This is a genomic window from Arthrobacter sp. 2MCAF14, assembly GCF_052115645.1.
Classification (GTDB): domain Bacteria; phylum Actinomycetota; class Actinomycetes; order Actinomycetales; family Micrococcaceae; genus Arthrobacter.
In genome coordinates this window covers 1-46,083 of sequence record NZ_JBFRHB010000035.1, presented here as the reverse complement: position 1 = coordinate 46,083, position 46,083 = coordinate 1, and the positions used below count along the sequence as shown (strand labels likewise).

General features: G+C 63.6%; 46 protein-coding genes and 1 pseudogene. 33 read left to right on the top strand and 14 right to left on the bottom strand.

Translation table 11 applies throughout. From position 1 onward, the window contains the following. Nucleotides 1-1,553 (top strand): fibronectin type III domain-containing protein (locus tag AB4074_RS20055; RefSeq protein WP_441414963.1); only part of this gene is annotated, 1,553 nt, incomplete at its 5' end. 61 nt (nt 1,554-1,614) lie between these two features. Here the strand turns inward: AB4074_RS20055 and AB4074_RS20050 are convergent. Then, complete coding sequence (locus AB4074_RS20050) at nt 1,615-1,806, bottom strand: DUF6994 family protein (protein ID WP_441414965.1); 192 nt, start codon at nt 1,804-1,806, stop codon at nt 1,615-1,617. Nucleotides 1,807-2,029: 223 nt separating this feature from the next. Between AB4074_RS20050 and AB4074_RS20045 the strand changes: the two genes are divergently transcribed. Beyond that, complete coding sequence (locus AB4074_RS20045; protein WP_441414962.1) at nt 2,030-3,142, top strand: tetratricopeptide repeat protein; 1,113 nt, start codon at nt 2,030-2,032, stop codon at nt 3,140-3,142. Between the two features lie 85 nt (nt 3,143-3,227). Here the strand turns inward: AB4074_RS20045 and AB4074_RS20040 are convergent, their stop codons facing one another. After that, nucleotides 3,228-3,608: a hypothetical protein gene (locus tag AB4074_RS20040; protein WP_441414961.1), complete on the bottom strand. Its 381-nt coding sequence runs from the start codon at nt 3,606-3,608 to the stop codon at nt 3,228-3,230. An 887-nt stretch (nt 3,609-4,495) separates the two neighbouring features. Between AB4074_RS20040 and AB4074_RS20035 the strand changes: the two genes are divergently transcribed. From AB4074_RS20035 to AB4074_RS20020, 4 genes are all read left to right on the top strand, one after another. Next, nucleotides 4,496-4,891 (top strand): hypothetical protein, encoded by a 396-nt coding sequence (locus AB4074_RS20035; protein WP_441414960.1) that lies wholly within the window; start codon nt 4,496-4,498, stop codon nt 4,889-4,891. 95 nt (nt 4,892-4,986) lie between these two features. Continuing rightward, on the top strand, nt 4,987-6,408 hold the full coding sequence (locus AB4074_RS20030) for a glycosyltransferase family 2 protein (RefSeq protein ID WP_441414959.1): 1,422 nt from the start codon (nt 4,987-4,989) through the stop codon (nt 6,406-6,408). 122 nt (nt 6,409-6,530) lie between these two features. Continuing rightward, a complete protein-coding gene (locus tag AB4074_RS20025) occupies nt 6,531-7,244 on the top strand; it encodes a hypothetical protein (protein WP_441414958.1) in 714 nt (237 codons plus the stop codon). 216 nt (nt 7,245-7,460) lie between these two features. After that, nucleotides 7,461-7,994 carry a hypothetical protein gene (locus tag AB4074_RS20020; RefSeq protein ID WP_441414957.1) on the top strand — a complete coding sequence of 178 codons (534 nt, stop codon included), beginning with the start codon at nt 7,461-7,463 and terminating at the stop codon, nt 7,992-7,994. 19 nt (nt 7,995-8,013) lie between these two features. On the opposite strand, the gene AB4074_RS20015 is transcribed toward AB4074_RS20020, so the two are convergent. Together AB4074_RS20015 and AB4074_RS20010 are read right to left on the bottom strand one after the other, a co-directional pair. After that, entirely contained in the window at nt 8,014-8,274 is a 261-nt protein-coding gene (locus AB4074_RS20015) for an alpha/beta fold hydrolase (protein WP_441414956.1), read from the bottom strand. A 52-nt stretch (nt 8,275-8,326) separates the two neighbouring features. Beyond that, nucleotides 8,327-8,890 carry a hemerythrin domain-containing protein gene (locus AB4074_RS20010; RefSeq protein WP_441414955.1) on the bottom strand — a complete coding sequence of 188 codons (564 nt, stop codon included), beginning with the start codon at nt 8,888-8,890 and terminating at the stop codon, nt 8,327-8,329. A 232-nt stretch (nt 8,891-9,122) separates the two neighbouring features. Between AB4074_RS20010 and AB4074_RS20005 the strand changes: the two genes are divergently transcribed. From AB4074_RS20005 to AB4074_RS19980, 6 genes are all read left to right on the top strand, one after another. After that, complete coding sequence (locus AB4074_RS20005; protein ID WP_441414954.1) at nt 9,123-9,878, top strand: HAD family hydrolase; 756 nt, start codon at nt 9,123-9,125, stop codon at nt 9,876-9,878. Between the two features lie 205 nt (nt 9,879-10,083). Continuing rightward, complete coding sequence (locus AB4074_RS20000) at nt 10,084-11,034, top strand: hypothetical protein (RefSeq protein ID WP_441414953.1); 951 nt, start codon at nt 10,084-10,086, stop codon at nt 11,032-11,034. Beyond that, nucleotides 11,031-11,456: a phage holin family protein gene (locus AB4074_RS19995; RefSeq protein WP_441414952.1), complete on the top strand. Its 426-nt coding sequence runs from the start codon at nt 11,031-11,033 to the stop codon at nt 11,454-11,456. The genes AB4074_RS20000 and AB4074_RS19995 overlap by 4 nt, the downstream gene beginning before the upstream one ends. Next, complete coding sequence (locus AB4074_RS19990) at nt 11,453-12,028, top strand: DUF3618 domain-containing protein (protein WP_441414951.1); 576 nt, start codon at nt 11,453-11,455, stop codon at nt 12,026-12,028. The genes AB4074_RS19995 and AB4074_RS19990 overlap by 4 nt, the downstream gene beginning before the upstream one ends. An 80-nt stretch (nt 12,029-12,108) precedes the next feature. Further along, on the top strand, nt 12,109-13,287 hold the full coding sequence (locus AB4074_RS19985) for a YihY/virulence factor BrkB family protein (RefSeq protein ID WP_441414950.1): 1,179 nt from the start codon (nt 12,109-12,111) through the stop codon (nt 13,285-13,287). Then, the gene (locus AB4074_RS19980; RefSeq protein WP_441414949.1) at nt 13,284-13,673 is read left to right on the top strand and encodes a LapA family protein; all 390 of its coding nucleotides are present in this window, start codon (nt 13,284-13,286) and stop codon (nt 13,671-13,673) included. Before AB4074_RS19985 ends, AB4074_RS19980 begins: the two co-directional genes overlap by 4 nt. Nucleotides 13,674-14,156: 483 nt before the next feature. Here AB4074_RS19980 and AB4074_RS19975 read toward each other — a convergent pair whose 3' ends face one another. From AB4074_RS19975 to AB4074_RS19965, 3 genes and pseudogenes are all read right to left on the bottom strand, one after another. Beyond that, nucleotides 14,157-15,068, bottom strand: coding sequence for an MFS transporter (locus AB4074_RS19975; protein ID WP_441414948.1), 912 nt, complete (start codon nt 15,066-15,068; stop codon nt 14,157-14,159). 448 nt (nt 15,069-15,516) lie between these two features. Next, nucleotides 15,517-16,296, bottom strand: a pseudogene (locus tag AB4074_RS19970) (dihydrodipicolinate synthase family protein); the annotation flags it as partial. Between the two features lie 34 nt (nt 16,297-16,330). Continuing rightward, entirely contained in the window at nt 16,331-16,621 is a 291-nt protein-coding gene (locus AB4074_RS19965) for a MerR family transcriptional regulator (RefSeq protein ID WP_441414947.1), read from the bottom strand. A gap of 134 nt (nt 16,622-16,755) precedes the next feature. Between AB4074_RS19965 and AB4074_RS19960 the strand changes: the two genes are divergently transcribed. The 4 genes from AB4074_RS19960 to AB4074_RS19945 all read left to right on the top strand — a co-directional run bounded on the left by AB4074_RS19960 (nt 16,756) and on the right by AB4074_RS19945 (nt 18,410). Then, nucleotides 16,756-17,181, top strand: coding sequence for an Hsp20/alpha crystallin family protein (locus AB4074_RS19960; protein ID WP_441414946.1), 426 nt, complete (start codon nt 16,756-16,758; stop codon nt 17,179-17,181). A 117-nt stretch (nt 17,182-17,298) separates the two neighbouring features. Then, a complete protein-coding gene (locus AB4074_RS19955) occupies nt 17,299-17,529 on the top strand; it encodes a J domain-containing protein (protein WP_441414945.1) in 231 nt (76 codons plus the stop codon). 208 nt (nt 17,530-17,737) lie between these two features. Beyond that, nucleotides 17,738-18,112 (top strand): hypothetical protein, encoded by a 375-nt coding sequence (locus tag AB4074_RS19950; protein WP_441414944.1) that lies wholly within the window; start codon nt 17,738-17,740, stop codon nt 18,110-18,112. Between the two features lie 22 nt (nt 18,113-18,134). Next, nucleotides 18,135-18,410, top strand: coding sequence for a hypothetical protein (locus AB4074_RS19945; RefSeq protein WP_441414943.1), 276 nt, complete (start codon nt 18,135-18,137; stop codon nt 18,408-18,410). Nucleotides 18,411-19,077: 667 nt separating this feature from the next. On the opposite strand, the gene AB4074_RS19940 is transcribed toward AB4074_RS19945, so the two are convergent. The 3 genes from AB4074_RS19940 to AB4074_RS19930 form a co-directional block, all read right to left on the bottom strand. Then, nucleotides 19,078-19,506 carry a cytotoxic translational repressor of toxin-antitoxin stability system gene (locus tag AB4074_RS19940; RefSeq protein WP_441414942.1) on the bottom strand — a complete coding sequence of 143 codons (429 nt, stop codon included), beginning with the start codon at nt 19,504-19,506 and terminating at the stop codon, nt 19,078-19,080. Between the two features lie 11 nt (nt 19,507-19,517). Continuing rightward, entirely contained in the window at nt 19,518-19,958 is a 441-nt protein-coding gene (locus tag AB4074_RS19935) for a hypothetical protein (protein ID WP_441414941.1), read from the bottom strand. A gap of 162 nt (nt 19,959-20,120) precedes the next feature. Beyond that, the gene (locus AB4074_RS19930) at nt 20,121-20,393 is read right to left on the bottom strand and encodes a hypothetical protein (RefSeq protein ID WP_441414940.1); all 273 of its coding nucleotides are present in this window, start codon (nt 20,391-20,393) and stop codon (nt 20,121-20,123) included. A gap of 59 nt (nt 20,394-20,452) precedes the next feature. On the opposite strand from AB4074_RS19930, the gene AB4074_RS19925 reads away from it, so the two are divergent. Further along, nucleotides 20,453-20,650, top strand: coding sequence for a LamB/YcsF family protein (locus AB4074_RS19925; protein ID WP_441414939.1), 198 nt, complete (start codon nt 20,453-20,455; stop codon nt 20,648-20,650). Nucleotides 20,651-20,971: 321 nt separating this feature from the next. Here the strand turns inward: AB4074_RS19925 and AB4074_RS19920 are convergent, their stop codons facing one another. Both AB4074_RS19920 and AB4074_RS19915 read right to left on the bottom strand, forming a co-directional pair. Next, the gene (locus tag AB4074_RS19920; RefSeq protein ID WP_441414938.1) at nt 20,972-21,931 is read right to left on the bottom strand and encodes a 2-hydroxyacid dehydrogenase; all 960 of its coding nucleotides are present in this window, start codon (nt 21,929-21,931) and stop codon (nt 20,972-20,974) included. Beyond that, nucleotides 21,928-23,127 (bottom strand): pyridoxal phosphate-dependent aminotransferase, encoded by a 1,200-nt coding sequence (locus AB4074_RS19915; protein WP_441414937.1) that lies wholly within the window; start codon nt 23,125-23,127, stop codon nt 21,928-21,930. The genes AB4074_RS19920 and AB4074_RS19915 overlap by 4 nt, the downstream gene beginning before the upstream one ends. 255 nt (nt 23,128-23,382) lie before the next feature. Here AB4074_RS19915 and AB4074_RS19910 point away from each other — a divergent pair, with 255 nt between their 5' ends. Then, nucleotides 23,383-25,539: an amylo-alpha-1,6-glucosidase gene (locus AB4074_RS19910; RefSeq protein ID WP_441414936.1), complete on the top strand. Its 2,157-nt coding sequence runs from the start codon at nt 23,383-23,385 to the stop codon at nt 25,537-25,539. 48 nt (nt 25,540-25,587) lie between these two features. On the opposite strand, the gene AB4074_RS19905 is transcribed toward AB4074_RS19910, so the two are convergent. After that, a complete protein-coding gene (locus AB4074_RS19905) occupies nt 25,588-26,268 on the bottom strand; it encodes a GntR family transcriptional regulator (RefSeq protein ID WP_441414935.1) in 681 nt (226 codons plus the stop codon). A 119-nt stretch (nt 26,269-26,387) separates the two neighbouring features. Between AB4074_RS19905 and purU the strand changes: the two genes are divergently transcribed. The 4 genes from purU (at nt 26,388) to AB4074_RS19885 (ending at nt 31,482) form a co-directional block, all read left to right on the top strand. Beyond that, nucleotides 26,388-27,302 (top strand): formyltetrahydrofolate deformylase, encoded by a 915-nt coding sequence (purU, locus tag AB4074_RS19900; RefSeq protein ID WP_441414934.1) that lies wholly within the window; start codon nt 26,388-26,390, stop codon nt 27,300-27,302. A 52-nt stretch (nt 27,303-27,354) separates the two neighbouring features. Then, on the top strand, nt 27,355-29,847 hold the full coding sequence (locus tag AB4074_RS19895; protein ID WP_441414933.1) for a GcvT family protein: 2,493 nt from the start codon (nt 27,355-27,357) through the stop codon (nt 29,845-29,847). Nucleotides 29,848-29,983: 136 nt separating this feature from the next. Continuing rightward, on the top strand, nt 29,984-30,610 hold the full coding sequence (locus AB4074_RS19890; protein WP_441414932.1) for a cyclodeaminase/cyclohydrolase family protein: 627 nt from the start codon (nt 29,984-29,986) through the stop codon (nt 30,608-30,610). After that, entirely contained in the window at nt 30,607-31,482 is an 876-nt protein-coding gene (locus AB4074_RS19885; RefSeq protein WP_441414931.1) for a bifunctional 5,10-methylenetetrahydrofolate dehydrogenase/5,10-methenyltetrahydrofolate cyclohydrolase, read from the top strand. Before AB4074_RS19890 ends, AB4074_RS19885 begins: the two co-directional genes overlap by 4 nt. A 66-nt stretch (nt 31,483-31,548) precedes the next feature. Here AB4074_RS19885 and AB4074_RS19880 read toward each other — a convergent pair whose 3' ends face one another. Next, nucleotides 31,549-32,214 carry a GntR family transcriptional regulator gene (locus tag AB4074_RS19880; RefSeq protein WP_441414964.1) on the bottom strand — a complete coding sequence of 222 codons (666 nt, stop codon included), beginning with the start codon at nt 32,212-32,214 and terminating at the stop codon, nt 31,549-31,551. 189 nt (nt 32,215-32,403) lie between these two features. On the opposite strand from AB4074_RS19880, the gene AB4074_RS19875 reads away from it, so the two are divergent. The 11 genes from AB4074_RS19875 to AB4074_RS19825 all read left to right on the top strand — a co-directional run. Then, a complete protein-coding gene (locus AB4074_RS19875) occupies nt 32,404-34,743 on the top strand; it encodes an FdhF/YdeP family oxidoreductase (RefSeq protein ID WP_441414930.1) in 2,340 nt (779 codons plus the stop codon). Beyond that, entirely contained in the window at nt 34,736-35,338 is a 603-nt protein-coding gene (folE, locus tag AB4074_RS19870) for a GTP cyclohydrolase I FolE (RefSeq protein WP_441414929.1), read from the top strand. The genes AB4074_RS19875 and folE overlap by 8 nt, the downstream gene beginning before the upstream one ends. 272 nt (nt 35,339-35,610) lie before the next feature. Then, complete coding sequence (fdhA, locus tag AB4074_RS19865) at nt 35,611-36,828, top strand: formaldehyde dehydrogenase, glutathione-independent (protein WP_441414928.1); 1,218 nt, start codon at nt 35,611-35,613, stop codon at nt 36,826-36,828. 137 nt (nt 36,829-36,965) lie between these two features. After that, nucleotides 36,966-38,282: a molybdopterin molybdotransferase MoeA gene (locus AB4074_RS19860; protein ID WP_441414927.1), complete on the top strand. Its 1,317-nt coding sequence runs from the start codon at nt 36,966-36,968 to the stop codon at nt 38,280-38,282. Nucleotides 38,283-38,348: 66 nt separating this feature from the next. Beyond that, nucleotides 38,349-39,152 carry an IclR family transcriptional regulator gene (locus AB4074_RS19855; RefSeq protein ID WP_441414926.1) on the top strand — a complete coding sequence of 268 codons (804 nt, stop codon included), beginning with the start codon at nt 38,349-38,351 and terminating at the stop codon, nt 39,150-39,152. Between the two features lie 192 nt (nt 39,153-39,344). Next, nucleotides 39,345-40,445, top strand: a complete 1,101-nt coding sequence (locus AB4074_RS19850; protein ID WP_441414925.1) for a quaternary amine ABC transporter ATP-binding protein — start codon at nt 39,345-39,347, stop codon at nt 40,443-40,445. Further along, complete coding sequence (locus tag AB4074_RS19845) at nt 40,442-42,529, top strand: ABC transporter permease (RefSeq protein ID WP_441414924.1); 2,088 nt, start codon at nt 40,442-40,444, stop codon at nt 42,527-42,529. The genes AB4074_RS19850 and AB4074_RS19845 overlap by 4 nt, the downstream gene beginning before the upstream one ends. 11 nt (nt 42,530-42,540) lie before the next feature. Further along, the gene (locus AB4074_RS19840; protein WP_441414923.1) at nt 42,541-43,521 is read left to right on the top strand and encodes an ABC transporter substrate-binding protein; all 981 of its coding nucleotides are present in this window, start codon (nt 42,541-42,543) and stop codon (nt 43,519-43,521) included. Nucleotides 43,522-43,851: 330 nt separating this feature from the next. Then, on the top strand, nt 43,852-45,354 hold the full coding sequence (locus AB4074_RS19835; RefSeq protein ID WP_441414922.1) for an MFS transporter: 1,503 nt from the start codon (nt 43,852-43,854) through the stop codon (nt 45,352-45,354). Nucleotides 45,355-45,417: 63 nt separating this feature from the next. Continuing rightward, entirely contained in the window at nt 45,418-45,666 is a 249-nt protein-coding gene (locus AB4074_RS19830; RefSeq protein WP_441414921.1) for a hypothetical protein, read from the top strand. 6 nt (nt 45,667-45,672) lie between these two features. Next, nucleotides 45,673-46,083: radical SAM protein (locus AB4074_RS19825; RefSeq protein WP_441414920.1), on the top strand; the 411-nt coding region annotated here is incomplete at its 3' end.

Here is a 46,083-nt window from a genome sequence, read left to right as displayed (position 1 = left end):
TCACCAACGGCGGGTTCGAATCCGGGCTCACGTCCTGGACCACCGGCGGGGCCCGGGCACCCGTGGCCTCCACCACCGCCCACACCGGCACCGGCTCGGCGCTCCTCGGCCTGGCATCCGGGGCCGAGCCGCTCGGGGACAGCAGCCTGTCCCAGACCATCACCATGCCCGCTACAGGGACCTCCACCCTGTCCTTCTGGTACCAGCCCCACACCGCAGACGACACCTGCAACGGCACCTCGTGCCGCTACGACTGGATGGAAGCACAAGTCCGCTCAGCCACCGGCACCATGCTGTCCAGCCTATTCAAACTCAGTAGCAACTCCGGCACCTGGACCCAGCTCAGCGCGAATCTCTCCGCCTACAACGGGCAGACCATCGTGCTCTGGTTCAACGTCCACCTCGACGGCTCCAGCCCGGCAGATGACACCTGGATGTACCTCGACGACGTGACCCTCACCAACAGCCAGACCACCCCCACGGCCCCCTCGGCCCCGACCGGGGTCACCGCGACGGCAGGCAACGCCTCCGCCGCGGTGTCCTGGACCGCCCCGGCCAACGGCGGCTCCCCGATCACCTCCTACACCATCACCCCGCACACCGGAACCACCACCCTGGCCCCGGCCACCGTCACCGGGAACCCGCCCGCCACCAGCACCAACGTCACCGGACTGGCCAACGGCACCGCCTACACCTTCACCGTCACCGCCACCAACACCATCGGCACCTCCCCCGCCTCGGCCGCCTCGGCACCGGTCACCCCCACCGCCGGGGCCACGGCACCCGCCGCCCCGACCGTGGTCACCGCGACAGCCGGGAACGCCTCCGCCACCGTGTCCTGGACCGCCCCGGCCAACGGCGGCTCCCCGATCACCTCCTACGCGGTCACCCCGCACACCGGAACCACCACCCTGGCCCCGGCCACCGTCACCGGTACACCCCCGGCCACGAGCACAGCCGTGACAGGTCTGACTAACGGCACCGCCTACACCTTCACCGTCACCGCCACCAACGCCATCGGCACCTCCCCCGCCTCGGCCGCCTCGGCGCCGGTCACCCCCACGGGAACCACCACCTCGACCATCACCAACGGCGGCTTCGAATCCGGACTCAGCTCCTGGATCACCGGCGGCGTCAGGGCACCCGTGGCCTCCACCGTTGCCCACACCGGCACCGGCTCGGCACTCCTGGGCCTGGCCTCCGGGGCAGAACCCCTGGGCGACAGCAGCCTGTCCCAGACCATCACCATCCCCGCCACCGGAACCACCACCCTGTCCTTCTGGTACCAGCCCCACAGCGCGGAAGACCCCTGCACCGGCACCGCCTGCCCATACGACTGGATGGAAGCACAAGTCCGCACCACCAGCGGCACCACCCTGGCCAGCCTGTTCAAACTCTGCAACGACAACGGCACCTGGACCCAGCTCACCGCCGACCTCACCGCCTACAAAGGCCAGACCATCACCCTCTGGTTCAACGTCCACCTCGACGGCTCCAGCCCCGCCGACGACACCTGGATGTACCTCGACGACGTCACCCTCACCACCAGGTGAGTTGCTGGGTCTGAACCGTCCGCCGCGACAGAGGGCTCATGACCTCCACAACCACCGGAGCCTAGGAGGGGAGGTAGGCGTTGAGGACACTGGCGAGGGGGCTCTCTGGCTCTCCTGTGTAGTGACGCCGGATGCACTCGAGGGTGAGGTCCATGCGGTCACCGATCAGCCGACCTGAGGGACCGAACCCTCGTGCAGTGTCCATAGTGGGTCGCTCCTTCGACCTGCCGGGCCAAATCATCGAACTACCGATGGTGTACGGCGGGTCAAGGTAGCGGGACCGCTGGTCCTCGTTCAGCGTCGCTGCCGTACCAATGCCTCGCCCCGGGAGGCGTCTGTCAAGACGAGGTAGTCATCCCGACGGTGCGATCGGGGCAGATGGGGCGCCGGAGCGCAGCAGCCTTCCTCCCAGCCACGTCGCGGGAAGTCCCCCAGCAACCCCAGGAACCAAACGGCAGCGATTGCAGGGTGAAGAAATGATCAGGGAAGGGCGCACCAGTTGGACCCTCGTGCGGGCCTGCCAGGCGCTGAGCTGGGGAGCTCCGGAGGAGTCGGCGCGTCTCGCCGGTTCGGCGCTTGGACTGCAACCGGCGCAGACGCCTCCATACCTCGCGGCCGTTGCCCGCCGCAGCGGGGCGCTCATTGCCCTCGCGTCCGCCGCTGCGGCACTCCGCGATCACGGGACGGCGATCGCCAACCTGCTGGAAGCCGAGCACTTGTTGCGGCGACTGCCCGGATCGAAGGGCCGAGACAGATGGCTGGCAGAGGTCCTCCCCCGGCTCGGGAACGAACTTCGGCTCGCCGGAGATTACGACCAGTCAAGACTGGTACTTGAGCGCGCTGAGCGCCTCGCGTCAGCAGACCTGGCACGGCCGCTCCAGCTGGCCGCAGTACGGAACCACCAAGGCATCCTGGCCAAAGACACAGGCCGGTTCGCTGAAGCCTCAGAGCGTTACACCATGGCACGCAAGGCGATAGAGTCTCAACTCGGCCCCGCGGCACCGGAGCTCGCTGCCGTCTACCACAATCTTGCCGGGCTCCTCTGCGCGCAGGGACGCTTCGCCGACGCCGGAACCCCGGCACTCCGGGCCGTCGCGCTCCGCATGAAGGCCCGCCCTCCGGACGCGGAAGGACTAGCCTCGGACCTGTCCGTACTCGGCACCGTGCTCATAGGCCTCGACATGTTTGAGCAGGCCGAAGACTCGTTCCGACGCTCAAATGCGATCTGGTCCACACGGTTAGGTCACGAGCACTACGAGGTCGCGGTCCAGCTGAACGGGCTGGCCGTCATCCACCAGGCGCAGCACCAGTTCGAAACGGCAGCATCGGAGTTTCAGGAAGCACGGCGAATCAAGGAGCACGTGCTCGGGCCGGCACACCGCGAGATCGCGGCCCTGCTGAACAACCTCGGCACGCTGGAGACGGACAGGGGAGACCACGTGGAAGCTATGCGCCTCTACGTTGACGCCCTGCGCATCTTCAAAGCCGCGTTGGGCGACCGGCACCCGGACGTGGTCGTCTGTGCCTCCAACTTGCAGCGGGCGAGACGCCGACTTGCTTCGGCTCCGTCCGGCATAGGCAAACTCTAGGTAGGGAATCGCTCCGCAGATCGTGGCCGGTTCGTCAGCACGCTGGGCCTGGGCCCTGTGCCCGGTACCGGAGTTCTCGGATCCTTCATCTTTTTGCACCGGCCAGGATCTTCTGGATGCGCTGATAGGACACCCCGAGCACCTCGGCGATTTCCGGAGGTGTCATGCCTTCACCCATCAATCCGCGGATCGCGTACACGCGCCGTCGCCCGGCCTCATTCAGCAGTTCGTCGGCCCGGACCTTCAAGGACTCGGCCTGCACCCACGCGAGCACGCCAGGGCAGACCGCTTCATAGGCGACGTCGAAGAGTATCTGGTCCCCGCCAACCCGCAGGACTTCGGCGAGCCGCTCGGCCAAGGACCGTTGCGCGGCCATCAGGCGGGGGCCTGTGACGCTCACAGACCTCTCAACATCGCGGATGGTCCACTGCGCACCGTCCCAGGTGGCCCTGATCTGAACAGTCACCGGGGACTCCTCGGGCACCCCCCGGCTTCTGAGCCAGTTGCGGAGCTGCACCGGGTCGTACCGGGCCGCGCCACGGTTCCCGGGCAGACGTAGATCAGCCGCCGTCCCGTTTAGTGCATCCGCCAGGGCTTTGAAGGACATCACGTCCTGCCCTGCCCGCATGGCTGCTTGCCGCAAAGTCAACGGAGCCTCCCGTGACGGCAATCCAGCGTCCATCCCATGTCCCCCCAAAGGCATCAAGGTTCCTGGTTAGAGCAAACAGCCCACAGGTAAGTAGTGACACGAGTACCGGCTACTTGATTTCTGGTGGTCGATTCGGAAGGAACCACTCAGCCTACTTAGTGTCCGGAGTCGTTGCGCCTCAGAAGGCGTCCTTGCCGATGTAGTACGCGGAATGCCCGACGACAGGCCGTGGTCCCTGCCGCGGAGCGGTTCCGGACCACGGTAATCACTCCGCCGGAACTTCAAGCCCAAACCCCAGAGGGTGGATTTCGCTACCCGCGAGGGATTCACACTGTCGTTTCAACGTTGAACTACCAGGGATTTCGACGGCAAATCGCGTCTCGATCACGCTGGTTCCGGCAAGCGCGTCTCACTGTCTTCCAAGTAGTGATTCCCGAGTGTTGCGGTCGTTACGACCGTCCCAGGCACGCGCCGTGCAAGTGCACTTGCCCGGCCACCCAGACGTTCCGCGCCGGATTCGGGTAGCGGCCACTCGGGGCCGCGGTAGCTCCCCGCGCATAGATTCCAAACGAAGGAAGCCAAGCCACACGGACAGGAGCCGCGAAAAGTATGGGTGCACTCCAGAGATCGAAACCACCGAAAACCAGTGTGATTCACTGTGTCCGCCACCGGTCAGGGAACGCCAGAGTGTCCGGAGGCCCGCGGTGACCATACCGAAGCAACCCGACGGCGGGCAGAAGGCCTACCGGGAAGCCGTGAGCATGGAGGTCCCCGCGTTGGTGGAGGCGCTCTGCGATCTGCTGGGGCTGCGTCTGGTGGCCCAGATCGGCGCAGTCAGGGAAACCCGGGCCGTGCGTCAGTGGATAGCCCATGAACGCGCCCCATCCGCGCCCACCGTGAGACGACTCCGAGACACCTACCAGATTGCCCATTCCTTGTCTGAATCATGCAACCCGGAGGTGGTTCAAGCCTGGTTCGACGCCATGAACCCGATGCTGGGCGATTCCTCGCCGGCACGGTTGTTGCGTGACGGCGAGGGCGACGAGACCCCGCTCAGGGTTCTGGCTGCCGCCCGCGACTTCGCGTCCGGCTCCGCGTAACTCGGAAGCCCGCCTGACCCCAGAACCCCTTCGCACGAGACCCGGACCCGCCATCAGGCAGGCCCGCCAATGCACTATGCCCCAGGGAGACAGCTATGACAGAACTACTCGAAAGCAGCACCGAGAACCCCTATCTGACCATCGCCCCCCGCAGCACGGCCGAGGATACGGCCCGGGCCACGATTGCCTGCGTGATCCCTGCCTATAACGAGGAAGAGAGCATCGTTGAAGTGCTCCGTGCCCTGCTGAGGCAGAGCCGGCTCCCGGACGTGATCCATGTGATCATCAACAACAGCGACGACGACACTTTCTACCTCGCCCGGGAGTTCGCCGGCCCGCACGAGCACACGCACCAGGACGTCACCTACCGCACTGAGGTCTTCGTCCATGACATCGGTTCCAACAAGGACAAAAAGGTCGGGGCACTGAACTACGGCTTCGCCCAGGTCTGCGACGAGTACGACTATTTCCTGGGGGTGGACGGCGACACCGTCGTAGACAAGATGGCGGTGGAACGTCTCGAAGCCGAAATCATCTCCGACCCGCGCATCGGCGGCATCTCTGCCATCTACACGGTTTCAGAGTCAGCAGCGGAGGGTTTGACAGCCAAGTTCCTGACCGCGGGACAGCGTGCGCAGTTCGCCGCGTTCAACATGGACAACCTGTTGCACGGGCGCAATATGGCGGTCCTCGGCGGGCAATGCTCCATCCTGTCCATGGAAGCACTCAAGAACGTCATGATCGACAACCGGCAGGCAACACCGTGGGTCAAAGACTCCGAGGTAGAGGATTCGCTGCTCTCCCTGCAGATCAAGAATCTGGGCTACGCCACAAAAATCTCCGCCAACGCCCGGGCCACGGTCGGCGGCATGCCCACCATGCGCTCCCTGGACGGGCAGCAAGTGAAGTGGAACTACGGAGCGATCGACCTGATGTGGCCCGGACAGCGCAGCAACACCGCCGGCCAGCCCTTCCATCCAAACCTGCGTTTGCGCTGGAGCGAGAACATCTCGATGCTGTTCAATATCCTCACCCGGCTCTCTTTCATCATGCTGCTTGCGGCCTCATTGAGCATCCGTGCCTACGTCTTTTACCCGGTCTGGCTGATCCCCCCGCTCGTGGCCATCATCCTGAATCTCCGCATCGCCACCTCGATCCAAGGCAAATCCGGCAAAGACATCGCCTTTGCCCTCCTCGCCATACCGGCGGAGATATACCTGTGGCTCCGCATGGGGCACTTTGTCCGCGCCTGGACGAAATTCTTCACCAGCACCCAGACCGACAACTGGGCAGCCCAGGCCCGCGCTGAACGGGGAGCAGGCAGCGCGCACATCATGCCCGCGGTTGTGTTCGCCATCATCAGCGTCGGCCTGATCGCCGCCTGGCTGCAGCAACCCGTGGACGTGCAGTCCGCCATCCTGTCCGTGGGGTGGCCGGTCCTCTACATCACCACCATGGTCCAGACCGCTTTCATGCTTCGCAAGGCAATCCGCCGCCACCGGGGATTTCACGTCTGATACCCCGCGGCCCTGGCCACAGCCTCAAGCCCCCAAACCAGCTCAGCCCGCAGGCCTCGCCTTCCAGAGGTGCGCTGCCGCAGCCCGGCACGCCCAGAACCCCTCCCACCAAAGGAAAAGCCATGACTCCACGACACTCCGCATCCCGGCAGCCCCGGCGCCCCGTCAGCATTCCCGTCATCGCCGCCGCAGTGACGCTAACCCTCGCCGGCTGCGCTGTTCCCGGCCTCCCCGGGGCCACCGGGGCACCCGGCGCGCCCGAAATGCAACGGGTCGTCGCCGCCGGCGCCCACACCACCGACCCCGTTCCTGCCGCCACACACACACCCACCCCGACGCCGTCTCCGAGCCCCGCCCTCGTCACACCTCCGCCGGCTCCAGCATGGGTTCCGGCGAAGAACGAGCTGGGAACCGGCTCCGTGACCCATCGAGTTGACGCCGCGTCGCACACCCTGATCATCGACTACTGGACCAATGAGGACCCGGCGTCCTGGACCCCGGACACTTCACCCCTCATCCGACTCAATGCCCGTATTGACGGCCCCGACAACGGCAACGCGATCAAGGTGACGCGATTCAACGTCCGGGCGGACAGCCTCGCGGCGGTGCTCGCCAACGACGCGGGTGAATTCACCGTCGCGCCGCCCTTCACCTATTCCTCCGGCGTGGTCGTGCCACCAAACCCCAAAGCGCATAGCACCCAGCTGTTGCTTACCTTCGACCTGCTCACCGAGACCGCCCCCGGATCAGGCATCTACGCCCGACAAACAGTCCTGGACACCCTGAACATCGGCTACGCGAAGCCCGGATCCGCGACCGTCACACCCGCCCCCTAGCCCCAAAGGCCGCAGGCGACGATCCTGGAGCCCGGACGTCGCTGCCCGCCGGCCGCGGCGGGACTACCCCTAGATTAATAAGTGTGCTTACTATGTTCCTAAGCGTGCCTTTGGCACTCCGCCTCTCTGCGCTAGACCTGAGGCGCAGAGTCCGCGTTCTTCGGCTCCACCTTTCGATCCCACTTCATGTTCGACCTTTTCGTTAGGAACCACATCATGGCAGGAAATCTACTGGCCCGCTCTGTTCACGATCTGTCCGCGGCCGCCTGGTTCGGCGGATCTCTGATGGGCGCCATCGGCCTGAACGGAGCTGCGGCGGAAGCCAGAGATCCCGCCGAACGCACCCGGCTTTCGAGCCTCGGCTGGATGAAATGGGCGCCGGTTCAAACAGCAGCCTTTGCCACGCATCTTATTGCCGACGTCGCCATCGCATGGGAGAACAAGGGCCGGATTGCCAAGCAAGACGGCGTGGGCGTCAACACCATCTACAAGACGGCAGTCACCCTGGCTGGCGCCGCCGTGACCCTGTACGCGGGCACCCTGGGTAAGCAAGTCGAGAAGATGGCAGACGAAGGCGCGCGTGGTGCCACCGAGCCCCGTGCAGGGGCATCGAAAGAGCTTCAGGCAGCGCAGAAACAGTTGAAGTTGCTGCAGTTCGCCATTCCGGCATTCGCCGCCTGGGTCATCGTGCTCGGGGCGAAGCACGGTGAGATGCAGCGGCCCAAAAACGTTCTCAAGGGCCTCCGCTGACGCCTTGCCGCGTGCAGCTTCAAACGCGGGAGATTGCGAGTATTCCAGCCGCCATCCGCACGGGCGCCCCGTGCTGGACGACGTGCGGTTTGCCCGGTATCTCAAGGAAACGCCCCTCCGGAGCGATCGCGGCCAGTCTTTGGCACCAGGAACGCGCAGCTATGGGATCGCGTGAGCCCCGGGCCACCAAGACGGGCCGTTCCACCCTGCCCAGGCGTTCTTCCGTGCTGTTCGGATTGAAAATAATGACAATCGATTCAAAGGTCCGTGCAGAAGTCATTGCCGCTCCGATATTTGCTCGTGATGCCCGAAATCACTATGCCCGCACGGCGTCACCGTGCACTGCGACTCCCGGCCGCCGGGCCTGCGGCCTGTAAGGCTTGCTGTTGATGCCGCCGGACGTAGGATTCCGGATCCAGGTCGTGGCCAGTGATCCCTCCAGCGTGGCCCGCTTCGAAGACGCAGAAGGCCAACCCGATCGAGTGCCGGAGGTCCAGGCTGGCATGGCGACGAAAATCGCTCAGTCCCTCGCGTTCTTCCTCCGCCATGTGGTCTCCGTTTACTTCATTCACGTGCGCCACTGCGAGCCACCACTCCGCGGAGCCGGCTTCATGAGCGCCTACGGCTGTGATTGCGTCCCTGATCTCGTTGTGGTCATGAATCGCGTCGCTCGTCTCGTCCTCGGGAGAGTCTTTGCCACCGGCTCCCTTGCCCAGCGAAAGCAACTCCGGGTAGAACAACAGCTCTTCAGCCCTCGCATGGACCTCAAGGAGGATGCGTAGCCGGGACCAGACCGCATCGAGGTCCGAAGCCGACGCGTCATGCATCTCGTCCAGGAGCGCAAACATACGGCGCTGCTCGTGATGATCGTTGAGGATCACATCGGTTATGTCCATGGCCTCTTCCTTTCAGCACCGTTCAGATAATCCCTGGCTGCATGCCACGAAAGCTCAAGAATTCTGCGGATGAACCCGATAGAACGACGTCGCGCCCATTGCAGTAAGTATACTTACTATATTCTGCCGCGCCCTAGGGGCTGGTAGGGCGGGCGCGGACCGTCGGCCCATGGCTGCCTCACCCGGAATCGCCTCCTGCCGGGGCCGTGCCAGCCAGAGAAAGGTTGCGCTCATGAAGGACCAAACGAAAAGCGCGAAAGACGTCGGAGTCCTTTTCGATGTTGACGGAACCTTGGTTGACTCCACCTATTTCCAGACAATGGCGTGGTGGCAGGCCTTCCGGCAACAGGGGCTGGAGGTGCCTATGGCCTCAATCCACCGTCACATCGGCATGGGTGGAGACAAGCTGCTTGAGCGCCTGCTCCCTGCGAATGCCGATCGGGATATCCGCGAGACCGTCGAGCGCGCTCACGGCGCAATATTCTCGACATTTTGGCCGGCTATCCGGCCCTTCGAATCGGCAAGAACCCTCCTGCAAGCGTGTGCGGAATCCGGATTGGCCGTGGCGCTGGCTTCCTCGGCAGATGAGCGCGATCTTCGGGTGCTCAGAAGCATTCTCGATGCCGAACCCTGGATCGACTGTGCGACGAGTTCGGCCGACGCCGCCGAGAGCAAGCCTTCCCCCGGCATTCTCCTGGCCGCACTTGAGAAGCTGCACTTAGAGGCGGCGGATGTGGCATTTGTCGGCGACTCCGTCTGGGATGTCAAGGCTGCGGCCCGGCTCGGCATCGAAACTATCGGCCTCACATGCGGAGGAACCAGCGCAGCCGAGCTTTTCGAAGCGGGAGCGGTCGAAGTCTATTCAGGACCAAGAGCACTGCTCCAGCGTCTGGACGCCAGCTCCATTGGAAAACTTGCGCACCGAAACGATGCCGCGGAACCCAGCGGAGCCGGCCCAGGCACGCCCACGGACGACGCGTCGCGATAGTCGCTGCATCGCCGATTGCCCTCCCCCACCCTCGACCGCGAAACGCCCCAGTAGGCCTGGGCCAATCCCCGGTTCGGTTCGTGGACTTCTCCGGCCACATTCGTGGACAGGGGGTTACGCTCAGAAGGTAAGCATGCTTACTATCTTAACTGCCAGTATTTCTGGTTCTTGATCCGCAGCAGACCTTCTTGGAAAGAGAGCGAAGATGACAGAGAACCAATGGGACGGGAATTACACGCCCCCGCCGGCCACCGAGCAACCAGCGGATGCGCAAGTTCACCCGCCGCACACCCAGAACAGCGGCATGCCGACGACGGAAGCCATCAAGGACGAAGCAGGGAACGTGGCCGAGCAGGCCGGGGACTCTGCGAAGAACGTCGTCGAAACCGCGAAATCCGAAGTCGCGAACGTTGCCTCTGAAGTGAACTCAAGCGCAAGGGATCTGCTGGAGCAGGCCAGGCTGGACCTCACGGACCAGGCCGGAAAGCAGCAGCAAAAAGTCGCCGCAGGCCTTCGGTCCATCTCGGAGGAACTGCAATCCATGGCCAGCGCCTCGGAGCAGCCCGGCGTTGCAACGGATTTGGTGCGGCAAGCCGCCGATCGGTCTTCATCCGTGGCGACCTGGCTAGAGGACCGGGATCCGGGCTCCCTGCTGGACGAAGTGAAGACCTTCGCGCGGCAGCGTCCTGGCACGTTTCTCCTCTTGGCCGCCGGAGCAGGCGTCCTGGCTGGCCGCCTGAGCCGCGGACTGAGCGCCGGCGCTGATGGCTCCTCACGAGGAAGTGCCAATGGAAGTGCCCCCGCCCAAGCCACCCACGACGACGACCAGGCTTTCGTTCCCGGGCCAGGGATGACAGTGCCCCCTCCCCCGGTCCAGCTCCCTGGCCCAACCGCCACGACTGCTGGATACTCGAACCCCGGCGCCCTCTCGGGGAACGGGACCGTTGCGCCCACCGGCGCGCATGCCACCCTGCCTCAACCCGCACCGGTCAGCGAGCCGGAAGCCGATCCCTGGCCTAGCGGCGGGATGACCGAGGATCCATTCACTCGTGACCGTTCGCATCGTCTCGGTTCTCCTGCTCCCTTGGCGGGAAATGACGAGATCGACGGCGAGAGCAGGCCCGGCGTCGACCCCGCCAGCGGTGAGTCGCGATGACCGAGAGCCAAATCCCGCCGACGCCCGCACACGCCAAAGCGGAATCGACATCGCTGGGAGACCTTCTGGGCGAGGTCACGCGGGACATTTCCACGCTGATGCGCCAGGAAGTGGAGCTGGCCAAGGCTGAACTGAAGCAGTCCACGGCGCAGGCAGGGAAGGGCGCCGGAATGCTGGCAGCCGCGGGCGTTGCCGGGCATTTCGTCCTCCTTTTCCTGTCCGTCGCCCTTTGGTACGCGCTGGGCGAGCTGATGGGCTTGGGCTGGTCCGCCGTCGTCGTGGCTTTCCTCTGGGCGATCGCGGCGGCCGTCCTGGCATCGATAGGCCGCAAGGAACTCAAAGCCGTCAAAGGGATGCCCCAGACGGCGGCAACAATCCAGGAAATCCCAGAAACACTCAAACCACGCGAGGAGCAACGATGAGTGAAAATCCGGATGATATCCGTTCCGAGATAGAGGAAACCCGCCGACGCCTCGGCACCAACGTTGACGCGGTGGCGGATAAGGTGACGCCGTCGCACGTGGTCCGACGCCAAACAGAGAAAGTCAAGGACGCCGTCTTCGGCGTGAAGGAGAACGTGATGGGCGCGGCTGATGAGCTGGCAGACGGCGGACGGTCAGCGATCGACGACGCCGGTGCGGCGATCGGCGATGTGCCCCACCGACTGGCCGGCAAGACCCAAGGCAGCCCGTTGGCTGCCGGGCTGATAGCCTTCGGGGCCGGGCTGCTGGTGGCTTCCCTGATCCCGGCAAGCGAGAAGGAAAAGGAGGCAGCCGTGGCCCTGAAGGAAGCGGCCGAACCCCTGACCACCGAACTTGCCGCGGCGGCTCAGGACGTGGCCCGGGATCTCCAGGAGCCGGCCCAGGAAGCGCTGGACAACGTGAAGTCCGCGGCCACTGAGGCAGTCGAAAACGTCAAGGAAGAATCCCAGACCGCCGTTTCCGACGTAACGGACAGCACCACAGCGGCCAGGGACAGGATCCATCCCGCCTGATCCACACGGAGGCGTGCTGTCCGGCCAATGCGGCATCAAGGACAGTACGCCTCCAGCCCGCTTTGGAATGAGGGACATCCATGACAACGAACAGCCCCGCCGAAAGCAGCAAGGCCAAGGCAGCAACAGCCCCGGATGCCGATGATGCCAGAAAACCGGACAGGCCCACCGAGATCGCCAAGCCAACCTGGACCTACATAACCAAGAGGACTTTCCGAGAGTTCGGCAAGGACCAGTGCCCGGACGCCGCCGCGGGGCTGACCTACTACGCGGTGCTTTCCCTTTTCCCTGCGTTGCTTGCGCTCGTCTCACTTCTCGGTATTTTCGGGCAGGCAGGAAAGAGCACCTCCGCTCTCCTGGACCTTCTCCAAGGCATCGCCCCGGGGTCCACCATCGACACCATCCGCCAGCCCATTGAAGAGCTCACCACCTCGACGTCGGCCGGTTTCGCCCTGGTAGTCGGTCTCGTCGCTGCCCTGTGGTCGGCGTCCGGATACGTGGGAGCCTTCAGCAGGGCCATGAACCGCGTCTACGAAGTGGACGAAGGGCGCGGATTCATCAAACTCCGGGCAACCATGCTCGGTGTCACCGTGTTCGCGGTGATGCTCGTTGCCCTGATCGCCGGCGTGCTCGTGCTCAGCGGACCCGTCGCCGACGCCGCGGGCAGGGCAGTCAACCTTGGCGGGGACCTCCTGACGGCCTGGAGCATCGCAAAATGGCCCGTCGTCGTCCTGTTGGTGGTCTTGATCATCGCGGTCTTGTACTACGTCACCCCTAACGTGAAGCAGCCGCGGTTCCGTTGGATGAGCATCGGCTCCTTCATCGCTTTGCTGGCATTCATCCTGGCATCGCTGGGCTTTGGCTTCTACGTGGCAAACTTCAGCAACTACAACAAGACCTACGGCGCAATAGGCGGCGTCATCGTGATGCTCCTGTGGTTATGGATATTGAACATGTCCCTCTTGTTCGGCGCAGAGTTCGACGCCGAAATGGAACGCGGGCGGGAACTACAGGCAGGAATCGACGCCGAAGAAACCATCCAGCTCCCACCCCGCGGAACCAAGCGCAGCGAGAAACTCGAGAAACACGAAGAAGAAGAAATCGTCGACGGCGAGAGGCTTAGCGCGCAGCACACCGGGGTGCGGATTGACCCGGCCCCGGACCGGCTAAAGACTCAATCGCACGACATATCTCCTGGACCCGGCCAGGAGATGCTTGATAAGCAGTCAACAAATCGACAAAAGGGTGGCCCGTCATGACCTCGAACCAAGCGATACCCGAAATACCCGATCCGCAGCCCGGCAGTCCCCCATTCTCTGGATCCACCTCACCGCCAGCCGGCGCGCCGCAGGGCGCTTCCGCCGCCCCAAAGCCGAGAACCACACGTGCCGGCGTCGTTTGGGCCGCAGTCGTCGTGGGCTTGCTCGCGCTGATATTGCTGATCATCTTCATCCTGCAGAACCAGCAGCCGGTCAACGTCTTTTTCCTCGGGCTAGCGGTCACGGTCCCCCTGGGCATGGCGTTGTTCATCGCCGCCGTCGCCGGAGGCGTCCTCGTAGCCGCGGCCGGTGCAGTACGGATCATTCAGCTCCGGTCCGACGCCCGCAAAATACGAAAGACGCGCAACAAGCCGAATCCAGAGTGAGTCGCAACTACGTAGCTCGTCCTGCGTTGGCCTGTTGACAGGGCGTTTCCGCTGATTGAGGCCGGGCCATCGGGGCGATCATTAGCAGATCAAGAAGGCAGAGCTGTCTGGCTACCCGGCGCCGTCAAGGCAATCGATGCCCGCAGCAGAAGGCCAATCAGAGCCAAGCGGTTAGCCCGGCCCGCGCCTTCGTTGGTTCACACCGATACCCTCGTCCCCAACGTGGTCGACTGGCAGAGCGCGGCTCGGAAACTTACCGAGGCGCGGAGGCCACCCGTGCGGTAAGAACCTGACCTCACGCGTCACGTCATGCCTCATCCTTCCCGAGCGATCATGAAAGACCGGAAGGGGCTTGGCTATTCGTGGTTCTGATGCTCCATCGTCGCTGGGCGGGTTCTCCGCGCAACCAGGGCCCTTTGCGCCGGTCCCGATCCAAAACTCCGTTCGGCGCTACCCCGTCGCTTATCTCCTCGCGAACTGCCGCTATTCGAGGTCGGCGATGATGCGTCCGGTGCGGTCCGGCGTGAGGACGGAGAAGAGCACACCTGCCACGGGGCCGATGATTCCAAGCGCGAGGCGAACGGGACGGTGCCGGCGAGGGTGGGTGCGAAGACGGGGGAAGACTCCGGCGCCAAGGCCACGTCCTAAGTAGTAGCTGGCGCTGGAACCGGTGGAGCGGATGCGGGTGGGGAAGAATTCGGACATCCAGACACCGAGGACGCCGAATCCTCCGGCGCCGCCGGCGCACATCATGAGTGCCCACAACGCGGGGGCTGTCCAGAACGCGCCGGTGATGTGCGCTTGTCCCGAGGTGAGCAGGGACAGGAACCAGACGAAGCCGACTGTTCCGAAGAGGCAGGCTGCCGTGAATGCGTACTTGCGGCGGATGCGGTCGGAGATGAAGCCGGTGGTCGAGTAGGTGATGATCGTGGAGACGTAGCCGAGAAGCACGATCAGGCTCGCGGTGTCCAGGGGCAGTTGCTGGGTCTTGAGCAGATAGGGGGACAGGTAGGCGCCCACCGAGTTGGTGGTCAGGAACATCGCCGTTGAAAGGATCATGAACAGGATGGTCCCGTAGGCGAAGCGGGGGCGGAAGATGTCGATCACGGGGACTTTGGAGCGGCGCAGTTCCGGCGGGAGGGTGCCGTTCCTGCGGTGTTCCTGGTAACTGAGCCATTGCTTGGATTCGGGCAACAGCTTCAGTGACGCCGCCCCGATCACGAGGCTGATCAGGCCGATCGCGATGTAACCGGCCCGCCAGCCCAGGTCGTGGCCTAGGGTGGACACGAACAGGTAGATGAGGCCTGCGGTGAGGATTTCGCCGACGAAGTACATGGACTGGATGCTGCCGCCCATGGTTCCGCGTTTCTTGGTCTGCCAGCATTCGGTGAACATCGAGAACGAAAGCCCGACCGAGGGTGTCCCCGAGGGTGCCGAAGACGAATCCGCCCAGGATGGAGGCGAAGCCTTGCACCGTGGCGACCGTGATCAGGGCGATGGTGGAGACGTGCAGGCTGTCGGAGATGTGCGCGAGCGGGAAACCGATCAGGTTCAGCTCGGCGCCGTCGAACAGGGTTCCCAGCAGGGCGAAGGCCAGGATGAACCGGATTTCCCTGCGGGTGTAGAACGTGGAGGTGCCGCCCGAGGGTGCGGCACCTGCTGCGGAGGCCGCCGGCGCCGGGTGGTCCTTGAAGGCGGGGGCGGTCTTGTTCAGCTCGCCATGCGGGAGTCCTCCTTCTCCAGCAGCGGTGCTGGGGGGTCGTCGTTGACCAAGATTGGAGAGAGTGAAACTTGGGGGGAAGGATGGCGGGCGCTTGGCCCGCCATCCTTGGGATCGGCGAGATCAGGCGGGAACGGTGACGCTGCCCAGGTTGGCGGACTCCAGGGCCCGTGCGATTTCGTTGCCGGCGCCTTCGGCCAAGGGAAGCAGCGGCGGCCGGACCGTGGCGTGCTCCAGGATGCCTCGGGCGACGAGGCCTTCCTTGAGGGCGACGGTGCCTTCCATGTGGGACCCACGGTGGTAGACGTTCTTGGTAACCGGCAGGAGGCGGTCGTGAATGGCGCGCGCCGCGGCGTAGTCCTTTTCCTTGCCGGCTGCGATCAGTTCCACGAGCGGCTCAGGGGCGAGCCCGCCGTAGCCAACCAGTGCGCCATCGACGTCGAACATGGTGTGCAGCAGGTACTCGTCATGGCAGGTCAGGATCTGCAGCTCCGGGTAAGTTGCGCGAAGAACGGGGATTTCGGTGTCCCAGCGCTTCATGTTCCGCACGCCGTTCTTGGTGGCGAACACCCCTTCCTGGCCGGCGATCTCCAGCTGGGTTTCCAGGTCGTAGGTGGCCTTCGTGGCGTCCGGGTACTGGAAGAGAATGAGCGGCAGCCCGGACGTTTCGTAGATTTCCTTGTAGCGGGTCTGCGGGGCGCGCTTCTGGTACCCGAAGTGCAGCCAGCCGTCGGAAGGGTAGACCAGACCGGCAGATGCGCCGGCCCCGACCGCGCGCTTGGCTTCCAGGGCGGCAACCATGTTGCCCTCCCCCGTGATGCCGGCGATGATCGGGATTTCGCCATTGACGGCGTTCTTGAATTCCCGGATGACAAGGGTCTGCTCCTCCTGGGTCAGGAAGGGCTCAAAAACAAGACGGCCCAGCTCGCGGAGGTCCTCAAGGGCCGTTTGCGGACCTGAGTTCCGCCTCGAGGCGCCGGTTGTCGGCCTCCAAAATCAGGACCATCCGGATGCCGGCAAGGTTCAAGCCCAATTCCAGAAGCTCGCCGATCCGCCGCAATGTCACAAGGTCGTTCTCGCTGTACTGGCGGGTCCCGCCCAGGGTCCTGCCCGGTTCCAGCAGGCCCTTGCGTTCGTAGAGGCGCAGGTTCTGCTGCCCGGTCCCCACGAGCTCGGCCGCAACGGAAATCGCGTACACGCCCCTCCCCCGGTCCTCGGCCTGGCCCATCGGGCACCTCCAAAATCCTTCGAAAATCAGGCTTGCCCTGACCCATATACAGTGCTATAAGAAATATATACCAGCCACCATAGATCGGCTGGGTTGACAACAAAAAAGCTGCGATCTGCAAGGAGTGACACACCATGCTGATGCGAACGGACACCTTCCGTGAATTCGACCGGTTGGCCGAACAGGTGCTCGGCACCACAGCCCGGCCGGCGGCCATGCCGATGGACGCCTGGCGGGAAGGCGAGGACTTCGTGGTCGCCTTCGACCTCCCCGGAGTCACCGTCGACTCGGTGGACATCGACGTCGAACGCAACGTCCTGACCGTCAAGGCCGAACGCCCGGACCCCGTCGGCGAGGACACGGAACTGATCGCCTCCGAACGCCCCCGCGGCGTCTTCAGCCGCCAGCTCATCCTCGGCGACGCGCTGGACACCAACGGTGTCAAGGCAAGCTACGACGCCGGAGTCCTGACCCTGCACATCCCGGTCGCGGAGAAAGCAAAACCGCGCCGCATCGAAATCGAAACCACCGGAAAACAGCGCCAGGAGATCAACGCCTGACCAGCGGCGCAGCCTCCCGGACCGGGAGCACCACAGCGGCCCACCATGTAAAGAGGGCGGTCGAGTTCACAGACCACGCCACGGCACAACCAGCACAAGGATGATGAGGCCCCGAGGATGACTCCCGCAACGATGGTCCCCGGCCGAACGGACCGGGGACCATCCCCGTCCCCGCACGTGAACACCCATCTAAAACACACACCACCGCCAACGATGAGGAACAACGGCCCCGACCTTTACGACATCCTGCATATCGCCCCCACCGCCACGGCGCGCGAGGTGACCCGCGCCTACCGCACGCTGATGCGCGGCCTGCACCCCGACACCCGGCCGGCCCGCGAACGCTAAGCCGCAGCGCCCTGGCGCCGCCTCCGTTCGGATCCCAAGGTCGCTTCCGGCGACGTCGCTGCTGATCGGACCGGTCATCTGGGAGCCGCCCGCCGGACGATCCGCGGGAATGCCGGTCCGGCAACGGTCATATCCGCCAACCGGCTACACGCTGATCCTGCAGATCAGGCGTTGAGAGCCGGAAACCACACAAGTCCAAGGAGCCCCCATGAGTGCCTGGCGCCCATACGACAACCAATTGATGCCCGCGTTCTACGAACGTTTCGAAAAGCGGTGGGGCAAAGGAACAGCGCCGTTCCTGGACCCCGAGATCCACGAACAACCCATGCCCCGGGCCCAATGGATCAACCCTGACACCGGAGCCGCGGTCGCAGTGGTGCCCATCTGGACCGAGGACCCCCAGCACCGCTCGTTCGGGGTGTTCTACCTGCCCCCGGCCGGTGACATCTGGATCCTGCGGCCCGGTTACACGAACTACCTCGAAACCGACCCCAGGAACACCGAGCAAGCCAGCCTGCGCAACGACGCCTTCCGAAAGGCCGTCGCGCACGCCAAGGAATTCATCTACGGAACCCAACCATGAAGACCGTTCCCCGGAGTACACCATGACCCCTCCACAGATCAGCCAGTTCCTCCAGGACTGCATCATCAAAGATGACACGCACGATTCAGGACTCGACGCCGATGCCTGCTACGGGCTATACGTCAGCTGGTGCTCCCTGAACCGCAAAGTCCCCCTCCCCGACCATGCCTTCCGCACCGCCCTGCGCCTCGCGGGCCTTCGCACGGAAAAGACCGGGAAGGGCAAGAAGGGAGTCTTCCAAGGCCTGCGCATGACAGGACCAGCCGCGGTGGACTACATCCTCAACAGCAACGTCTAAACCCTTGCGGACCCCCTGGTGGAGCAGGAAGTCACGGCCCGGCCGGACGCTATGACGGGTCGGACCCTGTATCCGGCTGTTGTTCGGTGTTCACGCCGCTCCAGGTTTGTAAGAAAATTGCGCGCTGCTGCTTCCCGGCAAGCAGTCCGCGGATGATGGACCGGGGCCAAGGTAACGCGCCAATGCCCGGTGTCACCTTTGCCGGGCAGTGGCGCAGCTACCGCCGAGAGCATCTTCCAGGGAATCGCCCTCGTGCCGATCGTAGGCCGCTGAGCCGGGCCGGCGCTTGAGTACCGGCTACCTGTTTTGGCAGCCCTTGTGGCAGTGACGTGTCCGAGGCGGCTTGGGGGCTGTCGCAGGAACCCCTGGCCCGGGCGTGCATTCACGGCACATACGTCGAAGACTCGGGGCGGACCGCCATAGGCACATCTACAAAGCTGACATAAGTTTGGACACTGTCCACACCCCCTTTGGCAGGACAAACGGACACGCACAGCTCCCCGCTACGACCGGGAGTAGCTTTCCAAGTAACTTCCGCGCCAAGGTCGACCGATCTAAGGCCCAGTCCGGCGGCATGAGTGTGCATCAGTGTGCACACGCCACTTTTTCACGGAGACGAATGTCCGCTATGGCAAATGCGTCCTGTCCGAGAAACCGGGGAAACGTCTCAGTCGTCCTGTCCGGCCCCTTGCGACATCCAGTAATCGTTGATCGCCTGAACGGCCTGCTCTTTCGTCATGCGGGCAACATCTCGCTCGTCCATTCCAACGGTGCGGGTGAGTTGCCAGACCAGTGCCAGGGGAATAGCCGAAGAGGGCGGGGCTGCTATTCCGCGGGCAGGCAATACTCCGTCATCAACGCATGCCCAAAACTCATCCTCACCGACCTCTAGCTGGTCTTGGAGAACATGGTTCCAGATCGAACTCGAATACGTGGTGGGATCCACCGGGCGGGAAATCCGGGTCCGCAAGATCCGCCCATCTTGCAGACTCAACCGGTAGGTCGCGTGATGGCGCACCGGTTTCCCGCGGGCATTCGTCATCAGCTCCCAGCGCTCGGTTAGGCAGAACTTCTCATGGTCGTCCCGTCCGCCCACGCGTCGGACGCTCATGCCACCGAGCCGGTGAGCCAGGCGGTCAATTGCTGATCGGTGGACAGGTCAATGAGCTGAACCAAGGCCCAGTTCTCGCGGTGATTGGGCGCCGCGTGCAGATGGTCCTCCCAATCCTCCGCGTAGTCCCGCAAAGCATCGACGAAGTCCGTCAAGGCTTCACCCAGTTCCGTGGCCTCAGCGGCAAAGGGCTGCCCTGGCATGAAGACAGCCCATGCTTCGTCCTCATTCACGACCTGGACATTGGCGACGACCGTCAATTCCAGATACCGGCGCAAACTCTCTCCATTGACGACGGCGGCCGTGGCCCGGTCGGGCCGCCGTATCGTGGACAGCCCTCCCCGCTCGCTCAAATCCAGGATCGTCTTCAACGAATCCCGCGCTTGCGTGAACCCGTAGACGTGTCCGCCGGCCGTGTCCTGTGTGGGGGTGCTCATCTAGCAATCATCCGTACGTACATCAGGTACGTCAAGTACGTCTACGTCGCTTTCCGTTCCGTGGTCGTCACAGGGACCATTTGGTGGCTGATGCCGTAGCAAAATCACCGAAGACTGTTTCCGCGGGGATGACGACGTCACGTGCTTGGCAGTTTCCGCGGATCAGGGAACCCGAGCGAGACGTACCCCGGCGCCCGCTTGTTCAGTGAAGCAACCTTCGCCAATGTATAAGCCGGTTCCCAACACCAGCAGCGGCTCTGAGTCATCGGAGTTGGAAAGAAGGTCGACGGCGGCTTGTCGTTCCTTCGCCTTCATTGCCCCGGTGAAGACCAGCGGCTTCAGACCATCCGCCTCGAACCGGGACCTGAAGGAATCAAGATGGGTTTTCCAGGTCGTCAGTAAGAGGATTCGAGAGCTCTGTTCGTAAGCCGCCATGACGTCGTCGTAAATTTGCTGCAGGCGATGTCGACCTTGACTACAACGCCGACGGCACCGTGATCGTCAACCGCTCAAGCCATGAATCCGGGATCGCACAAGCCGTTCAACGCACCCACCGATACCTGGAGGAGGGAACGATAGCTTCGGTGACGGGTGAAACCGTCACCGTCAGGGCGGACACCATCTGTATCCACTCCGACCAGGCAAATTCCGTCGAACTGGCAACCGCAGTCCGGGACGTCCTCAACACCTAATCCGAGCCCATCAAACCCGGCAAAGCCGGGTGCCCGCTCAACCCAGGCACCCGGCTTTGCCGTGTGAAGAACCCGTTGCACGCCCGATGCACGACCCAGTCCGAAGCCAAAGGTGTTGACACTGTCAACACCCCTCCTGACCGATTTTGAAAATCCAACGGCGACTGCCACGTTCCCCATTCACTCCTCAACGAGACGACGCTGAGCGGCGACTCGATTCCGCCGCGCAGTGGACGTCGATCGCTTAGCTTCAGGCGGACTCGACCTCCGTCAGACGAAAATGAAAGTGAAACTCGGTTGGCGTTTTAGTACACATTGCCTCTAATTGATCGGTGCGGGCGGTTGTTCGCCGCTGAGCACGGCGAGGGCGTTGTCGGCGGCCAGCATCGCCATCGCGGTGCGCGTCTCGACTGTGGCGGAGCCCAGATGCGGCACTAGCACCACGTTCTCCAGGTCCAGCAATTCGGGATGGACCTGGGGCTCACGCTCGAAGACGTCCAGCCCGGCACCGGCGATGACGCACTCGCGAAGCGCAGACGCGAGGGCCGCCTCGTCGACGATCGGTCCGCGCGCGGTGTTGACGAGGTACGCCGAGCTCTTCATCGCCGCGAGTTGTTCGGCGCCGATCAGATGATGCGTGGCGGGCCTGTAGGGGCAGTGCAGCGAGACGACGTCCGACACTGTCAGCAACTCGTCGAGGTCGACCCGCCGGGCGCCCAGCTCGGCGGAGATCCCGGGATCGAGCTCACTGCGCGACTGGTAGACGACGTCCATGCCGAAGGCCCTGGCCCGGCGCGCGGTCGCCTGCCCGATGCCGCCCATGCCGACGACGCCGAGGGTCTTCCCTTGCAGGCCGGACCCGAGCAGGAAGAACATGCCCCACTTCCAGGCCTGGCCGGAGCGGATGAGCCGTTCGCCCTCGCCGAGCCGGCGGGTTGCCATGAGGATGAGGCCCATGGCGATGTCGGCAGTCGCTTCGGTGAGCACGCCCGGGGTGTTGGTGGCGACAACGCCTCGTTCGCTGCACGCTGGCACGTCAATGTTGTCATAGCCCACGGCGACGTTCGCGACGACCTTGAGCTGCAGGCCGGCGGCGTCGAGCAGCTCGGCGTCGATGCGTTCGGTGAGCAGGCTCACCACGGCATCGGCCCCGGCTACCCGGCGCAGGAGCTCCTCGCGACCGATCGACTCCGGACCCGTCCACGCATCGACCTCGTGCTCGGCGCGAAGCTTCTCGATCGCGGCGTCGGGTATACGTCCCGTGACGACGACCCGGCTCATGCCGTCTCGATCCACTCGCGCAGGCGGCCGAGGCCCTCGCTGATATCTGGCACCTCGATGCCCGAGTAGGCGAGTCGGATGTACTGCCGCTCCTCACCGGGCAGCCGCCGGCCGAAGTGCTCACGCGTGCAAAAGGAGACGCCGGTCTTGTACAGGGCATCGCTGGCGAAGTCTCCGACTGCCGTGTAGCCCAGACGCTGCATCGCCTCGGTGACGTCGGGGAACAGGTAGAACGTCGATTGCGGCACGGCGACATGCATGCCGGGGATGTCATTCACGAGCTCGCATGCGGCATCCCGGCGCTCGCGCAGCACGTCGAGCATCTGCTGCACAGGCTCCTGGGGACCACGGAGCGCTTCGATTCCGGCCCACTGCACATAGTGCGTCGTGCAGGACTCATCATTGGTGTTGAGGGTACTGAGCACCTTGGCGATCTCGAGCGGGGCAACGGCGCAGCCGAGGCGTGAGCCGGTCATGGCGAACTTCTTGCTGAACGTGTAGAGGATGACGGTGCGCTCGGCCATGCCGGGAAGCGATGCGATCGAGCTGGAGACCCCCTCGTATCGGGTCTCGAAGTAGGCCTCGTCGGAGAGCACCCAGAGGTCGTTTTCTATCGCGAGGCGTGCGATGGCCTCGCGCTCGGCCGCCGTCGACTCGGCCGAGATGGGGTTCTGCAGGTCGTTGTAGATGATGGCGACGGTGTTCGGGGTGATTGACGCGCGCACCTGGTCGAGATCGATCGAGAAGCCCTCGCTCGTAGGCAAATAGCGGTAAGCCACGGCCGTACCGCCAAGGTACTCGATCTGGGATTCATAGATCGGGAAGCCGGGGTTCGGGTAGAGCACTTCCTGGCCGGGGTTCATGACCGCCTGCAGGAATTTCGTGATGACGGGTTTGCCTCCCGTCATCACGACGACGTTGTCCGGGGAAAAGTCGATGCCACGACGCGAGCCGATGTCATCGGCCAGTGCTTCACGCAGCTGCGGGATGCCGGGGCCGGGGCAGTAGCCCGTGTAGCCGTCCGCGATTGCCCGGTTCATTGCTTCCACGATGTTCCCGGCTGTGGGGATGTTGATGTCACCAAGATGGAAGGGGAACACACGGTTCCCCTTGGCTTTCCAGGCGGCCGCGGCCTGGGCGACGCTGAAGGCGGTTTCGGTGCCCAGACGTTCGAGCCGGTGCGCGAGTTGCTGCATACTGTTCCACTCCTCGTTGAGTTGACGATCGATTCTCCGGCGAATTCAGATCAAATTCAGGACTAATATATCAAACCATGAATTAAGATATACGAATAGTCCCGAGGGGGACAAAGGTTCTTCTTTACGAGTCACCCCCACCCTCTGGCGTGAGGTCCAGGACGGGCGTACCGTCGGTTAAACCCACGCGGTAGCAGCGAAAGGCAGCCCGCGCCCCGCGCGGCCCAGGAGTGCATTCGTATGAAGGAGCCGGCAGTGGCTGGATGGAATGCTGACACGGCGGCTGGACCCCTTGGGTCAGGCACAGTGACTTTGGTTGAAGGATCGTCCTTCTGCATTTCATCGGCCAATGGAGACATCCATCCCGAACTCCCACATGGGGTCTTTCACTTGGATACTCGCATCCTGTCCCGCTGGAATCTGACCATCAACGGCCAGCCCCTCGAACCCTTGGCTGCTGAGACGAAGGAACCGTATCGGGCCATATTCGCTGGTCGCCTGCAGCTCTCGGATGGGTATGCGGACAGTCCGCTGATCGTAGAGCGGCTGCGTGAGGTCGGCGCAGGGATCCGGGAGCGGATCACCATCCGCAACTACTCGGCGAAGCCCGCTGAGTGCAAGATTGTGCTGGCCATTGAAGCGGACTTCGCCGACTTGTTTGAAGTGAAAGAGGCACGAATCCAGCGGCGCTGGGCGGAGACGCGCGAACAGGACGGCGACTCGCTGGAAATCCAAGCCAAGTGGCACGACGTCCGGAAGGGCGTCGTCGTCAAGGCGGATGGGGCCAAGGCCACAACTGAAGGGCTGACATTTGAGATAGTAGTCCCGCCCTATGGGCGTTGGAGTACTCGATTGAATGTTGTGCCCACGGACAACGGTGCACGTCCCGACGCGCCATTTGTTCATCCGGCGCCTGGCGAAATGTCTCCGAGTGACCGGCGCCGTCAAGAGTGGGTGGCGAAAATTCCGGCACTGCAGATGGGCAACCGCTCCATCCAGCGGACCCTGCGGCGAAGCTACGACGACTTGGGAGCGCTGAGAATCGAGGACCCTGGGCATCCGGAACGGGTGGTCGTCGCCGCCGGAGCGCCCTGGTTCATGACCCTGTTCGGTCGCGATTCGCTGTGGGCTTCGGAAATGTCGCTTCCTGTGGATCCTTCCCTGGCACTGGGCACCCTGAAGACGCTGGCTGACCGCCAAGGCAGCGTCGTGGACGTGATGAGCGAAGAGGAGCCCGGCAAGATCCTCCACGAGGTGAGGCTCGATGTCTCCACCGGGCTGGCGCTGGGCGGCAAATCCGCCTACTACGGAAGCGTCGACGCAACTCCGCTGTTCGTGGTCGTGCTGGGGTCCGTCAGTCGCTGGGGTTTTGCCAAAGAGACCATCGCCGCCCTGTTGCCCAACGCGGACCGCGCCTTGGAGTGGATCCGCGATTACGGGGACCGGGACGGGGACGGATTTGTCGAGTATGAGCGCCTCAACGATCATGGGTTGGTCAATCAGGGATGGAAGGATTCCTGGGACGGCATCAACTTCGCCGATGGAACCCTGGCGGAACCGCCGATCGCCCTATGCGAGGTCCAGGCCTACGTCCACGGCGCATACGTAGCGCGCTCCTGGATGGCGTACGACGCCGGCGACCTCGCCTTGGCAGCCGAGCTTCGAGACCGGGCTGCGACGCTGAAGCGGCGGTTCAACGAACAGTTCTGGCTCCCGGACAAGGGGTACTACGCCGTCGCGCTGGACCGCGATAAGCGGCCGGTGGATGCCTGCGCTTCCAATATGGCCCACTGCCTCTGGTTCGGCCTTGTGGATGAGGACAAGGCGCCACAAATGGTCGAGCGTCTGATGTCCCTGGAGATGTTCAGCGGATGGGGCGTACGGACCCTCGCCAGCGACATGCGGGCGTATAACCCTGCCAGCTATCACAACGGGTCGGTCTGGCCCCACGACAACGCGCTCATTGTGGCAGGGCTGCTTCGGTATGGGTTTGTGGAAGAGGCACAGCGGATAGCCACTGCCCTGCTGGAAGCGGCCGAATACTCGGGCGGTCGATTGCCAGAGCTGTTTTGCGGCTTCAGCCGCGATCAGTTTGCCGAACCCGTGCCCTACCCCACGGCCTGTTCGCCACAGGCCTGGGCCGCCACCACACCGATCCTGCTGGTGACCAGCCTGATGCGCTACGACGCCCACATTTCCCAAGGGGGGCTGTGGCTCGACCCTGTACTGCCGGATTCTTATGGCGAACTGCACATCACGAACGCGCCTATGGGCTCCGGCCGGATCACCATCGACATATCCGGTTCAGCAGCCTCCGTTCAGGGCATACCGGAGGGCTTGGTGCTCCATCGCGGGCAACGGCCATGGATAACCGATCTCGTGGAGCGAGCCAAACTGCGTCCGGATCAATAGCGTTCCCACCACGATCGCTTCTTGGAAACGGGAGGAGGGCGGTCTTCTTTACGCAGCAAACAGCGCTGAACGGACGGCCTTTTCGAAGCCGTCGACGTGAATTCGAGCCAGTTCCGCAGCCCTGGCCTCGTCGCCGTCGATCACCGCGCCAAGAAGATCAAGGTGCTCATGAACGTGGCGGGAAAGATCAGGCAGGCGATCGAGGACCATGCACCAGATCCGGGTCGCCAGGTTGTCGTAGCGGATCAGCACATCCTCCAGGTGGGGATTTGCCGCTGCCGCATAGATCCCCTGGTGCACGCGGGCATCAAGTCGGAGCGTCTCCACCACGGAGGCGCCGTTGACCTCGAATGACTCCACTGCACGCATCACGGAGCGCAAGTGCTCCCTGGCTGCCGGCGTCGCAACCCGCGCGGCCCGCGCAGCCGCCAAGGGCTCGAGCTGGGCGCGAATCTCCGAAATAAACGCCAGATCGGTCACCTCAACACGGGTGGCGAAGGTTCCCCTTCGCGGATAGCTGATGACCAAGCGGTCCAATTCAAGGCGCTTCAACGCCTCCCTCACGGGAGTGCGCCCTATGCCAAGGTCCCTCGCCAGCGCATCGTCGTTCAACAAGTCGCCCGGCTTGATGTCCAGCGTCAGGAGCCTGTCGCGTATCCGCTCGTAGGCCACTTCAGCCAGGGACCTCGGACCGGCGGCATCCACCACTTCCAGCGCTTCAAATACCACGGTATCAACCTTTCGCGTCCAGCCAAGCGGACTATTGACCTCACTCGAACTCCAGTATAGGCTAGTTCCCAGTCTGATATATCAGTAACGAACTTGTAAATATATCTTGAGGAGGAGACATGACGCTCGTGGAGACGACTCCAACACATAGCACACTTCCGCAGGCGAGTGCCTCTGAAGACGACCGTTCCCGGAAGTTCGTGCTCACCCTGTCGTGTATTGAACGCGCCGGCATCGTACAGGCGGTCACCACCTTCCTGTTCGAACGTGGTTTCAACATTGAAGAGCACCAGCAGTTCGACGACGGACTCCGCCAGACACTGCACCTGCGCACAGCGTTTTCCGGATCCCCGGAGTACTCACCGGAAGCGCTCGAAAAAGAGTTCCGGGCGATCGCTGAGCGTTTCGACATGAAGTTCAGCTTCCATGACCAGACCAAGCAGCGCGTCTTGGTCATGGTGTCCAAGTTCGGGCACTGCCTGAACGACCTGATTTTCCGCTGGCGCGGGGGCAGCCTGGGCGGGGACCTGGTTCTGGTAGTTTCCAATCACGAAACCCACCGGGCCATGGCCGAGGCTGCCGGGCTTCCCTTCATACACATTCCGGTGACCCCGGACACCAAGGCGGACGCGGAGCGGCGCCTGCTCGAACTGGTTGACGAGTACAACATCGATTTGGTGGTTCTTGCCCGGTATATGCAGGTTCTGTCCGACGAACTGAGCCGCGCCCTGGAGGGCCGAGCGATCAACATCCACCACTCATTCCTGCCAGGCTTCAAAGGTGCCCGTCCTTACCACCAGGCCTACGACCGCGGCGTAAAACTGGTGGGCGCCACGGCACACTATGTCACGGCGGACCTTGATGAGGGACCGATCATCGAACAGGAAGTCATCCGTGTAGAGCACAGCTACGGGCCGACTGCACTTTCCACGGTCGGGCAGGACGCCGAAGCGCTCGCGCTGTCCCGCGCCGTGCGCTGGCATTGCGAGCACCGCGTGCTGCTGAACCAAACCAGCACCGTAGTCTTCCGCTGACCGCCGCCAAACAACAAGCAGCCCACACACGAGAAAAAGCAGGAGAAACCACATGGCATCGACGCCACGCATAGTCATCATCGGAGCTGGGATCGTCGGCACCAACCTGGCCGATGAACTGGTCGCCCGCGGCTGGAACAACATCACCGTCCTGGACCAGGGACCGTTGAACATGCCCGGGGGCTCCACGTCCCACGCCCCGGGGCTGGTCTTCCAGACCAACGCCTCCAAGACCATGGCAACATTCGCCAAATACACGGTCGAAAAACTCCTGTCCCTGACCGAGGACGGCGTCAGCTGCTTCAACCAGGTGGGCGGCCTGGAAGTCGCCACCACCGAGACCCGCCTCGCCGACCTCAAACGCAAGCTCGGCTACGCTGCATCCTGGGGAATCGAAGGCAAGATCCTTTCCCGCGAAGAGTGCAAGGAACTCTACCCGCTCATCAATGAGGAAGACATCCTGGGAGGTCTCCACGTCCCCAGCGACGGGCTGGCCCTCGCCGCCCGCGCAGTCCAATTGCTCATCAAGCGCACAGAGGCAGCCGGGGTGGAGTACCGTGGCTCCACGACTGTGACCGGGATCGAGCAGTCCGGCCGCCGCGTCACCGGAGTCCGCACCTCCGAGGGCGTCATCCCTGCGGACATCGTGGTCTCTTGCGCCGGCTTCTGGGGTGCCAAGATCGGCGAAATGATCGGTATGTCCGTTCCCCTCCTGCCCTTGGCGCACCAATACGTCAAGACAACTCCGGTGCCGGCACAGGAGGGCCGCAACGAACTACCCAACGGCGCTTCCCTGCCGATCCTGCGCCACCAGGACCAGGACCTCTACTACCGCGAGCACGGCGACCGCTACGGCATCGGCTCCTACGCCCACCGCCCCATGCCGGTGGACGTCGAGGAACTCGGCAGCTACGCACCGGACAGCATCAGTGAACACAACATGCCTTCCCGCCTGGACTTCACCCTGAAGGACTTCCTCCCGGCCTGGGAGGCGACCAAGCAATTGCTTCCGGCCCTGGCGGAAAGCGACATCGAAGACGGCTTCAACGGCATCTTCTCCTTCACCCCCGACGGCGGCCCTCTGGTGGGCGAATCCAAGGAGCTCGATGGCTTCTTCGTCGCGGAAGCCGTGTGGGTCACCCACTCGGCCGGCGTTGCCCGCGCCGTCGCGGAACTGCTGACCACGGGCAAGTCCCAGATCGACCTGGGCGAATGCGACATCCACCGCTTCGAGGAAGTCCAGCTCGCCCCCGAATACGTCAGCGAAACGTCCCAGCAGAATTTCGTGGAAATCTACGACGTCCTGCACCCGCTCCAGCCCAAGCTCTCCCCCCGCAACCTCCGCGTCAGCCCTTTCCATGCCCGCCACAAGCAGCTGGGAGGGTACTTCCTGGAGGCCGGCGGCTGGGAACGCCCCTACTGGTTCGAAGCCAACGCCGAACTGCTGAAGGAAATGCCAGCTGAATGGCAGCCCCCGGCCCGTGATGCCTGGTCCGGGATGTTCAGCTCGCCCATCGCCGCAGCCGAAGCATGGAAGACGCGCACCGCGGTGGCAATGTACGACATGACTCCGCTCAAGCGCCTCGAGGTTTCCGGCCCCGGAGCACTGAAACTGCTCCAGGATCTGACCACCGCGGACCTGGATAAGAAGCCAGGCGCAGTGACCTACACGCTCCTGCTGGACCACGCCGGCGGCATTCGAAGCGACATCACGGTGGCCCGCCTCAGCGAAGACAGGTTCCAGCTCGGGGCCAACGGAAACATCGACACCGCCTACTTTGACCGGGCCGCGCGCCACCAGACCGAAAGCGGCTCCGCGAGCGACTGGGTCCAGGTGCGTGACACGACGGGCGGCACCTGCTGCATTGGTCTCTGGGGCCCCCTCGCCCGGGACCTCATCAGCACGGTCAGCAGCGACGATTTCTCCAACGACGGCCTGCGCTACTTCCGGGCCAAGAATGTCGTCATCGGCGGAGTCAACGTCACCGCCATGCGCCTGTCCTACGTCGGGGAGCTCGGCTGGGAGCTTTACACCAGCGCGGATAACGGCCAGCGCCTTTGGGACGCGCTGTGGAAAGCGGGGCAGCCCTTCGGTGTCATCGCGGCCGGCCGGGCCGCTTTCAGCTCGCTTCGGCTTGAAAAGGGCTACCGCTCCTGGGGCACCGACATGACCACAGAGCACGACCCCCTCGCAGCAGGCCTCGGATTCGCTGTGAAGATGGCCAAGGACAACTTCGTCGGAAAAGCCGCTTTGGAAGGCCGCACCGAGGAAAACTCCGCCCGCCGCTTGCGCTGCCTGACCGTCGACGACGGACGCAGCATCGTCCTGGGCAAGGAACCGGTCTTCTACAAGGACCAGGCAGTCGGCTACGTGACCAGCGCCGCCTACGGCTACACCGTTGCCAAGCCGATCGCCTATGCGTACCTCCCGGCGGGCGTCTCCCTCGGTGACTCCGTCGAGATCGAGTACTTCGGACGGCGCATCCAGGCCACGGTCACGGCCGATCCGCTGTACGACCCGACGATGACCAGGCTCCGCGGCTAGCACCGCGGGCCATCCAAAGGCATGCGGCCCGGACTCATCCTCGCAACCAGAGTCCGGGCCGCTGTCTTTCCCCTCGACTCTTCTACCGCCCCAGCTCTCCAAGCCCAGCCTCGGAAGACACAGCCCAGGAAGACCCATGATCAGTTCAGAAACAATCAACAATTACCTCACCAGGCTTGCTTCACGTGAGCCCACCCCCGGCGGGGGCGCAGCCGCTGCGCTTCACGCCGCCCAAGGTGCCGCTCTCGTTGCGATGGTCGCCAGGTACACCACGGGCGCCAAATACGAGCAACACGCCGCACTGGTCTCAAGGATCATCGCGGCCGCCGACGAACTTGTGGACGAAGCCCTGCGACTTGCGGACGCCGACGAACACGCATTCCAGGGAGTCATCGACTCCTACAAGCTCCCCACCGGGACCGAGGCCCTCAACGGAGCGCGGTCGGCGGCCATCCAGGATGCCCTCATTCACGCTGCACAGACCCCGGCACAGCTGATCAAGGTCTCAGGAGCCGTCGTCGATCTGGCCACGGAACTGTTCGACGCCGCGAACTCCAACGTGATCAGCGACGTCGCAGCCGCCGCGGACGCCGCCCGCGCGGCCGCCACCACGGCGCGGGTCAACATCGACATCAACATTGTGGCCATCAATGACGGCGATACCCGTGCGCGGCTTGCCGCGCAGACCGACGGGATCGAAGAAAGGGTTGTCCTCGCGGCGGACTTGCTCGCGAAGCGCGTGCGCGAAAGGATCCTCGGTTGAGCGCCACCCTGCTTTCCGGAAAGCCGCTGGCCGAACTCATCCAAAAGAGAGCCCGGGATGAGGCACGGAACCTCGAAAACGAGGGAGTGCGCCCGGTCCTCGCGGTGGTCGTGGCAACCGAGGACGAGTCCACGCATTGGTACGTCCGCTCCATTGAACGTGCGGCCGAACGCGCGGGAATCGGCTGCCGGGTCCTCGATCTCGGCCATGACGCTACGGAGCAGGTCCTGGCCAGTGTCCTGAAACACCTCAGCGCGGAACCCTCCGTCAACGGAATCATCCTGCAGACGCCCCTCCCCTCCGGGGTCAGGACCGATACCCTGGTCAGCCACATCGCACCGGAGAAGGACATCGACGGCGCGAACCCGCTCAGCCTCGGCCGGCTGGCCGTGGGGCAACCCGCCTTCGCGCCTGCTACCGCGCGGGCCGTCGTCGAGATCCTCGACCACCACGACGTCCCGGTGGCGGGCCGGAACGTCGTCGTCGTCGGCCGTTCCGCCGTCGTGGGCAAACCGCTTTCACTGCTCCTGCTGGAACGCGACGCCGCCATCACCGTCTGCCATTCAAAGTCGGGTCCGCTCGAGAGGTATACACAGACTGCCGACATCATCGTCGTCGCGGCCGGGCGGACCGGCCTGCTAACCGGCGCCCATGTTTCCTCCCGGTCGGTAGTGATCGACGTCGGCACGAACGTCCTTCCCGACGGGTCCCTCGTGGGGGACGTTGACGAAGCCAGCGTGCTTGGCGTCGCCGCAGCACTGACGCCCGTTCCCGGTGGCGTCGGGACGGTCACTACATCCCTGCTGCTCCTGCACACCGCCGAGGCCGCCCGGGAACAGTCGCGCTCTTTGATCCCTGGAACTGTCGGCTGACATAAGGGCAAAACCATGCCCGGCTCCGAGGGCGACGGTGCCGGGCATGCGGGACGTTCAATTTTGCTAAAGGACCGCCCGGATCAGGTTCTCGAAGTCGGTCACGTGCCTGGCGGTCAGCCCTGCTGCCGCTTCGGCCTCGCCGTCCGCAATGCGTTCAAGCAGCTCCACGTGCTGGGCAATGTGCTCGGAAACCGGCGGGAGCTTCTCCAGCACAAGACTCCAGATACGGGTCGCCAGATTATCGCAACGTACCAGGACATCCTCCAGGTGCCGGCTGCCGGTCGCCCGGTAGATGCTTCGGTGTACTCTCATGTCCAGGCGCATGAGGTCCCGCTGTCCCAGGTCGCCAGCCAAAAGCTGCCGAACTTCCCGTGCAAGCTCCCTTAGCTCCTGCCGCGTCCGGTCCGAAGCCATTCGGGCGGCACGTGCCGATGCCGCGGGCTCCAAAAGCTGACGAATCTCGGAGATTTCGGCAAGGTCCGTAATATCCACGCCCGCGGCAAACGTTCCCCTGCGCGGATAGGCCACCACCAGGTGGTCGCTCTCCAGTCTCTTCATGGCTTCCCGGATAGGCGTTCTTCCGACACCAAGCCGACGGGAGATCTGATCATCATTCAAGGGCTCGCCAGGCTTGATATCAAGAACGATGAGCTCATCACACAGCACCCGGTACGCATACTCGGCATAGGACTCGTCAGCCTGCCTCGCAGGCAGCTCCGACTCCCCCATGATCGATAACTTGCCGCTGCTCTCCACGTCTGATCCTTCCCGTTCGGTGACGGCGCCTTGACTGACCGGCCCCGTGAACATATTATCCCTACAACTGATATATCAATACGCCAGGGATAGGAATGTCACGAACTTCCTTCTCCTCACCGCCAGACCTCTCTATCCGGCCAAGATCTGAAGGAAAAGCCCATGGCCTCAAAAGCGCCGCGTGAAAATATCGACGAGTCAAAGCTGACTGTCACCAAACCCAAGTCGAAAGCCGTGGGCCTCCCCGCCGTCACCAACGCGCTGAAAATCTCCCTCGAGCAGATGGGCCCCTTGCGCAGCGTCCAAACTTTGCTGGCGGTCAACCAGGTAGACGGGTTCGACTGCATGGGCTGCGCCTGGCCGGAACACGACAAACGCCATACGGCCGAGTTCTGCGAGAACGGCGCCAAGGCCGTCGCGGAAGAAGCCACACGCCGCCGCGTTAGGCCGGAGTTTTTCGCATCGCATTCCATCGCTGAGCTGAAGACGAGGGACGACTACTGGCTGGGACAGCAGGGGCGGCTGACGCATCCGATGCTCCTGGACGACGGCGCAACGCACTACAGGCCCGTCGATTGGGATGATGCCTTGGAGCTGATCGCACAGGAGATCAGGGACATGGACAACCCGGACCAGGCGGTGTTTTACACGTCCGGCCGGACGTCAAACGAGGCGGCCTTCGCCTACCAGCTCCTCGTGCGCGGCGTGGGGACCAATAATCTTCCGGACTGTTCCAACATGTGCCACGAGTCCTCTGGTTCGGCCCTCGTCGAAACCATCGGCATCGGTAAGGGCTCCGTGAGCCTCAAGGACGTCGAAACAGCGTCGCTGATCTTCGTTGCGGGCCAAAACCCAGGCACGAACCACCCGCGCATGCTCAGCTCACTGGAGAAGGCCAAGAAGAACGGTGCTCTCATCGTGTCCGTGAATCCGCTGCCCGAAGCCGGGCTGCTCAGATTCGAAAACCCGCAGAACGTCGTTGGCATGGTGGTTGGCACCGAACTGACCGACGACTTCCTGCAGATCAGGGCCGGGGGCGATCAGGCGCTCTTCCAGGGACTGGGTAAATACCTGCTGGAGGCCGAAGATGCGGGAAGGACCAGCCCAGGCCTGCCCACCGTGCTCGACCATGACTTCATCAACAAACACACCGTCGGCCTCGATGCCTACGTGAAGCAACTGGAAGATGTGGCGTGGGAGGACATCCTCGAAGCGACCGGGCTAACGATGGACCAGATCAAGGCTACCGGTGAGCGTCTCCTGGCTTCGAAAGCAACCATTGTCTGCTGGGCCATGGGCCTAACACAGCACAAGCATTCCGTGCCCACGCTCCGCGACGTCGTCAATGTCCTCCTTCTTCAGGGCAACATCGGCAAGCCCGGGGCCGGAGTCTGCCCCGTCCGCGGACACTCCAATGTCCAAGGCGACCGCACCATGGGCATTTTCGAGCAAATGCCGGAGAAGTTCCACGACAGGCTGGACCAGGAGTTCCAGTTCCAATCCCCCCGGGCCCATGGCTACGATACCGTCGCGGCCATCCGGGCGATGCGGGACGGCAAGGTCCGGGTTTTCGTCGGGATGGGCGGCAACTTTGTGCGGGCGGCCCCGGACTCTGAAACCACGGAGCAATCCCTGGCCAACACTCGCCTTACGGTCCAGATCTCCACAAAATTGAACCATTCCCACCTGGCAACGGGGCGGCGAGCCCTGATCCTTCCCACGCTCGGACGCACCGAGAAGGACACGCAGCGTACAGGTGACCAAAGGGTAACCGTGGAGGATTCCATGAGTGCCGTCCATGCGTCCCGTGGACGGCTCAAGCCTGCAAGCGAGCACTTGATGTCCGAAGTGGCGATCGTCTGCAACCTGGCCCACCGGCTCTTCACGGACCGCGACGGCCACCTCCTGCCCAACACACCCAAGGCCGCCTGGCTCGCACTCAGGGACGACTATTCCCTGATCAGGAAACACATCGAAGCGGTACTCGACGGCTTCGAAAATTTTGAGGAGAAGATCCAGAACCCGGGAGGCTTCATTCTCCCCCACCGGCCCCGGGATGCCAGGGAATTCGACACCGCTTCCGGCAAGGCCCACTTTACGGCGAACGACTTGGAGTACCTCCGCGTCCCGGAGGGCCGCCTCATCCTCCAGACGCTGCGCTCCCACGACCAGTACAACACCACCATCTACGGCAAGGACGACCGCTACCGTGGCATTCACGGCGGTCGCCGAGTGGTCCTCGTGAACGAATCCGATGTGGCCGAACTGGGTTTCGAGAACGGCGACATGGTTCACCTTGTATCCGAATTCCGGGGCACCGAGCGACGGGCCGAGAATTTCCGCATCGTTTCCTATTCGACGCCAAAGGGCTGCGCCGCCGCCTACTACCCGGAGACCAACGTCCTCGTGCCGCTCGACTCGGTGGCCGACGTCAGCGGAACCCCGACGTCAAAGTCAGTCATTGTCCGCCTCGAGCCGGCAGGCGCAGGCAGCCATGAGTGATAGCCGGACCGCGGTTGCGGTGTCCTCCCCAGGGGTTGACCGTCCGCGGGTGGAACGGGCCGTCCGGGAATTCCTCCTTGCCGTTGGCGAAGACCCGGACAGGCCCGGCCTGGTTGAGACCCCCGCACGCGTCGCCCGCGCTGCCGCAGAAATGTACGGCGGCCTCCACGAAGACCCCCTCTCCGTGCTGGACAAGACGTTTGACCTCGGCCATGAAGAACTCGTCATCGTCAAGGACATACCCTTCTATTCGACCTGCGAGCATCATCTGGTCCCGTTCCACGGCGTAGCCCACGTCGGATACATCCCCTCCCCGGATGGATTCGTCACGGGCCTGAGCAAACTCGCCCGGCTGGTGGACATCTTCGCTCGAAGGGCCCAAGTTCAGGAGCGGCTCACGACGCAGGTCGTTGATGCCCTGGTCACTTCGCTTCGACCCCTAGGTGCGATCGTCGTCGTCGAGTGTGAACATCTGTGCATGTCCATGCGCGGGGTTAGAAAACCAGGGGCAAAGACCATCACCTCCGCGGTGCGGGGCAAGCTCCGACTGCCGGCCGCCCGCGCAGAAGCACTCAGCCTGATACTCGGCCGCTGAAAAACCTCTGGACATGACGCGTTCGGCTGACGTAACATATTTCTGATATATCTTTAATCTAAGATCGACATATCAGTTGTGGTTGTCTCTCTCATCCCCTGAACCGGGCGTGAGAAGTCGCGTTGCCCGTAAGCGGTGCTTCGGTGGCCTGAATGCCTGGGGAGGTAAGCGCCGGAGCACCGCTTACGGGCAACGGGCAACCGTTGGCAACTGTTTCAGCGAACGTCCAACCACTGAATCAAAACACCATGAAATGGCCCTTAGGAGTGTCCATGTCAGGAAACAGAGCAGTCGCATACAAGGAACCTGGCGTAGTCGAGATCATTGACACCGACTACCCGACTTTCGAGCTCAAGGACGGCCCCGGCGTCAACCCCGCCAATGTCGGCCGGAAGGTGCCCCACGGAGCCATCCTGCGCACCGTGACCACAAACATCTGCGGCTCCGACCAGCACATGGTGCGCGGCCGCACCACCGCACCGCGGGACCTGGTCCTCGGTCATGAGATCACCGGCGAAGTGGTGGAAGTTGGCCCGGATGTGGAATTCATCAAGGTCGGCGACATCGTATCGGTGCCTTTCAACATCTCCTGTGGCCGCTGCCGGAACTGTAAGGAACGCAAGACCGGCATCTGCCTGAACGTCAACCCGGACCGGCCAGGCAGCGCCTACGGCTACGTCGACATGGGCGGATGGGTCGGAGGGCAGGCCGAATATGTCCTGGTGCCGTATGCGGACTGGAACTTGCTGAAGTTCCCGGACCGGGACCAGGCCTTGGAGAAGATCATGGACTTGACCATGCTCTCGGACATTTTCCCCACCGGCTTCCACGGCGCAGTCACGGCCGGGGTCGGTGTCGGCTCTACCGTCTATATTGCTGGTGCGGGTCCGGTCGGCCTGGCGGCGGCCGCCGGCGCGCAACTGCTCGGCGCAGCCGTCGTCATTGTCGGTGACGTCAACGAAAACCGCCTCGTCCAGGCCAGGTCATTCGGTTGCGAAACCGTCAATGTCTCCAAGGGTGATCCCAAGGACCAAATCGAGCAGATCCTCGGCGTGCCCGAAGTGGACTGCGGCGTGGACGCCGTCGGATTCGAAGCCCGCGGACACGGCAAGGACGCCTCGCACGAAGCGCCGGCCACCGTGCTGAATTCCCTCATGGACATCACCGCGGCCGGCGGCGCCTTGGGCATCCCCGGCCTGTACGTCACCGGCGACCCGGGCGGAATCGACGAGGCAGCCCAGCACGGTTCCCTTTCACTGTCCTTGGGCACCGGATGGGCCAAATCACTGTCCTTCACCACCGGCCAGTGCCCCGTGATGAAGTACAACCGGCAACTGATGATGGCGATCCTGCATGACAAGGTCCAGATCGCGAAAGCCGTCAACGCCAGGGCCATCGCGTTGGAGGACGCTGCCCGCGGGTATGCCGAGTTCGATGCGGGAGCCGCCACGAAGTACGTGCTGAACCCGAACGGTTACGTCAAGGCCTAGCCGCCACGACTAAGAGCCGGACCTAATCTGGCTCGCTCGCTCCGGGGAGGGGCGGCGATAAGGCCCAAGAATGTGCCTTATCGCCGTTCCCGGGGAGCAGCATCTCATTCGGAAAGCCTTCAGATAAGGGGCAAGGCTTGCATGCTCACGATTTAACCGATCGCGGCGGTCAACGGCGTCGGCCTTCGGGTCCACTGGCCGCTCGAAAGTCCGCGACGAGCTGGTCTGAGGCCCGCCAATTGGCATTCGATTGTGCCGCCCCCATCCCGGCGCTGCCTGTGCCCCTGGCGGGAACCATCGGACGTACGCTTGCCCAAGCCGTCACAACGAGTCAAGACCTACCGCACTACGCATCCTCGGCCATGGACGGCTGGGCCGTTAGCGACAGCGGACCCTGGACCTTGGTGAAACCGGGTCAACCGCTGGCACCGCACCATGCCAGCCCCATAGCCACCGGCGGACTGGTGCCTGTCGGTACCGAAGCCGTATTACGCCGCGAAAGTGGCCGGACAAGCGATGACATAGCGGGCGTGCCCACGCTGACCCTCGGCTCCGAAGCAAGGCCCGGCGAACCGCGAAGCGGCCAGCATATCCGCCATGCAGGCGAGGAAGCCTGTGCAGGCGAAGTGCTCATCCCCGCAGGCACCGTGCTCAATCCCGCCCATATCGCCCTTGCCGCGATCGCCGGCCACGACGAGCTACACGTCTTTGGCAAGCCACGAGTCGCGATCCTTTTGACGGGCTCGGAAGTGGTCACCTCCGGGCTGCCCGCCCCGGGACAGGTCAGGGATGTATTCGGCCCGCAGCTGGGCACGGTGCTTGCAATGCTGGGAGGCGCCCCGGTGGGACAGCGAAGAATCGGGGACTCATATCAGGAGTGGCTCGCCGCCCTCAGCGATACGGGCACCCGCCCGGCGGAGCGGCCCGACGTCGTCATCACCACAGGCGGGACCGGCCGCTCCGGAACGGACCACTTCCGCAACGCCATAGCCGCGCTAGGCGGGAGGCTGCTGCTGGACGGCATCGCCATGCGTCCCGGACATCCCGCGGTACTGGCCGAACTGCCGGACGGGCGCTTCGTCGTCGGACTGCCTGGAAACCCGCTGGCCGCCATGATGGCGCTGATTACCATTGGTGCGCCCCTGATCGCGGCATTAGGACACTGTCCGCTTTCGAACCTCAGCCGGGTAACGTCCGGTACCGCGTTTGGCGCTGATCCGGGCCGCACCCGCCTTTTGCCCTTCCGCTTTGACAACGGGCTGGCATCCCCTGCCCATCACACTGGCCCGGGAATGATGAGGGGCCTCGCCTGGGCCGATGGTGTCCTGGCTGTGCCTCCTCACGGCGCCCAGCCAGGGGACCCGGTTCCCGCGCTGCCGCTCCCTTGGACCCAAACCCTGACCGCCGGATCGGCGGGAAGCCACCTGTTCAATGCCCCTGTGGTTCCGGTCTAGGATTTAGAGAAACAAGAGGGAGGTTTCAGCCTCTTGTTTCGCCGCAGAAAGACGTAGGTATGGCTCATGGCCACAATTGACTTTGACTCCGAAAAAGGCGGAAACGGGCAGCCCGGTGGTGTGCAGTCTGTTGACCGTGCCCTCCAGATCCTCGAAATCCTTTCCCGTGACGGACACGCGGGCGTGAGCGAAATCGCCGAGGAAATCGGCATCCACAAATCCTCGGTCTCTCGACTGCTCGGCTCGCTGGTGAGCCGGGAGATGGTCCACCAGAACAGCGACCGGGGGAAGTACCAGCTGGGCTTCGGCATCCTGCGACTTGCCAGTTCGATTCCCGGCCGGCTCAGCTTGGTCCGCGAGGCCCGGCCCGTGCTGGAGAGTCTTGCGGAGGAGTTCAAGGAGACTGTGAACCTCGCTGTCCTGCGCTCGAACTATGCCGTTAACGTGGATCAGGCCATGGGACCGTCGTCGTTGGCCACCTATGACTGGGTGGGCGGCTTGACGCCGCTGCACGCCACCTCAAGCGGGAAGGTTTTGTTGGCCGCACTGTCCGCCGACGAACGGGACCGCATCCTGACGGAAGCGGGGTTTTATGCCAGGACTCCCCGCACTATCACCAATCGGGAAGACCTCGAGAAGCAGCTGATCGATGTGGCCCACGATGGATATGCGGAGACACGCGAGGAACTCGAGATCGGACTGAACGCGATTGCGGTTCCGGTCTACAACCACTTGGGAACCGTCATCGGAGCCGTCAGCATCTCCGGACCCGCGTTCCGGTTTGACCCGCAGAAGATCCCCGGACTTATTGACGCCCTGCGTCAGGCCGGAATCCGGATCAGCGTGCAAATGGGCTACACACACCGATGACCCCGGGCACTGGGGCACGGGGTCATCGGTAAATGGCTGGCGGGGAGATCTACCTCCAGCAATCCGACGAGACCCCCAACCTCCCTCCCGGTATCACCGTGAACGGCCACGACTAGCAGCCACGCGTGACAGCCAAGCACTGCAGATGCATCATCAATACAGGGGTAGTGATAGCGGAAAGAGCAGAACAGCATGAGCATGCACACCGCGACAGAAGAGACCCCCAGCTCCAACGCGACTGAGTCCGCGCTCAAGGTCGATGGACTATGGAAGATCTTCGGCCAGAAGTCTGACGAGATCATCGGCACCCCGGCCGAGCACCTCTCGCGCAAGGAGCTCCAAAGCAAGACCGGATGCGTCGCAGCCGTCAAAAACGTCTCGTTCGAGGTGGCCCCGGGGGAGGTCTTCGTGGTCATGGGACTCTCCGGCTCCGGCAAGTCGACGCTCGTACGCCTGCTCACCCGACTGATCGAGCCGACAGCGGGAAGCGTCACGATCGGCGGCGAGGACGTTATCCGCGCGAGCAAGGCCCGCCTCCGGGCTATGCGCCGGAACCACATGGCGATGGTATTCCAGCAGTTCGGCCTGCTCCCGCACCGCAGGGTGATCGACAACGTCGCCTACGGCCTCGAAGTCCGCGGGGAGGGCAAGTCCCAGCGCCGCGCCCGGGCCCAGGACATGGTCGACCTCGTCGGCCTGACCGGGTACGAGAATTCGTTCCCTGACCAGCTCTCTGGCGGCATGCAGCAGCGCGTCGGCCTTGCCCGGGCACTCGCCGTGGACCCGCAGGTCCTGCTCTTCGACGAGCCGTTTTCCGCCCTTGACCCGCTCATCCGCCGCGACATGCAGAACGAAGTCCGCCGCCTGCACGAGGAGGTGGGGAAGAAGACGATGGTCTTCATCACCCACGACCTCCAGGAGGCCCTCAAGCTCGGTGACCGCATCCTCATCATGCGCGACGGAGAGGTCGTCCAGATCGGAACCCCCGCCGACGTCGTAGCCAACCCCGCTGACGACTACGTGCGCGACTTCGTCTCGGATGTCCCCCGATCACACGTGCTCACGCTGCGCTATGTGGTGCGGCCCCCGCGCGACGGCGAGGCCCTCGACGGGCCGGTGATGCAGGCCGACCGCGTCGTGCGCGAAGCCGCCCGGCAGGTCCTCCACTCGGAGCTCCCTGTAAGGGTTTTCGACGGCGAGGAGTTCCTCGGCATCGTCGACGACGAGGATATCCTCCGCGTCGTCGTCGCCGAAGAGCCGTCCCCGGCTTCCCACCAAGGCGGCGCCAGGTGAGCATCGCCACAGAGCGGGCCAACCGTCGACGACGGTCTGGGGGCGCGCGTCCCGACTCACCTGGAGGACGAACCCCTCCCACCCCGTCCGGAGGCCCTGCCGTCCTGGGATTCTGCCGACGCCATTGGCGCCCGGTCTCGCTCGTGGGCATTGGTGTCGTCTTGCTCATACTCTGGGCCACGCTCAAGGGCCTGGACACCCTCGAGTTGGGCGGCGCAGACAAGACGGACTTCCAACTCTGGCTGAACAGCGTCCGCGACGCCTTTGACAGCGCCCGCACCAACTCCTTCGTGTTCCAGCACATCGTCCAGCCGATCACGGACGGAGTCAACGGGCTCGTCACCTCTCTCCAAGGCATCTTCAGCCAGGCCTCGGACGGACGCCCGGTGCCGGAGATCGGCTGGCTCGGCGTCGTCGCGCTCCTCGCCTGGCTGGCCCTGGCGTTCGCCGGCGTGCGCTCGATGCTCCTCGTCGGCGTGTGCGTGCTGCTCTTCGGCTTCCTTGGCTACTGGGCACAAAGCATCGACACGCTCATCGTCACGTTCTTCGCGGTCGGCATCTGTACAGTCGCGGGCCTCCCGCTAGGCATTGTCATGGCCCGAAGCCGCCGAGTCTCGGCCGCGGTCTCACCCTTGCTTGACCTCATGCAGACCCTGCCGTCGTTCGCCTACCTGGCCCCGCTCGCACTGGTCTTCGGCATCGGCCCGGCCGCCGCGATTGTCACGACCATCATCTACTCGCTCCCACCGCTCGTGCGCATCGCCGAGCACGGCATCCGAGGGGTCTCACCGGCCACCCTCGAGGCCGTCACGTCCATGGGCAGCACGCCCTGGCAGGCCCTCATGAAGGTGCAGCTTCCCATGGCCCGGCGCACTATCGTGGTCGGCATCAACCAGTGCACGATGGCGGCGCTCTCGATGGCCACCATAGCCGCGCTCATCAACGGCCCGGGCCTGGGCACTCCGGTGCTCCAGGCGCTCCAGTCGCTCGACGTCGGCTCGGCGTTTGTCTCTGGCCTTGACATCGTGCTCATGGCGATCATGCTCGACCGCACCACGACGAGAGCCTCCGAACGCTCAGGCATCGAAGCCCGCATGCAGCGCGGGTCCGGAGTGGGTCAGACCGGCACATTCGGGGGCCAGCAGATGCGTCGGACCATTATCATCGCAGGCGCTGTCGTCGCCGCTGTGGCCATCTATCTCTCGCACATCTATCTTGCACTCTCGAAGTTCCCGGCTTCGCCCGACCTCGGCACCCCACTAGCGAAGGCCGTCCCTGCCGCCACTGACTGGACGGTCGGCACGTTCTCAGGCTTCACGGAATGGCTCAGGAACACCGTCACCGCGCTTCTCGTCGACCCACTCCAGTCGGTGCTCGCACAGTCGCCGTGGTGGGCCATGGCGCTCGCGCTGCTCGGAATCGCGTTCGTGCTCGCCGGCCGGCGGGCCGCCATAGTCACGATCGTGTGCGAAGCCGTGATCCTCGGAAGCGGGCTGTGGAATGAGAGCATGAAGACGCTCGCGACCACGCTCGTAGCCGCGTTCGTTGTGGTCCTCGTCGCTGTCTTCCTGGGCGTCTGGATGGGTCGGAGCAAGCCCGCCGACTCGGTTATCCGACCCGTGCTCGACGCCTTCCAGACCATCCCGTCCTTCGTATACCTCGTACCGGCCCTCGCCCTCTTCGGTCCCACACGATTCACGGCGATCGTCGCCGCGTTCGCCTACGGCGTGCCCATCGCGACGAAACTAGTTGCCGACGGGATCCGAGGTGTCTCGCCGGTTGCCGTGGAGGCCGCGGAATCGCTCGGAACAGCGTCGTGGCAGATGATCGCGAAGGTCCAGCTCCCCATGGCCCGCGCGGCAGTAGTCCTCGCCGCCAACCAGGGCTTGCTCTACGTCCTGTCCATGGTCGTCGTCGGCGGACTCGTCGGCGGCGGAGGACTCGGCTATCTCGTAGTCGCCGGATTCTCCCAGAGCCAGCTCTTCGGAAAGGGGCTTGCCGCCGGCATCGCCATCACCGCGCTCGGAGTCATGCTCGACCGCATCACCCAACACGCCACCGCCCGCTTCGGCAGCACCCGATAGAGGAAAGAGCCGTGAAAAAATCACTGACGGAACTTGGCCTAAAGACCAGGAAGAGAGCGTCTGCCCCAATTGTCCTCACCGCGGTCCTCGCGCTCACGGCCTGCTCCGGCGATATCCCTAGCGCAACCCCGCCAAGCGGAAAGAGTGCATGCGGCGCATTCAACGTCGCCGTAAACCCTTGGGTCGGCTACGAGGCGGACGCCTACGTCGTAGGGACCGTTGCCAAGGAAAAGCTTGGCTGCACCGTAAATTACAAGACCCTCAAGGAAGAGGTGTCATGGCAGGGCTTCGGCAGCGGCGAGGTGGACACGGTCCTTGAGAACTGGGGCCACCCCGAGCTCGCGGAGAAGTACATCAAACAGCAAAAGACTGCGGTCGACGCCGGGCCGACCGGCAACACCGGCGTGATCGGCTGGTACGTGCCGCCATGGATGGCCAAGCAGTACCCGGACATCACGGACTCCAAGAACCTCAACAAGTATGCTGACTTGTTCAAGACCTCCGAGTCCGGAGGGCAGGGCCAACTCCTCGACGGCGACCCCTCCTTTGTCACCAATGACGCAGCCCTCGTAAAGAACCTTCACCTCAACTTCAAGGTTGTCTACGCGGGGAGCGAACCAGCGCTCATCCAGGCCTTCCGGCAAGCCGAGCAGAACAAGACCCCGCTGATCGGCTACTTTTACGAGCCCCAGTGGTTCATGGCGGAGGTCCCGCTCGTCAAAGTCAACCTCCCGGCCTACACGCCCGGCTGCGACGCCGACGCGGCCAAGGTCGCCTGCGACTACCCCAAGTACGACCTCAACAAGATCGTATCCACCAAGTTCGCCAACTCCGGTAGCCCCGCGTATTCGCTCGTCAAGAAATTCACGTGGGCGAACCAGGACCAGAACACGGTTGCCGGGTACATCGCCAAGGACAACATGAGCCCGGATGCCGCCGCCCAGAAGTGGATCGACGCGAACTCGGACAAGGTCGCCGCCTGGGTCAAGTAGATGCGTAGTTCCCAAGGAGCATAGGCCGCAGCGAAGGTCTATATGCAACAAGAATCACGATAAGCAACACTTTTGCGCAATGTCCTTGACAATCACTGTGATCTAACGCACTCTGTTGCTTATGGCGAATTCTGTTGTTCCATGCGGAACGATCAAGAATTGGCGCCTACAGGTATTTGCGAGTCCCTTCCTAAAGGAAGGAGAGGTGCTTCATGCCCAAGGCCTCCGAGGGAAGCACTACGCCTATCCGCCGACGAACCGAACCTGTCACAAGGTGCCGGCCGACGGCCACATATGAGCCAATTGCAACATTGAGCAAAAGGAACCATTATGACCCAGAAACCGAAGCTCCTCAGACACAGGCGGCTAGAGGTGTCCGACGTCAACGTCGTCAACCAGCCGATGCTCAAGAAGGCACTCGGCGGCACGATCGTCGGCAACACCATGGAATGGTACGACGTCGGCGTGTTCGGCTACCTGATAACCACCATGGGCCCCGTTTTCCTCCCGGAAGCTGACAGGTCCGTCCAAACCCTATTCCTGCTCGGCACCTTCGCCGCAACATTCATCGCCCGCCCGCTGGGCGGTGTCATCTTCGGTTGGCTCGGCGACAAGATTGGCCGCCAGAAGGTGCTGGCGGCGACACTCCTGCTGATGGCGGCAAGTACCTTCGCCGTCGGGCTCCTTCCCGGATACGCTCAGATCGGCGTGTGGGCCGCCGCCCTGTTGGTGATCCTGAAACTCGTCCAGGGCTTTTCCACCGGCGGCGAGTACGCAGGCGCCACTACCTTCGTCTGCGAATATGCCCCCGACAAGCGGCGCGGCTTCTTCGCGAGCTTCCTGGACATGGGCTCGTATCTCGGCTTCGCGTTGGGAGCTGCGATCGTGTCCGTGCTGCAACTGTCTCTGGGCCAAGCGGCCATGGAGGAATGGGGCTGGAGGCTGCCCTTCCTGATCGCCGGGCCGCTCGGTGCGATCGCCGTCTACTTCCGGAACAAGATCGAGGAATCCCCCCAGTTCCAGGCAACCCTCGACGCCCAGCAAGCACATTCTGCAGATGCTGCAGCAGCCGACAAAGCCGTGGCCAAGGGACCCCTGCCAATCATCAAGGCTTACTGGCGCCAAATTATCCTCGCCATGATCCTCGCGGCCGCCGCCAACACTGTAGGTTATGTCTTGACGTCCTACATGCCGACGTACCTGACCGAATCCAAAGGCTACGACCCCATCCACGGCACGCTGCTAACCATCCCCGTGATGGTGATAATGGCAGCCTGCATCCCGCTGACCGGGAAACTGTCCGACCGCATCGGCCGTCGCCCCGTCCTCTGGATCGGTGCCGGAAGCACCATCGTGTTCGCTGTCCCGGCATTCCTGCTGATCGGCGTCGGCAATGTCTGGTCCACGCTCGCTGGCCTTGCCCTTGTCGCCTTCCCCGTGACGTTCTATGTCGCCAACCTCGCCTCGGCGCTTCCCGCGCAGTTCCCGACGTCGGGCCGCTATAGCAGCATGGGCATTGCCTACAACTTCTCCATGGCGCTCTTCGGCGGCACAACGCCATTCATCGTCCAAGGCCTGATCGAGGCTACGCACAATGACATGGCCCCGGCCTACTACCTCATGGGCACTTCCATCATCGGTGCGATCGGCATCTACTTCCTGCGCGAATCCGCCCGGCGGCCGCTGCCCGGCTCCATGCCGAGCGTTGATACTGAGGACGAGGCCCGTGAGCTGGTGGCTAACCAGGACAACAACCCACTGATCAACCTGGATGGAATGCCGTTCCTGGAGGATCTGGCATTCGAAAATACGGCCAGACCTTCACTGCGATGATTCTCGAGGACTGAACTAATGCCCCGGAGCGCGCCAAACGACCCCCCAAAGAAGGAATCCTCAATGAATCAATCCCTGCCGAAGGAAAACGTGCTTCGCATCTCAGGCGCCGGCACCGATCCGATAATCGTCAACTTCGAAGGTTCCGAATCCGTCACGGTCCGGCTACAAATCGACGCCAAGTGCAACTGCCAAGACGAAGGTGGCGCCGCCAGCCGGCCGGGTTCGTACGTCTACAGTGATCCGCGGGGCCGAACGAAGCCAAGCAACGTTATCGATGCTCCATCGTGGCCTGGAAACATGGGTGTTTAGCTGAACATGCCCCAGCCGCGGAGCGGAAACGATCACGCGGGGTCGCCGATGCTGAGACGCCCTGCCGGAACTCCGGCGGGCCTGTTCGACCGTTATGGACGCCGGGCCACCGACATGCGCTTGTCCCTGACCGACAAGTGCAATCTCCGATGCACGTACTGCATGCTGGCCGAGGGCCTTGAATGGTTGTCCAAACAGGCCGTCATGACCGCTTCCGAGATTGTCCGGTTGGTGCGGATCGGCGTCGAACAGCTCGGGGTCCGCGAACTGCGCCTCACAGGAGGCGAGCCCCTGGTCCGTGCCGACCTGGTGGACATCATCTCGGCCCTCCGCGAGGCGCACCCCGAGCTGCCGATCTCCATGACCACCAACGGCGTCGGATTGGACAAGAAAGCGGCGGCGCTCAAGGACGCCGGG

Excerpts from the sequence above, each read along its gene's own strand:
- AB4074_RS20045 (WP_441414962.1), top strand. The coding sequence starts at position 2,030 with ATGATCAGGGAAGGGCGCACCAGTTGGACCCTCGTGCGGGCCTGCCAG.
- AB4074_RS20030 (WP_441414959.1), top strand. The coding sequence starts at position 4,987 with ATGACAGAACTACTCGAAAGCAGCACCGAGAACCCCTATCTGACCATC.
- AB4074_RS20025 (WP_441414958.1), top strand. The coding sequence starts at position 6,531 with ATGACTCCACGACACTCCGCATCCCGGCAGCCCCGGCGCCCCGTCAGC.
- AB4074_RS20020 (WP_441414957.1), top strand. The coding sequence starts at position 7,461 with ATGGCAGGAAATCTACTGGCCCGCTCTGTTCACGATCTGTCCGCGGCC.
- AB4074_RS20015 (WP_441414956.1), bottom strand. The coding sequence starts at position 8,274 with ATGACTTCTGCACGGACCTTTGAATCGATTGTCATTATTTTCAATCCG.
- AB4074_RS20010 (WP_441414955.1), bottom strand. The coding sequence starts at position 8,890 with ATGGACATAACCGATGTGATCCTCAACGATCATCACGAGCAGCGCCGT.
- AB4074_RS20005 (WP_441414954.1), top strand. The coding sequence starts at position 9,123 with ATGAAGGACCAAACGAAAAGCGCGAAAGACGTCGGAGTCCTTTTCGAT.
- AB4074_RS20000 (WP_441414953.1), top strand. The coding sequence starts at position 10,084 with ATGACAGAGAACCAATGGGACGGGAATTACACGCCCCCGCCGGCCACC.
- AB4074_RS19995 (WP_441414952.1), top strand. The coding sequence starts at position 11,031 with ATGACCGAGAGCCAAATCCCGCCGACGCCCGCACACGCCAAAGCGGAA.
- AB4074_RS19990 (WP_441414951.1), top strand. The coding sequence starts at position 11,453 with ATGAGTGAAAATCCGGATGATATCCGTTCCGAGATAGAGGAAACCCGC.
- AB4074_RS19985 (WP_441414950.1), top strand. The coding sequence starts at position 12,109 with ATGACAACGAACAGCCCCGCCGAAAGCAGCAAGGCCAAGGCAGCAACA.
- AB4074_RS19980 (WP_441414949.1), top strand. The coding sequence starts at position 13,284 with ATGACCTCGAACCAAGCGATACCCGAAATACCCGATCCGCAGCCCGGC.
- AB4074_RS19975 (WP_441414948.1), bottom strand. The coding sequence starts at position 15,068 with ATGTTCACCGAATGCTGGCAGACCAAGAAACGCGGAACCATGGGCGGC.
- AB4074_RS19965 (WP_441414947.1), bottom strand. The coding sequence starts at position 16,621 with ATGGGCCAGGCCGAGGACCGGGGGAGGGGCGTGTACGCGATTTCCGTT.
- AB4074_RS19960 (WP_441414946.1), top strand. The coding sequence starts at position 16,756 with ATGCTGATGCGAACGGACACCTTCCGTGAATTCGACCGGTTGGCCGAA.
- AB4074_RS19955 (WP_441414945.1), top strand. The coding sequence starts at position 17,299 with ATGACTCCCGCAACGATGGTCCCCGGCCGAACGGACCGGGGACCATCC.
- AB4074_RS19950 (WP_441414944.1), top strand. The coding sequence starts at position 17,738 with ATGAGTGCCTGGCGCCCATACGACAACCAATTGATGCCCGCGTTCTAC.
- AB4074_RS19945 (WP_441414943.1), top strand. The coding sequence starts at position 18,135 with ATGACCCCTCCACAGATCAGCCAGTTCCTCCAGGACTGCATCATCAAA.
- AB4074_RS19935 (WP_441414941.1), bottom strand. The coding sequence starts at position 19,958 with ATGAGCACCCCCACACAGGACACGGCCGGCGGACACGTCTACGGGTTC.
- AB4074_RS19930 (WP_441414940.1), bottom strand. The coding sequence starts at position 20,393 with ATGGCGGCTTACGAACAGAGCTCTCGAATCCTCTTACTGACGACCTGG.
- AB4074_RS19920 (WP_441414938.1), bottom strand. The coding sequence starts at position 21,931 with ATGAGCCGGGTCGTCGTCACGGGACGTATACCCGACGCCGCGATCGAG.
- AB4074_RS19915 (WP_441414937.1), bottom strand. The coding sequence starts at position 23,127 with ATGCAGCAACTCGCGCACCGGCTCGAACGTCTGGGCACCGAAACCGCC.
- purU (WP_441414934.1), top strand. The coding sequence starts at position 26,388 with ATGACGCTCGTGGAGACGACTCCAACACATAGCACACTTCCGCAGGCG.
- AB4074_RS19895 (WP_441414933.1), top strand. The coding sequence starts at position 27,355 with ATGGCATCGACGCCACGCATAGTCATCATCGGAGCTGGGATCGTCGGC.
- AB4074_RS19890 (WP_441414932.1), top strand. The coding sequence starts at position 29,984 with ATGATCAGTTCAGAAACAATCAACAATTACCTCACCAGGCTTGCTTCA.
- AB4074_RS19880 (WP_441414964.1), bottom strand. The coding sequence starts at position 32,214 with ATGGGGGAGTCGGAGCTGCCTGCGAGGCAGGCTGACGAGTCCTATGCC.
- AB4074_RS19875 (WP_441414930.1), top strand. The coding sequence starts at position 32,404 with ATGGCCTCAAAAGCGCCGCGTGAAAATATCGACGAGTCAAAGCTGACT.
- folE (WP_441414929.1), top strand. The coding sequence starts at position 34,736 with ATGAGTGATAGCCGGACCGCGGTTGCGGTGTCCTCCCCAGGGGTTGAC.
- fdhA (WP_441414928.1), top strand. The coding sequence starts at position 35,611 with ATGTCAGGAAACAGAGCAGTCGCATACAAGGAACCTGGCGTAGTCGAG.
- AB4074_RS19855 (WP_441414926.1), top strand. The coding sequence starts at position 38,349 with ATGGCCACAATTGACTTTGACTCCGAAAAAGGCGGAAACGGGCAGCCC.
- AB4074_RS19850 (WP_441414925.1), top strand. The coding sequence starts at position 39,345 with ATGAGCATGCACACCGCGACAGAAGAGACCCCCAGCTCCAACGCGACT.
- AB4074_RS19835 (WP_441414922.1), top strand. The coding sequence starts at position 43,852 with ATGACCCAGAAACCGAAGCTCCTCAGACACAGGCGGCTAGAGGTGTCC.
- AB4074_RS19830 (WP_441414921.1), top strand. The coding sequence starts at position 45,418 with ATGAATCAATCCCTGCCGAAGGAAAACGTGCTTCGCATCTCAGGCGCC.